A 52,581-nucleotide genomic window follows, 5' to 3' on the forward strand; every position below is an offset into this window, starting at 1 on the left:
GGGTGTGATGCGTTGGGTGTGATGCGTTGGGTGTGATGTGTTGGGTGTGATGCGTCGGGTGTGATGCGTTGCATCATGGGAACCCCAACGGGGTTCTGGATTTTAGGCCGGGGTTGTGACCCGCAGGGGCGCTACCCCGGTATAGGTGACCCACCGCCTATACGACCCCAACGGGGTCGCGTAATAAGCGGTCAGGTAGAGCTCGTCATAATACATCGTAGGCATGCCGCTGGGTGAACTGCCTGAATAAAAAAAAGCCACAGGCGGCTGGCCTGTGGCTGGTAAAGAGTTTGTTAGGCTGGCGTCTTAGTAGCCTTCGTATTCATCCATCCTGGAGTCAAGTTTTTGGTCGGCCTCGTAGTCACAGAATTTCTTGATCCGTGAGGAATCCAGCTCGATAGCTTTCTCGATCTTGGAGTAGTTGGTCTTGGTGAGGATGACGCTGCTTTCCTTGTCCATGACCACGAGCAGGTAGCCTACGTACTTGTAGCCGCCGATGTTTCCGGTGCCTTTGTTGTCACTATCGTACTTGGTGAACACGGGCTTGGCTTCAAACTCCGCCCCTTTATGGTTAGGGGTGAGTTCAAATTTCTGGTTAGAGAGGACGCTGAAGAGGTCTTCCTCTCTCTGGTCTTGGCCTACCAGGATAATGTGGCAGTCACAGGGTGGGCATCCACGGTTGAGGTCCGTGTTCTTGATGGTAGTCTTACTCGTGATGTCCATCTTCTTCATGTAGTAGGACCCATTTGAGTAGTTGCGGCGCTTGCCGATCACGATGTCTGCCTCAAGCTTAGGGTAGCTGTTAGCCAGTCTTTCCAGCTCTTTGAGCACCTTCTTTTTGGAGTCAGCATTCAGGCTGCTGAGCGGGATGGTGAATGACCTTCCGTCCTTGTTTCGCTTGATGGTGACCTTGTCACCGTCTCGGCTGACTACTTCGGCCTGGATGGACTTTCCGCTGGTGTTCTGGATGAGGATTTCTTCCGCAGAGAGCAGGGAACTGGCAAGGAGAGCAAACGGAGCTACAACCTTGAACAGGTTTCGGGTAAGTATAAGCATAGTTCTTCTAGTGGGGTAAACGGATAAACGACAGGGAATTGATAGGGATATCACGGGCTGCGATCAAGGACTAACCCTTAAAAAATACTTTCCTGTGTCATGAGCTAATCTTAAAGGGGCGCCGAGTGCTCCTGGAACTGGGCAGAAATAAAGCCTCTCTGCGGACAGAGAGGCTTTGTATTCGGGGGTGTCTGCAACCGGTGGTATTTGAGGGTGGCGGCAAGGGGTTTGGGGTGCCGCTCAGTGCACTGGGAGGCACTGTGGCCACCGGAGGTAGAGTTTAGAGAGTAGAGTCTGAGCTGATTTTTTGAGTAGATTGGTCTTGTTTATCCAGCAGGGGGCGCCAGAGGGGTTAGAAGCGCGTTGTGCGGCCCCCGTGTGCGCAGCGGCTGAGGGTCTAGATGGTGACACACATCTTCTGTTGCTTGAATTCCCTTGGTTATACAGCAAGCTGAGTAGTGAACTAAGGAAAAAATAGGTACATCGAACTTATGGATCGATAGATCTGAGGTCGCATGGACTTGTGTTTCTGCGCAAAGAGTTAAGCTTTTAGAAAATTTGTTGTTCGTAAGTGTCTCATCCTCTATGAGATGGGGTGCTAGATTTCACTCTTCTGGCAACTTATACACAAGAACTATGAATAAACCTCTATTACCTCTACTCATGTTCGGGTTGAGCGCTTGCCCCACTCTGGCAGCGATCAGCTGGACCGGCGGTGGCGATGCCACGAACTTCTACGACGATGCGAACTGGGACTTTACCGGCGGCGCGATCGGCTCCATGCCCACTCAGCCGGGGACAGATCCCATCCTGGATGATATGAATATCACCAGCACGACCATCAATGAAGGCAGCGCTGGCTTCTCCAATATCGAGATCGGCAATGGCTTCTCGCTCAATCTGGATGCCGTCAGCTTCACCTTCACCCAGAGCAATGGATTCGTGGGCGTGGACGATGATACCGGGACTCCCAGCTCATCCGGCGTGACCACTTATGTGAATCTAACCAATGGCTCCTTGCTCAGCTGCCAGTTCATTTCTCTGGGGCTTACCGTGAATGTGGATTCCTCCAGCGAACTTTACATCCGTGGCGGCGGTGATGGCCTGAATTCCCAGTCGGAGCTCTCCGTGGTGAATCTGGCCATTGGCGCTAAGTTTACCCTGCCGACTCTCGCAGAGTTCACCGAGCAGGCGGATACCCAGGGCGGCGCGATTTATGTCAATGGTCAGCAGGTCACTGCTGGCAACCTGAATGACCTGCTTAGCTTTGTGGATAACGGCGGCTCAGTCACGGCTACTGCAATTCCCGAGCCCAGCTCCACCGCCTTGTTAGGCCTTGCCGGTCTCGGGCTGGTGCTGCGACGCAGGAGGTGATCTGAATCTCCCCAAGCATTTTGTTCCACTCTACTCACTATGCCAGCCGCTCACCGCAGAGTGGCTGGCATTTTTTTATTTCCGCTCCGTGCTCTCAAACAGGCAGCAGAAGACCATGCCCATGGCCGAGAAAACCTATAAGGTCATCCGAGGCATCCGTGCGCTCGGGATGATCCATCATCCATCCGCTACGCATTTCCAGCGGCTGATTGTGGAGCGCACACACCGTCTCTCGCACAGGCTCCAGCGTGACACAGCTGGCATGCAGAAGAACGGCGAGAGCGAGGAGGAGTTTGGTGATGGTGGGCATGGGGTGCTAGAATGAGACTTCAGTTTCTCCCTGTGGAGTGAATTTGCGGATGACCTGAATGGGGCCTTGGATCTTTCCATTGAATTCATCGAGTTGCTCGGCAGGAATCCAGTACTCGCTGTGCTCTCTTCCACCCACGACTTCTACGGGGAATTGGGAAAGGTAGTCTGAGCAGACTTCGAAGCGGGTGACGTAGCCGACGCTGCCGTTAGTTTCATCCTTGGTATTCCAGTCGCGGGCGATCTGGACGGCGTAGTCTTCGTTGGTGACCGGATAGAAGATTGGCTGTTCTGGCAAGCGCGGTGGCCAGGCTGTGAAGCCGTTGTCTATGAGGAGATCGAGCTCCTTCTGGCCGACGGGTCTGTAGAGGGTGGTCGTTTGCATGATCTATTTAAAAGCATGGATGGTACCCAAGGTGGAGAATTTTTTCCTGAATGTAACGATCTCTGAGGAGAGACAGCATCGCAGAGAACCCCAAAGGGGTTCCGGATATTAGGCCGGGGTTGCGCAGCTACCCCGGTATAGTTACCCCCACAGTGACGACCCCAACGGGGTCGCGTAATAAACTGGCAGGATGGCGCTCGATAGTTTAGCAAGGCATATGCCCAATCCGTTTTGTCAGCGCAAGAGTCACGCGGTGTTCTCAGCGAGGAACTTTGTGAGGGTCCTGCTCGCCGTGACTCTGCTGGCCCAAGTAGCACGTGGGAAGGAATATGTGATACTTACGGTCTTCAAGGGAGATTATGATGGTCCCTGCCGGATACTGTTAAGGATAGGCGGGGAGCCTATCACTTATGATTTTGGAGGTTTTAGATCTACCGTTTTTCTTCCTTGGGAGGAAGATCAGAAGATTCGTTTGGAGATCGATAGGATGAACCAAGCTTATCCCGTCACAGGTCTGGATTTTGCGGTCAAATGGTATTCCCTGTCTGATCCGGTGGAGCCGGATGATCTAACTGTATTTTGGGGGCGAGTTAAAGATACCAAGACGCTTTGGGAGGAGAAGGGGATTAAAGTACCTGCGGGGGCAGTGATAGAGCGCACAGTAAAACTGAATCTAGATCATCACGAGGAGAATGCGCTGAGTGGTATGCAGGAGTTGACCAAAGAAGATGTCGAGGGGGTAAAGGAAGCTTATCTTAGCTATGTCAGGGCACTTGGAGAGAGTAGTCTGGATAAATATAAAAAGCACTTTGTGAACCCGGATGACATCGAAATGGATGAGCTGGATGCGGCATACAAGTTTCCAAAGGGTAAAGTCATTAACTTTGCTGGTAAACGTGAGGTGGATGTTGTACTGGGCAAAAAAGTAGCTCTGGTGAGGCTGAAGGAACAGCAGCTTGATGGTGAAGATGCGTTGGTATGGGATGTGGTGAAAATCCGCGGTGATGAAATAAGAGACGGCGATGGATATTATCGCTTCTCCAGAAGGCAAGACGGCAAGTGGGTCGTGTGGTATGGGGCTTGGGAGCCACATGTTCTGAAGGAGGTTGCCACCAAGGAGTCGGTGACAGGAGTACGGCCTCAGATTATCAGTAAGGTGTTAGGTCAAATCGGGCAGCTGAAGCAGGGCGATGGATGGGATGATTTCTGTAAGGCCGCTGGCTTGGATCGTAAGGATCTGGAAGTGGTCAAAGGCGTGGGCGCGCATGGGGTGGATACCTTTCTCTATCGCTTTGTTGAGCACGATGGCTGGCTGCTCCAGGTGCTCTACAAGACTCCTAAGGAGGGGCAGAAAGACGAGCTGTTACGCATCGGTGTCATCAAGAGTGATGTGGATCAGGCTAGGAAAGCGTGGCCGAACCTGAAACTTTCCATTTACCCCTACTACCAGAATGGCAAGGTCGTGAAGGAAGAGCAGAACTAAACGATGTCTAGAGAATCATTCGAACAGCGCCTGCCGTACAATGCTCGGGGAAAGTACTACGTGTGCGAGGATTGCCTGGACTGTGACCTTTGCCGGGAGACGGCCCCGACCATTTTTGGGAGGCAGGACGATGAGGGGGCAAGCTTCGTGAAGAAACAGCCGGAGACGGAGGAGGAATTGAGTCTTGTTAGGGAATCACTTGAGGGCTGTCCCTGTGAAGCGATCCATGATGACGGTGATGTCTTTGATTGGTCGCTACCACCTGCGACCAAGCGCCCTGCCTGGAGAGTCGGCTTGGCGGAAAAGCCTGCCTGCAAGCACTGCCAGCCGCGCCCCTGGTGGAAGTTCTGGGGCTGAGTTAGCGCTCTAGCGTGATGTGGAAGTCCTCGTCACTGAGGGTGCCGCAGCAGCCAAAGACCATCTCTGTCTCGCTCAGCTGGATCGGGTAGCCGATGTCTTTGAGCCCGTTCTCCTCGCTGTAGGGGTAGGGGAAGACGATGCTGCCGGCTTCTTCGGGTAAGAGGCTGAAGGCGTAGTCTGCTTCATTTTGATCGTGGTAGATCACGCGCCCGCGGGAGTGCTGCTCGCGGCCATCGTGGCTGCGGATGTGGAGGCTGAATTTTTCACCTATCAGAGTGAGCTTCCAGGAATCATCGTGCAGTACATCCGAGCCCAGCGCGTGGCTGCGGCCTGCGTAGATGCGGCCCGGGTGCTTGGGCTTGGGGAAGGTTTGTTCAAAGACCCGGTCGTCCTCACTCTCGATGCCGTCGCGACCTAGGCAGTGGATGACCACCCGGGGAGGATCCTCATCGGGGAAGGCGGTGTATTGGTACGGGTTTCTCCAGGGGTCAGTGGGGACTTCCTTCAGCATGGAAAACCACGGGCGGTTCTTGGGCAGCTCTGCGGGGCGCTCTACCAGCGCTTGGAGTCCTTGCTCCGTCGTCGGAATCTCGCCAGTAAGTTGCTGATAATACATGATTCCCGCAAAGCTGGCTAGAGCGTGCTCGTTTGGGTAATCATGAGGTCCCGTAGGTTCACTGCAGCCAACCAGTAACAGCAAGGGCGGCAGCGGGAGCAGGTAGAGCAGGGTGAAGAAGCGACGGTACATGGGCGGAAGTGTAGTGGTGGTGAGGCAGGGCGTCGAGCTGCAAATCGCTCACCGCATGGTGAAGCTGAGTCCACAATGTGCTGGCATTGTGGCGCCAGTCGGGGCATGTCTGCTAGACATGGGGATAAAGGAATTTTTTGCAAATCCATGGGTGAAGCTGCTGCTGGATGTGCTGACAGTCGTGCTGGTGATGGCGCTTATCGCAGGAGCCTATGTGCTGGGTACTATCCATGCCGATGAAAAGTGGAGGAAGTTTGGCCAAGAGTACCTGCAGCTGTCCGAGGATCTCAGTATGAAGCAGGAAATCACCGAGGAGAACATGCGTGGCTATCCCTATCCCGTAGCCGCTTTTGAGAAGGAGGCCATCTATGTCTACGTGGGCGCTACACGAAAACCCTTCCCCATCGTCACAGACCGGAAGGTGAAGAAGAAATGAGTGGGCGGGGGTGTCGCGACTGTGTTAGCCCTGTGCTGATGAAAACGATTTGGATGCTGTGGATGAGCGTGCTGATGCTGGGTGTAGCTACAGCCGGAGAGCTGCCGGAGGTGTACAAGCCTTTTGAAAAAATACTGGGTACTTGGCAGGGAGAGAGTGTAAGCGAGGTAACTCTGGACGGAGAGAAGCAGGAAAATACGAAGATCTTGTGCCGTGAATCGTATCGCTACGACGAGAAATTGGGGGTGATTGTGGGGGAACAGGAGGGTATTTCGGAGTTGAATGGGGAGAAGCAGATTTCGTTGTTTCGCTTTGTAGTAGCTTGGGATGAGAAAGATCAGGTTTTTAGAGGCATGATGTGGCTGTCGGAGAAGGTGGCTTCTCATTATGAAATCAAGTTTAAGGAGGGAGTGCTCCTTTCTAAGGGTGTTAGTGGAAAAGAGGGGGATGAAGTGCATGTATCGACTGTTCTGGAAGCTGACGAAGTGCTTCGATCGAAAGGTATGCTCAAATTTCCTGCAGAGAAGGTTGAGGTGAAGTGGGTTTCTACACTTAAAAAGGTGAAGCCCTAGGGCCTTTTCAAGGAATTGAGCGTCAGTTCGTGATGCGTTGACAGATAGCGGTGGCCGGGGCTGTAATAGGGAGATCATGAAATGGATGCTCTCCCGAATCGTTCTCCTCGCGTCTGCTGGATGCGGGATGGTCTTGGCTGTTCCTGCGCTGGATCAGCAGAAGGTAGATCCCGTGTTGGTGGAGACGAAGGATCTGGCGGGCAAAGTCCATGCTGGCGAGACGGTGGCCTTTCCTGAGGGGAGTTTGCTCTATCTCCAGCATGCGCCGGGTGAGCGGCTGTATCTGAGTGTGGATGAATCTTTTGATAGCGGGCTGGATGCCAAAGTGATGCCGCTGCGTGAGGGTACGCCGGTCCAGGCAGCGCAGATGAATGGCAGCAAGAGCTTTGCTAGCCTGGGTGGATGGGGTGAGAAGTCCGAGGTGCGCTGGCACGTCTACCTGCCGCAGGCCGGCAAGGCCACGGTGAAGCTGGAATGCGCTGTAGCCGCACAGGACGAGCTGCCCAGCATGAAGCTCACTCTGGGATCCAAGACCTATGAACTCACTACTGACGGCAATGGCACGGAGGTGGCCTTCACGGGGCCGGGTCTACATCAGCTCACACTAACAGCAGCTAGCTTGCCCGAGGGTACGCAGTTCAAGGCGATGGTGCTGGAGGGTGAGGCGCTCAAGGGAGCTGCGGTGGCGCGGGCACGCTGGCGCCCCGGAGCGGCTCATGGTCGCTTCCAGCTGCCGGATGAAAATGATTTCCAGCCAGAGATCTGGGTGGTGGAGCAGGAAGGGATGGCATCTACCGAGAGCTGCTACGCGCCTATCACCACACCCTTCGGCTACTTTGGTTCTAGCAGGACGCCGCAGGGCCACGCACGCGGCATGAATTTTTCTCTCTGGTCCTTCGGCCGCGGCCAGCAGGAACCGGAGCTGAAAACGCTTTCTCATCTGCTGGCGATCGGCAGTGCGAAGGGGAAATTCAGCGGCTTCTCCCACGAGGGCACCGGGGTCAAGGTGCGCGGCTGGGATCCCTTTGAAGGCAGTACTTCACGCGTGCAGCGCTATGCCGTGCGCAAGCAGGATGCCGGCGAGTACTGGATCTGGAGCGGGTATTTCTGGGATTTTGACCAGCAGGGCTGGCATCTCTTTGGCAAGGCCAAGCAGTGGAAGGGCCGCAAGAAGGGCGAGGGCTTCGGCGTGGGCACCTTCGTGGAAGTGCCAGGCCCGCCACACAGGCAGCGCAGTGGCGATGTGAAGCGCGAGTGCCGCTACCGTGCCTGGGCGATCGATTCTAACAATAAAGTGCTCGCAGCCACGCATCTCGCCGGGGAAAAGGGACCGGCGAACCGCTGGCGCTACACCACGCAGGAGGGGCAAGTGGCCCTGGGCATGGGTGGTGTGCTGCATTACCCGGCTTTTGCCGCCGTGCAGATCCGCCCGCAGGAGAAGCTTCCCGCCTTCCTGCAGGAGAAGCATCTGGGCGAGCTGCGCCAGCAGCCATGCTCTGTATCGCTGGCTGGCAAGGCAGATCAGGGAGAAGTGACTTTCAAGCTCCAGGGGACGGGTGATGCCGTGCTCACCCTCTACTACGGAGAGCAGGATGCCCTGAGCTTCGCCGAGCGCTGGAAGCACAGCAGCCGCCATGAGGTGAAGCTGGATGGAGCCAGCGAACTCAAGCTCCCCCTACCAGCAGGTGCCAAGTTCTACCGAGCCTTGTTAGAGGCACCCGAAGGCAAAGCCTGGATGGAGGAGAGTGGTCAGCAGGAGTGATTTTTTTCTGAACCACGGAATACACGGAAGTAACGGAAGGTGTCTTGATTACTTGGTGGTCTAACGCGCGATGCGGCGAATGAGGGCATCGATCAGGAGGAAATTGATATAGACTGATGCCAGATAGATCAGGTAATGCCAGCTATCAATATAGCCAAACACGAAGCTGAGGAATCCAGACGGGAAACAGAGTAAGGTCTGTACGAGCACCCAATAACTGGGGCTCATGAAGCCTTTTTTGAGGATGCCACAGAGCATCAAGATCTCGATGATCGTGTAGGTCACCATCAGGACTTTCGTGAGGCGATGCTGTGGAGTCAGCTTTTGAAGCGTAGTGGGCATGTCTAGTTCATCGCTAGAAGTCGGTTGACAATGACTTTGTCTTTCCGGATCAGAGCGTATCCGAGTCTTCCCATCCCTTTGTTCCAGAGTCCATTGTCGTAATAGATGATCTTGTCTCCCTCCTCATAAGCTTCGATGATGCTTTTGAGAAGTTTCTCACTGGGTACAGCTGCTCGTGTGATTCCCTCTTTTTCTAACTTTGTGGCCTCTTGCTGCTCTTTGGCAATGTGCTTGATCAATTGTTCTTTGGTGAATTCCTGCTTTTTCCAACGAATTGGGTAGGGGGGAGAACTGTCTGATGGAGTAGCACTGACAGTTGAAAACAGGCAGATGAAGAGGATGAGGTGTTTGGCAAGTTTCATGGCTTGCTAGGCTTCGACGTGCAGTGTTGGATCTTGGCTGGTCAGTGCTTGCTTCAGGTCACGCTTTGCTTGGATGAATCTGGCTATGGCGCGGCAGAGAAAGGCGACGAAGGGGCTGAAGAGGATGGCGAACATGGGGTTTGTGTCGCCACTGTAGGCAAATTCGGCGGTGATGCCTTTGTCGCCCGGGAAGTCTGCGGGATCGAATGTCCACTGGGAGATACGTGTTCCCCAGTTCATGGTGGCGTAGGTGGCCAATAGACAGACAGTGAAGTAAGCTGGCCAACTGAGGGCGCGGAGATGTAGGCCTGTCTCTGGTGATTGTCTGACCTGCCAGCGCAGTGCGAGGCTGGTGCAAAGCGTGAAGAGTACGATAAAGGGGATGAAATGGAGCACCGGGCCGAGTGATTTGGGATCAGGGAGCAGACCGGCTTGATACATGATAGAGAGGAGCAGTGCGGCCAGGATCGTAAAAGCTCCTGCGAGCAGGAGGACGAGTTTTTTGCCGCTGTGGGATTTCATAACGGCGACTGTAGAGGAGATTTGCGGCTAGGTGAAGCCGTAGTGTGTGCTTGTTTTGTGGCGATGGCACGGTATAGCATGAGGGGATGAAATGTTTGCTGGTGTTATTGTTGTTCTCCACGGCTTTGTTAGGGCAGGAGGATTACCGGGAGATCGAGGTGCCTACCTTGATGAAGCAGCTGGGACTGAAGACGGAGGGCCTGAGTTTCCGGGATGATGCCACGGATGAGATCACGCTGATCACGCGCGGTGACAAACTAGTAGGTTACTATCGTCTGGAGACATCCTGGCAGCCGCAGAAGATGAAGGTACCTGAGGGGGTGACGAAGATCCTGTATGGGCTGGGCAAGGGGAAGGCGAATATGGTCATCGTGACGGAGGCGGATGAGTTGGCCATTTGGCTGGCGGCCTATCAGAACCATACAGAGCAGATGAAGGCCTCTCATGCCTTTGTCCCCACGAGCCCGGATGCAGGATTTCCGCTCAAGCGTCAGGAGATCGCGGTGGATGAATCCGAAGCCTACGAAATGAGTTTGTACTTTTACCGGGGAGAGGAGGAGGTGCTGGCCATGAAGGCGGGGCTGGAGATGTATGAGGAAATGGGGGCCAACCTGCGCAATCCGGTGCTCTATGCGCTGCTGAATGATCAGATGCCGAGACCAGAGATCGCTCCCGTACCTCAAAACGAGTTCAAGAAGCCTGATGAATACAATGGCATGCCCTTCGAGGATAACGAGGGCCGGATCAAGGAATGGTTCAAAGGCTGGGTGCAGACCTTTAATGAGGATGATCCCAAGAAGATGATGGCCTTCTACGATGACGGCGAGGACTCCGCGAATCTGGACATGCTGGTCTCCGTAGGGCGCTGGCATCATGGCCGCGAGGAGGCGCGCAAGGCCTATGAGGGAGACGCGGAGGTGCTGGACTACTACGACTCTCAGGCCGTGGACCTGAAGGTGCGCTATCTCGGCGGGAACTACGCACTCGTGTCCTTCCAGCACCACTTCAAGTATAAGGTGAAGGAGGACGGTAGGAAATTTCAGGTGAAGATCCGCACCACCATGACCCTCAAGTGGCTGAACGGAAACTGGAAGATCGTCCAGGAGCATTCCTCCCCCATGGAGAACGTGCCTTACGTGGTGGAGATTGAGTAGTCCCGCATTGAGCTGATTGACCCATCAGTTGATTTTCTGTTAGGTACAGATTTTCTAAATATCTGCATACCGGAAAATAGGCATGCGCTGTGGGTTGATGGATAGCGTGGAAGCTTTTATTGGTGGGGTGTGATCGTGATTTAAGCTGTTGGTGGCGAGTTGGATAGAATCGCTTGATTGTCTGATTTACTGGATTTTTTTCAGGATGAAAGGTAAGCTGCGGGTTATGGTGAGAATGTGTCATCTCGCTGTGTGTTCGTTTTCCCTAGGCTTGCTCACGCTGGTGCCGGTGGGGAACGTGTGCGCACAGGATAAGGCAGTCGTTGTGGCCGAGCCGTCGCGGCCATCGTGGATGGACGACTGGAATGAAATCGCCCCGGTGCTCAATGCGGAGCTGGTGAATGCGGACCTCACTACCGAGGACCTGACCAAGACGCAGACGGATACCTTCCGGGCCAAATGGCTGGTGGATCAGTCGCGGGGAGTCTATTACTCGAACACCCTCTCCGTGAAGGTGGATCCACAGGGCCGGCTGGACGTGAAGTACTCCATCCTCTGGGAAGGTCGCCCCACCAACCTGACTTACTTCGTAAAGAAGGTCGGCGGCCGCTACCAGGTCGTCGAGCGCAAGGTCACTGTCCTCATCAGGCGCTACAAGCAGCGCTAGTAGTCTTCTGGAAGATATACTTGCTGCTGCGCCAGAAGAGCAAGGGGCTCTCCACGGTGAGCAGCTGCCAGCCTTCCTGGGCTTTGCGCGTGAGCGCGCGCGAAAGGATTTCGTTTGCTTGCTTGGGAGAGTAGATCCCATACGAGCTCTTTCCTTCCTCCAGCGAGATTTGTTCGCAGAAAAGCTGACTGTGGCTGAGGACGATGACTTCGGTAGATGGATTCATGCAGGCTTGGTCTGGTTGCGGCGTTTGACTTTGCTGAGGAAGCTTTTCAGGGAAAGACTGTTGGTGATGAGGGTTAATAGGAAGATAGCAGGATAGGCCAGTGGGTGATGCCCGCTTTCTTCCTGTAGTGCGCTGGCGAGTGTGGGATCCGGATAAAGCAGGATACTGCCGGTGATGGCACTCACGACCAGAAGTAGCATGCCAAACCTCGGGAATAAACAGGTAATGTAGGCCACAGGCAGGGCCAGCAGGAAGCCACAGAGCGCGGCATCAAGCAATGACGGAAATTTGTCGGCTATTTCAGCGAGGATGAGCATAGCTATTCTATTTCTCAGGGAGGTGGTCTTTGATGTTCACCGCTTGCTCGCTGTTGCGGGTGATGAAGAGGAGGGAGTCTAACAAAGTATGATCGGCTCTGTCTGCACGCATGACGAGAACCTTTCTCTCCACTGAGAAAGTGGCGGTTTCGTTTTCCCCGTTAGGCCACGGAGAGCCGTCATCCAGATGGACGGGTTTGCCGTCGGCGTAGAGCCCTATTCGGTTGAGTTCCTGCTCTGTCATGAGGTGGCTTCTGGTGATAGATCCATCAGCATACTCGTCATGACTTGGTAGTGTATCAGTGATGATGTAGACCCCGTTCTCATACCTGATGTGGAGTTGTAGACCTGTTCTCAGAAATTCTAGATAAGCTACGAATGGGAGTTTCAGCGGTTGATTGAGGGTGACCGACCTGGAAAGCGTGGACTCGTTCTGAATATCGATGCGAAGCTTTCCGCGGTAGTGTTTGTTCGCAAGTGTCTGACGGAGGAGGTCTGCCAGAATGACGCGCAGCTCAGTGTCTTTGTAGTCGCAGGTGACGATGAGACCTTCATCTTTGTTGGCTGTTTGTGTGGCTTCCTCTCTGGCTGTTGAGTCATCGCGGCTACAGCTGCTGACAGCTAGAGCTATCAAGGTGAGTGCGCAAAACAGGGAACGGTACAGCATAGGAAGATAAAGCTAAGGGACAGCCATGCCTGATGTACAGGGGGAAGTGACGTGATTGCTTAAGGAAGCCTAAAAGTTAGGATTGGCAGGAGAAGGCTTAACTTGTACATTCTTTTGCATATGGTTCAGCGGGCAACATCGGATGACGCGGCGTACATGGTGCTATTTGCACTGGTTTCGCTTTTGTTGTCGTTTTTCATCCTCGGGGTGAAGGTGTATAGTCACGTGCCCTTCAATGACATGTGGTGCAAGCTGATCTGCCTGACGGTGGTGGTAGGCTTCCCGCTCTACGCCTTCCTGCGCATTTCCAAAGCAGTTGGCGTGCTCGCGATCCTGATGATGCCTTTCGTCCAGCTGGCGCTGATGCCTGTGATCTGCTAGAGGGGCGGCTTGTTAGTATCTACCACAGAATACACGGAAGTGACGGAAGGCTGACTTGATGGAGCGCTGGCATGGAGTCTGTCTGAGTCAATACGGTTATCGCCAGCAGTTGACGTAGGTGCTTGCGTGTTTGCCGTTGTGATAGCTCACGCTGTAGTGAGAGTGGTTCATGTAGAGATGATAGTGCCCGGCAGAGATGTAGCGGTAGTTGACTGCCCATTGGGTGTGCTCGTCTTTATTTCTGACAAGGGTATCTATGGTTTTGTCAGCTTTGCAGAGCTGATCCATGTCTTTTGGGAAGTCTCCGTGTTTTTTGTAGAAGTTGTCTGCGGCTTTTTCGTATGGGGCCACGCGCTGGGAGGCGTAGAGGCGGGCGGCCGATTTAGGGAGGAAGGGGCAGCAGCTGGAGAAGGAGAGGGGGGTGAGGACTACGAGCAGGTGTTTCATGGCGGAGGAGTGTAGAGTGAAATGCTCCTCTCATCAAGTACGCTGCAGCAAGTCTTCCGCGCTCTGGAGGTTATGCGTGGCTCCGGGAGTGGGGCGTGCTCGCGATCCTGATGATGCTTTTCGTCCAGCTGGCGCTGATGCCAGTGATCTGCTAGAGGGGCGGATTGTTAGTATCTACCACAGAATACACGGAAGTGACGGAAGGCTGCTTCACGCAGCTAAACGTTTGTGTCAGTCCTTAAGGGTGACGGCAGTGCCGGAGGCGCAGATCATCAGCATGCCTTGGTTGATGCTTTCGTAATCGATATCGATGCCCACGACGGCATCCGCGCCCATGGCCTTGGCTTCCTCCAGCATTTCCTGGATGGCGATCTCGCGGCCATTTTTCAGGCTGTTCTCGTAAGCGCCAGCACGGCCACCCACGATATTGCGGACACTGGCGGCGAAGTCGCGCACGATGTTCGCCCCCATGATGGCTTCCCCGAAGACCACGCCCTTGGTTTCGGAGATTTCCTTGCCGGGAATCTGCGGTGTGGTGGAACAGGGCATGGAGTAGCCTGACTCCTGAGAGCCGGGGAGATTGCCTAGGCGGTCGGCTTTACAGCACCAGCAGGCAGGATGGATATCGTCATTCAGTACTTCGCAGTGTTTACAGGTCCAGCTCATAGGGGGGAGTTTGATTTCCACCGAGGCTAGGGAGTCGTCCGTGAGCTGGCTAGGAAAAAGCTAGGCAGTGATCATGAAGCTTGATCGGGCTGGCGACGAAACTAGGATGCTAGGCATGGGACTGGATGGAGTAGAGCTCATCATGGCCGTCGAAGAGGAGTTTGGTGTCTCCCTAGATGATGCCGAAGTAGCCAGTTTGCGCACGCCAAGAGACCTGACCGCGGTCGTCTGGAAAAAGCTGGAGGCTTGCCATGACAGAGAGGGTGAATGGACGCAGGAGCGTGTCCGTCAGGTGATAAGGCAGATCATCCGCGAGCAGCTCGGGGTGAAAGACTTTTCCGATGATGCGGAGTTTGTAAGGGACTTAGGAGTGGACTAGTCTGTGGAAGCTCGCTGCAGAAACTCTTCGGCTCTCTTGGCTGACTCACGGATCTCCTCATTCGGGTCGTTGAGGAGTTTTTCTAACAATGCTGGTGCGTGCTCACGGTGCAAATTCATGATGCCGCTGAGGCAGGCGATGCGGGTAAGGTGAAAGAGGCGTTGGTCTAGGGCTCCTTTGGTGAGGTAGTCCTGTGTATTCGGATTGGAAAGATTGGAAAGGATGTCTCCGGATTTCCATGAAATCTCTCCACCGCCAGTATGCAAGAGCCAGTCGCCAAGGCGGTGGACAAGAGTATCTTCTGCTGGATAAGCCTCCTCGCGTTCGTCGAGCAGCATCACGAGAGCGTAGAGATAATCCGCCAGCCATGGTGCTTTTTCCAGCTTTGCCGTGGAGACTTTATCAATCAAGGGTTGGATGAAGGCCGGGTCTTCAGTCTCTTCAATGAGGGAGGCAAAGCGGTTGGTGTTCTCAATGCTCTCAGGCTGGGCAATGATCTCCATAAGCTTCTCGCAAATCGTCTGGTCGATCAGTTCAGGGTTTTCAGAGAGCATGGCCAATGCTGCGTTGCGGGTGTCGAGGGAGTCGAGTTTGGCGAGGAGTTCTGTGTTCAAATTCACTGAGTTGTCTGTTTACTGCGGATTTCCATCTGGCGGCGGTTGAAGTGACGGATGCCCAGAGGCAGGAAGATGGCGTAGGGGGTCCATGCGAGAGGGCCGTAGTTGCCGGGGAGGGTGAAGAGCAGGGTCAGGAAAATGCTGATGCCCAGCCAGAAGTTAAGGGTGGCTTTGATCATGAAGCGTCGCTCCACCGCACTCTGGGTATTGCGGATACTGAAGTAGCTGCCAGCAATGCCGCCGAGCAGGCCGATGCCGCTGCCTATGATAGCGCCGAGTGTTCCTGAATCCATGGTAAGGGGTGTTAGCTAGATGAGGTGAAGTGTAGCAGATGGAGGGATCTTGTCTGCACAGAAAAGGAGAATCACTTGGCCAACTCCTTCTTGAGTCTATTGATGCGTTCAAGGATGAGGGCTTCCATGTGCGAGGCTGATTCCATGTGACCCAGAAAAAGGGTGACGCGGCAGGCGTGATGCGGTATGAATCTGAGTTGAACTTCTGTGTGCGCTCGTGATGATCAATACTTTAATGCAACTCCCCAGAACCAAGCTCTCCTATGAGGAGGGCATGTTAGTGAAGCGTGGTGAGGGTGATGGTGTGGTGGCTACCTTTCCTCTGAAAGAGATTACCCGGATCGAGGTGGAGGTGCGGCGTGAGTACGCTACGCCGATCGTGCTGATGGCGGGGATGCTGGGGCTGGCCTGGGTGAGCCTGAGATTCATCCCGAATGAAGGCTGGTCCTGGGCGGCTTGCATCGTCTGTGTGGTCTTCGCGATGATGTGCCTGTTAGGCGTGGAGACGCGGCACATTACCCTGCACACGGACAATGGCGTGGTGAGCTACCTGATCAATGACGACTACGGCGAGGCCGAGGGATTCATTGTTTCCCTGCGGACGGCGGTGTGTGCGAGCCGTGGACTTTGAGCGCATTTGGATGTATCTTTCCTGTAGTAAGGATGACCCCGGAATGAAGCGCGTCTTGACCTTCACATTCATGTTTATGCTGAGCCTGCTCTTGATGGCGGGTGTGTGGGGCTATTGTGTGAATGGGGTGGTCTATCATTGTACGGACGGATTATGGCTGGATTTCTTTTCCCCCGGGCAGTGGGTGCATGAGCCTGTGGAGCGGGTGATCGCGGTGGATCGCGCCGCCGGCATGGGGGAGGCAGACAGCATGCTCTATGGCTGGTCGGTAGGCCGCCTTTGGTTGCTCTGGGGAGGCATGGTGGCGATGTGTCTCTCGCTCAGCGGGATTGTGACTTGTTGCCGGGATCTCTAGCGCCTATGCATCTCGGGAAATGACGATGAAGAAGCAAGTGTGCAGCCAATGCGGTGGTGAGGAATGGATCAAGAAACTCCGTGTGGTGGACCGTGGCGAGGACAATGCCCGCTATGACCTGGCGCTGGAAATGGAGATGAATCCGCAGGCCATCCTTTTCAAGGAGCGCGTTAATGCCCCGCTACACGCCGATGTCTGCGCGGGCTGCGGTCTGGTGCTCTTCCAGGTGTCCCCGGTCTCCCTGCAGATGCTGAAGGCTGGCAAGCAGCTGACCGAAGAGCGCGAGAGCGCGGATGCGAAAAGCGGAGATTTCCGCAATCACCCACGTTATCAAGAATTTCTCGCCGAAGATGCCGCCTACAAGTTCATGGAAGGCAGCGAGGTGATGCTCGCCTTCGCCCAGTGGCTGGCACGCAAGGAGAGATAAGAGGAGTAGCGGTAAGCTTCTTGATGGATTCCTTGGGAGATGAACTCGATTCTTTGTCTAACAGTTTTGATTTTCTGTTGGCTTGTTACGCAAAGTGTATTGACGCAAATGGTAGCTATGTTTTGAGGGGGCAATGGGCGTAGCTGGTTGTTACTACTCGAGATTGGGGTAGATTAACGGAAGTTCCAGATATGTCATTGAAGATTACAAGCGCGGTTCTGATTGCAGTGCTCATCACTCCGCTGAGTTTGAGCGCTGGCAATGGTGAGCAGCTCTACAAGATGAACTGTGCCGCCTGCCATCAGGTGGAGAACCGCCAGCAGCCAGTGGTGGGGCCTAGTCTGGTGGAGGTGAACCATCTCTACGCCAAGAAGCCTAAGAAGTACCTGGAATGGTGTAAGGAACCCGGCAAGAAGCGCAAGGATGCCATCCAGATGCCCTCCATGGCGCATATCCCGGATGAGGATCTGCTGGACATTCTGGAATACATCAAGACCGCGACCAAGGGCAAGAAGTTCAAGCCGGAGAAGGGCGTGAAGCCGGACCCATACAAGCTGACAGGAGAGGCGGCCAAGAAGCCACGCATGCAGCGGATTTTTATGAAGGACACCAGCCCGGCCTCCATTGCGGTGACGATAGACGGGCAGCAGTCGCTCTGCTGGGACACGGTGAGTTGCCGCATGCGCTACGCCTGGAGCGGTGGCTTTATCGATGGCTATGCCTACTGGAAGGGCAATGGCAATGACCTGGCGACACCAGTCGGGGAGATTTACTACCGGGCGCCTGGGGAGCTTCGTGCTGGTTTGGTGATTGCAGGAACTGAGACGGCCCCGAAATACCAAGGCTATTCTGTAGCCGGTGGCTTGCCGACCTTTCTCTATCAGCTCGGCCCAGCCAAAGTGAAGGAAACTATTCTCAGCAAGGACGGCAAGCTGGCGATCCGCATCCAGGTGGAGGGAAGCTCTGCAGAAGTGCGCTATCCGCTGGGTGATCTGGCCAAGACGGATGTCACCCACAGCGCAGGCAAGCTAGATAAAGGTATGCTGGTGCTCACCGCCAGCGAAGCCAAGGATTTCACCCTCACATTCAACGCGAAGTAAGCATGAAGAAGACACACAAATTACTCGGGATGGCGAGTTTGGTACTCGCGGCTCAGTTGTCAGCAGCGGAATGGAAAGATCTCTGCACGCTGGAGAAGATCAAGTTACCCAAGGGACTGGACCCTCAGATCGGAGCGATCGGGCGCCTGCCCAGTGGGGGCATCATTGCCGCCTTCCACCGTGGTGAGGTTATGAAGCTGGTGGATGGCAAGTGGACTCTCTGGGCCTCAGGCCTGCAGGAGCCACTGGGGATGCACGTGGTGGACGAGCATACCATCGTGGTGGTGCAGCGTGCTGAGCTGACCAAGATTTCTGATAGTGACCAGGACGGCACGGCGGATTCCTATCTGGCCCTGACGACCGACTGGGGCATGAGTGGGAACTATCATGAGTTCGCTTTTGGAGCAGCCTTCGGTCCAGACGGTCACTACTACGTGTCACTCGGTACAGCCTCCCACAATGGCGGGATCAGGCCGGAGATCCGCGGTGAGTGGAATGATGCCGGTGGCATCACCGTGGAGAAGGCTCAGCCTAGCTGGCAGAGTGTGAAGCGCCACCAGCTGCCGCGCATGTATGCACGCGTGCCCTACCGCGGATGGGTGATCAAGGTGAACCCGGAGACGGGCAAGGTGACTCCCATCGCCAGTGGACTGCGTACCCCGCACGGCGTGCACGTGACTCCCAAGGGTGATCTTTACGTCAATGACAACCAGGGCGACTGGCTAGGCAGCAGCAAGCTTTACAAGATCGAAGCGGGCAAGTTCTACGGTCACCCGGATAGTCTGATCTGGACCAAGGGCTGGGACCGTGGGGTGCCCGCAGATCTGCCTCCTTCCGAGCTGGATAAGCTGCGTGAGAAGTGCGTGAGCTTTCTTCCTCAAGGGGAGCTGGCCAATTCACCGACTCAGATTCTCACACTTCCGGAGGGGCAATTCGGTCCCTACGGCGGCAGCTTGATCATGGGAGACATGAACCAAGACCAACTCGTGCGCTACCTGCCGGATGTGGTCAATGGCCAGCAGCAGGGGGCGGTGATGAAATTTCTCGCGCATCCTCAGCTAGGCAGAGGCAATGCCAAGATGGCTCTTTCTAACAAAAACGAACTAGTGATCGGGAAAACGCATCTCTCCTGGGCAGGGGCCGAGGGGATCACGCGCCTGAAGTATCTCGATAAGCCACACCTCACCATCACTGGCATAGAAATGACCAAGGAGGGCTTCCGTATTTCCCTGAATGGAGATGTCAGTGCGGAAGGAGTCAAGGTCTCTGGGAATTACTACGGCCTGCACTACCACAAGCAGTACGGCTCTCCAAAGGTCGACCCTCAGCCTATCAAGGCCAGCAAGATCCGCTGCGAGGGCAATGTGATCGAGCTGGTGCTGGAGCGGAAGCTCGTGACTGGAAAGATCTATGACATCAGCCTGCAGGGTGTCACCTCCTCCAAGCTGGGGGGGCTGGTAGAGGGCCGCATCTTCTATACGGCGCATGAAGTGCCTGCAAAGTAGCCAGTCTATCAGAAAAGAAAAACCCACTTCCTTGCGGAAGTGGGCCACAATACACGACAATGAATATTGTCTATTCACATAAAAAGAGAACTACCTATCGGCGGCGGCGTAGGATGAATCCCAGGCCTGCGAGACCGATAAGTGCTGTGCTGGATGGCTCGGGTACTGCGGTGACTTCGATGTCAGTCAGTGCCCAGCCGCCCTGGGTGGCGAGTCCGTCTGAAGTGTCAGTTGCCAAGGTCAGGGTGTCGCCAGCATTCAGGATGAGGCTGTCGTAGCCATCGAGACCGAAGCGAACGGTGTTGGTGAAGTTGTTTGCACCCGGGCTTTGGATGTTGAAGGTGCCAGTCCCTGATTCGTAACCCCACTCAGAAACGGTGGTGCCAGTCTGGCTGGTGAAGGTGCCACCAGTCGCATCGTAGTTCAGGCCAGTGAAGGAACTGGCAGACAAGACGGCGATTTCCGTGCCTGTGTTCGTACTAATCAAGTTGTTGAAATTGATCAGATCGATCCGGACGGTGGTGTCGAAGCTCAGGGTCAGATACTGTGTGGTGCCGATACGTCCTGCCTGGTTGTCGTTACCGTTGGTTTCATCGGTGCTGGTGTTGAAGACACCCACGCCGTTGAAGTCAAAGCGGCGAAGCTGGAGTCCATCCGCGTCCGCATTGGAGTCGAAGCCTTGCAGGGTAGCGGTAATCCCATCGACGGACTGAGTCACCATGGCGGTTTGTGTATCAGAGGAGCCGGAGGCTGTGGTGGTTGCCGGGCTACCAGCGCCGAGGCCGGCCCAGCCGCCGCTCACGAAAGTGGCTGCCGTGGCTGGTAGTGCCACAGCCATACCGAGTGAGGTAAGGAGGAGTGTTTTTTTCATGTTTACGTTTGTTTGTGCTTAGTTCAGTTAGGGGGCGCGAAATGCGTGAGTACTGCGCCTTAGTGAGTAAGCATATTTTTGAGGCTCCTAGCGGACAAGTTACGAAAATTGTTTCAGGGTGGGCTGAAAATAGGGTCAGATGGAGGTGAATGAGTGCTGGCCAAGACCTGCCCGACCCGCCTAGTCTACGAGGATGATGAAAAAGCTGATCTGTCTTGCGCTGCTGGCGATAGCCCCCTGGGGAATGGGGGAGGAAGAGGTGGAGCTTAAGATGGTGGACTCTGATGGCATGGAGTATTCGGGGGAGGATATGGATCCTAACGTGCTAAGGGCGACCGATTCCTACTTCTCTGAGATGAGGGCAGTGAAAGCGAACTATCGCAAGCGCTTTGCCGAAGTGCTCCGCATGGCAGAAAAGGTGGAGGTCTTCCTGGTGGATTTTGACGGAAGCGTGCCTCTTGACAAGTTGGCCGATGATCGTTTTGGAGAAGTCGTGGACCAAGAGTATCATTTGGGGAAGGTCAGCGACTATGTGGAGCTGTATTCGCGAGAGGGCTATTACACGAAAATTCTGAAACGAACCGAATTAGAAGAGAATGACCGGAAGAAGCTACTCATGGTTCTGGGCGAAGGGATGTCGAAGGTAGAGCTGTCAGTGGGGCCGATGTGCCATTTTCCGATTCACGGCATTCGGGTGCACCGTCAGGGCAAGGTGATCTATGAGACCACCTTCTGCTGGCAGTGCAGCAACTACGGCTTCTACTACCCTATTCGTGACTCCGCCTGGCTAGGAACCACCGAGGACATGGAAGCGCTTTTCAAAAAGCTCATGCCCATCCCTCAAAGCGAAATCGACCGCTTTGAAAAGAAGTATCCAAGTGAGAAGAAATGATGAGATCTACCTTACTCTAAGTAATAGCCGGCCTCGCCCGTTACTTCCTTATGGGAGTGAAGTTGAAGAAAGGTCTGCTGAAGCGATGTCTGTTAGGCTTGCTGGTCGTTTACCTGGGCTGGTGTCTGATGCCGGTCAGTGATGCGGTGAGGGTGGAGGACCAGGCTGGGCTCTCTGAGGTGCAGAAGAGGGAGCTGGTGAAGTGTGCGCGGGAGCTGGATGCCTTTGATGCTAGTATGAAGTGGAAGCTCTGGCGGGAATCATTCTTCACTCCATGGAGAAAGGGTTGTTTTGTAATATTTGTCAGGGGGACGCCAGAGCAGGTGACTGCCGATGCAGGTTTCTACGGTGGTCCGCTCTACGCAGGCGGGATTTCCTTCACGGCAAGGTGGGTGGATGGAAAATGGATAGCGCGGCGTGAAAATGCCATGTGGATCAGTTAAAGAATAAAATAATGTCCCCGTGGCGCAAATCCTGCTAGGTGTGCGTGCATGAAAGTTCTATTCAATGTGTTGGTGTTGTTAGTGGTGGTTTCACTTGGCGCGCATGCGGGTGAGGTTCTGGATAAGGCCAAGGCGGCATATCAGCAGGCGGAGAAGCAGCACACGACCGTTTACCTAGGCCTGAAAAAGTCACTGAAGGACTGGCAGTTCAAGATGCTGCAGACTGAGCAACGTGAGTGGATTGAGTATCGCGATCACAATGTGAGTCTTCCGGAGGGTGCCAGCGAAGAAGAGAGCCTGGACTATTATCAGGGAATGACAGCCATGGTGGAGACTCGGATCAAGGTCCTGAACGAATGGAAGAAGGATCGCTACACAAAGCAGGATGAGCCCTGGACAGGCTATTACACCAATAATGCTGGAGCGGATTTGAAGATCGTGGAAAAAGGTGGGAAGGTGAAATTTCTCCTGACCTCATTCGGTTATGCAGGCAATGATCACGATGAGATCTCTGGGGAGTTTCAGGTCAACGGGCGCATGGCACGCTACTCGCTGAATGACAATGGTGATCTGCTCTGGATCAATCTGGACCGCCTTTCAGATCCCATGGGGCGTATCACCTTGGTTGTAGAGGGTTTCCTGGGACGGGTTAGTTTTGATGGAGTCTATAGCCGCACCGGCTCCCTGAGTAGCGATGACCTCAAGGCGGTTGAGGCCGGTACGGGCGTGATTCCAGACGAAGAATAAGTCCGTTAGTCTAGGAGGCTGTTTCAGCCTCTGCTTTGTTGGGGGCGGAGCTGTGCGGGATACCACGAGCTACACGGACGGGAGCGGGCTGGGCCAGTAGCTCGAAAATGCCGCGGTAGGTGAAGATGATGGCGAGCCAGCTCAGTACCGTGAAGGTGCTGACCAGGGTGAGGATGGTGGTTGCTTTTCCTCTAGGGTCGGTGATGAGGTCACCTGCCTGCATGGTGGGGATAATACATTCTGCTAGAAGCATCGGTATGACGTGCAGCAGGATGCAGAGGCCAAAGCACATGCGGGTGACCACAAAGTTTCCCGTGCGGACCAAATGAGGGCGACGGTAGCCGATGAAGATGAGAGAGCCTAGACCGAGAGTAAGCAGAATGACATACAGTGTGTTCATGGCCGTGGTTCTAACACGGCTGCCAATCGGGCTGCGATGGTAATGTGCGCCAATTTTTATAAGCTAAAGCGGCGCGTATGATCTACTCCGCCGGCGCTGTGCTACGACTGTTAATGAGAGAGATGATGTCTAGCAGGGTGTCACACCTTCTTCTGTCTTCGTAAGAAATGGGGAAGTCATAGTCGATGGATAAATCATCGAGCAAGTTGGCTATTTCACCAGGGCTGACACGAATGTCTGAGCTGAGTGATTGTCCAAGCTGAGCAGGAGCGATATCATACTTTGCCTGAGCCTCCTGGGTGACGATCTGAAAGACTTCTTTCTCAGTATAGTGCTGTTGGGGTGGTGCACTTTCTCTATTGCGGATAGCAATGAGCAGAGCAATAGTAGATGAAAGAAGCGCTCCGAAAACGCCAGAGAAACATGAGGTAATAAGGATGAGTGCACCAAGGAGTATCCGAATAATCTTGATGAGAACCTGCGATATGGACTGTCTAGAGGAGGTGACTGTTGTTTGCTGCTGGTCCATGGTGCTTACTCGGGAAGCTTCTTACCAGTCCAGGGGCAGTATTTCCAGCTGATGTGTGCATCTTTTCCGTTAGGGCACTTGCGGGGGATGTAGAGGGAATTGAGAGGCATGTCTATCTTGTCCTTGATGATGGCCTTGTCCTTGCGCTTGGCGACCTGGAAATGGATGCTGCCTTTCTGATAGGGGTCGATGATCTTCTTGTCATCGCCATCGGTGTTTTTGAGGACAAAGAAATGCATGCTGGACCCCATGTTGCCCATCATCTGGGCGAGCATGGGCTTGAAAATATTGAGCAGCACATTCAGCTCAGGGGAGATGTTTTGCTCCTGAAAGATCTCGGTGGCGGGACCTTTCTCCGGCTGGTAGGTGATCTTGAGGTTCTTGTTCACCTCCTCACGGGAGTAGAACTTCATGGTGCCCAGGGTGGTGAAGTCCCCCTGCACGATGGCCACGAGGCTGTAGTCCTCCAGCGTCTCCAGGAATTCCTTTTTCTCGAGATCGGTGAGAGTGTTGTCCTGGGAGATGGTGGACTGCCAGAACTCGAAGGGCATCCACCAGATGAAGAGCATGTGGTCCTCGCCCACGTTCTGGCCGTAGACCTGGGTCTCGGTGGTCAGGCTGTCAGTGTTCACCTTGGCGATTTCCATACGCTCGACAGCCTGGCAAAGCGGCGCGCCGATCAAGGTGAGGAGTAGGGGGAGTAGCGATGTTTTCATCTGAAATGCTGGTTAGAATGCAAAAGAGACATCTACCATACTACTACGATGAGGGGTGGAGTAAAGCTCTGAGTGTCAGTGCCTAGGTTCTCCAGTTGGTTAGGGGGGCGGGCTGGCCCAAGGCCAGAGTGGGCTATTGCGCCGCACTTTTCTCCTCTTGCACGGCGCTGAAGGAATCGCGTATCAGGTCGAAGCCGGGGGAAACCCTTTCCCAGGAAGAGTCCGTGGTCTGGAAGTAGACGAGCAGGGTGTCTCCTCCGGCGGTCTTGCATCCGTAGTGGACGGTGAAGTTGAGCTTCAGCCCGTCGCTGTCCAGGGTGTATTTCTCTTCGGCCCAGGAGTAGCCGTGGGCGTCGTCCATGGGGGTGAGGGTGGACTTGGCCACAGTCACCTTGTCGCCTAGGTCGTCCCCGGTGTTTTGCCGCAGTACGTTGGCGAGATCCATGCAGGAGAATTCCTCGTCCTTGATCACGCGGACACTCACGGTGGTCATCAGGCCTGATTCTAACTGGACGATGTGTTCCTCGCCGTCATCTTCATCTGAAGTGATTTTCCAGTCTCCAGGGTACTGGAAGGTGAAGTTGCTGGAGTGGTAGCTCTTCGGGGAGCTGAGATCAGGTTTGCCTGAGTTGCAGGAGCAGAACAGGAGGATCGGGAGTAGAAGGGCAAAACGAACAAGTTGCATGATTGCGGCATTGTGTTGTGCAACTCCTTCGGGGTCAATCTTTGCTTTTCTGGAGCGCCATTGAACAAAGAAGGGGGCTGCCTGTCTGTAGCTAGTGATGAGAGTGATGTGCGTGCTGCTGATGAGTGTCTTGCTAGCAGGGGCGGATGGCTTTGTGCTGAAAGTTAGTCCTGGCAGCTATTCCCGGGAGGAGGGGCTGCTGCTGCGTGCGGATACAGAACAGGGATCGAAGTATCTGCGGGCAAGTGCGTCCAGCTATGTGCGGCGGGAGAATCCCGAAGTGATCCAGAAAATCATGAAGCAGCTGCGCGAGATTGGCCTAACAGACGAGGATGCCAAGCTGATGGACCGGCTCTCCCAGTCGATAGGACCGGTGCAGTACGAGCTGAGCTATCAGGTGAAGGGAAAGGAGAAAGTCTACCGATTCGAGAAGCGCATGGGCGAGGATGGCTACATGGAATATTTCAGGAAGGCTTCCCAGATTGGCGGTCCCTACTATGGGGTTGACGAGCAAAAGGTCCGGCTCATGGTGGAGAAGCTCAGGAAGGTGAATGAATGGTTAGATCCCTTGGTGCGGGGGAGATGAGGGGAGGATAGTTGATGACAAGCGGTCACCTTTCGGTTAATCACCTTGGTGGTTCAGCAGATTCGTGCTGTGCCGTGTGTAAATGTAAGCGAATTCATGATGAAAAAAATAATGATCTCCATGTTGTCCCTTGCCCTGATGGGTGGCGTAGTCTGTGCTAAAGGTGATGAAGTGAAAAAGCTGGCAGCCATCGAAAAGACGGCCAAGCACCCCAAGGGCGTGAATCTGAAACTGATGTCCGAAGATGCGGACTACGGCTACTCTGATAAAAAGCCCATCCGTGTGGGGAGCAAGGAGGAGTTTGGCGGGCCACAGGCAGAACGGGAATATTTTGCCACTCTACTGGATGCCGCAGGCAAGCCGGTTAAAGTACAGAGGCTCTTCAGTGGTGGGAATGATCCTGAGGGTCATGTCTTGGATTGCTATGAGGTAGAGACCTCTACTGGTGACAAAGTAAGGCTCTGGATCAGCATGTACCATCCCAAGAATAAGCCTGAGAAACAGCCGGCTCCCGTGGGCTTCTACAAGAAGAGGGGCTAGACTGTGCTGTGTTTAAGCGAAGTTCCCGTGGCTGCGCTGGGAGTTTTTCTAACATGGTTCGCAGCACTTAGTTTCTTTTCCAGACGGAGAGGGTCTCGCCCTTCTGGCTGTAAAGGGTGAGCGTGTCCTGGCTGATGGTGTAGAGCAGCGTTTGTTTATTGTCTGCTTCATCCGTGATCGTGATGGAGCGGTTGCCGTCCACATTCCCCAGCGTATAGGTCTGGAGAGAAATGTCTCCGGGGCTGCCGTCGGCCTCGCGGGCCAGGATGGTGATGTCGCCATTGCCGAATTCGTAGCTGAAGACGGATTCTGCCTGTTTGCCGGTAGGGTGCCATTCGCCTTTCAGGGAGCTGACGCTCTTGGCAGGCTTCTTGGAAGTGGCGGGTGTGGCGGCGGTCTCCTTAGGCGTGGCAGTGGTATCGCCGGAGTCTAGCTGCTCTGCGGGGCTTTCAGTCTGGGCAGGTTCCTGAGATGGGCTCTCCGGAGTGCTGGCCGTGCTTGTCTTGTTGTCACAGGCGCAGAGGAGAAGGGCGATCGTAAAGGAGGCGAGTACAGTTGGTTTCATGAAGTCAGGTAGGATTTTGGGTTCTTTTGGGGAGTACTCGGGAGCCATCCTTAGCAGCAGGCGTTATTCAGGGCAATACTGCGTTGATTGGTCCTGCATAAAACAGCCGCTGAATGAGCTGAGGATGGCGGCTAAGGTTTTGTCAGCGCAAAAAGTCAATAAGAGTGCTTTTGGTGAACTAGAGTGGAGGTGATGTGGAAAAAACGCAGGATATTGTGTGTAATCTAGATAAGGTTTTTAAGTAGACCGAAATATCGGTGGATTTTGTCGCGATATGGAAAAAGGAAGGTCGCATTATTACATGGAAAAACTTGTGCACTATGGCATTAATAATCGCGGTAGAGGGAAGCGCATATGTTTATGCATGAGTAGCTTCCATCTACTAGTGAGTAGTGAGTGTTTCGGTTGTGTTTGGCCGGAACATTCATGTGAGTGTAACAAACACATTAGAGTGGAGTTCCCCACCTTAGAGTGATCTATGGTGGGGAATTTTCTTTTGCGGGGGAGAGCTGAGGTCCCGCATATAAGGGGGTGAAGATTATTCCAGCCCTAGTTCACTGCGGTGCTTCCTGATACTGGGGGCTAGTGTGAGGCTGCCACACTCCACGCAGTAGAGAGCTTTGGCATTGCGACTGGGAGTCATGAAGGTCATCCATCGTCTTTTGCTGGAGCGGATTTGCAGTTCAGAGCTTCCGAGCCCGAAGAAGAGGGCGTTAATCAAGCCTCGGTTGAGGGCGGCCTCAGTCTCGACAAGTAGGCTCTGGCAGATGCTGCAGTAGTGGGAGTCAGTGTTCATCTTCCGAGCAGTTTATGACCAAGAAGGCTAATGAGGCGGACGGTGACGTAGCAGACGGTGATGAGGATGGCGATGCGGAGGTAGATACGGTGGTCATTCCACGTGTAGTCTTCTCTGCTGATGAGGATACCCAGGGTGCATGCCATAGCGAGGCCGAGGTCTGATAGACGCTGTCTGTTGGTGGTTGAGAGGGACATGGGATAGTTTATGGTTTACCTTTTTCTTTGAGTACGACGAGTTTGGGGCGGAAGTGAAGCTCTTGTGTAGCGATGGGGCTAATACCTAATTGGGTAAATGCTTCGGTAGGGTAGCCAGCAGTCTCAATGGTTTCATAAACATAGAATCGGTAGATGTCCCCATGTTTGGGTGTCCTGTTGTCAGGAAGTTGAGGCATGTACATGTAACGTTTCTTGGAAAGGGCTTTACCCCCAACTGTAAGAATTTGAATGCCGAGCCGGCCTTAATCGGCTTTACCTCCCGTGAAACTCATATCTGTAACTTTGCATACGATGAGTTGGATGGTATGGAGTGGAGTGCCGAGAATGCCCGTAATACTGTTTGGGTCTAGAGTCTCGCTGGTGAGGGTTTTGTCGTCGACGATTAGCTTGTTAGTCTTTGTGGAGGGGGGTACCACTTTGGCTTGTTCACTCTGACTTGGAGTAATCGATTCTTCAGCGTGTGAGATAGAGTAAAGTAGGCTGATGGCAAGGATGAGAGTTTTCATGGTAGTCAACGAATAGAGGAAATCTAGATGGGAACACTGTAGCAGGATAGATTGCACACAGACAGAGGACTATTGATTCAGATGGCTGCTCTCTAGCAGTGAACGACGCATGCCCAGTTTAAAGCAAGCTTGGGCGGGAGTGTAAAGCGGGAATGGGAGAGGTTGTTCTGATAGATTATTTCTCAGAGGCGGGCGGCGTAGGGCTTCATTCTCTGGTTTCAAAGAGTGACGATATGGAGAGCTGTCGCTTTTTCTCTAAACTGGTCTGAGGTGTTCATGATGAATTTATTCCTGGGTTTATTGTGACAAAAATTACACGAAATAAATGTCATCTATTCTTTGACAAGTCACGGTGTCAGGTCGATAGGTCCCTTGGATACGATGAAGGAGGTGTGCGTAAGAAATAAGCACACGATCTCATCCATGAAACACGCATTGAAACCAGAATATTTAAAGCTATGAAACACACTCAACTCAGAAAGCACATCATCCGTTTGTCGCAGTTAGCGAACACGGATACCCCGATGATTAGCGCATTTTTTAATCTAAAGGGGGAACGGACCAAAGCCATGAACGACTTCGACTTGTGGCTTAAGGCGAGCAGCCAAAAACTGGAAGGAGAGCAGGCGGATCAGCTAGCGCAGGCTGGAGAGAGCGTACTCAGATTCCTCCGTGCTGCGGAGGGGGCCAGTGCGTCTTGTCACGTCAGGCTGGGCGATCATCCTTTTGAATCCTTCCAGGCCTATCACGCGGAGATGGAGACGAGCTACCATGTAGAGTCGTATCCAGTGATTTATCCCTTGGTGGAGCTGAAAGATAAGTTCAAGCGCTTCGTTCTCGTCACGACGACACTCGATAAGGCTAGTATCATTGAGATTAGTCTGGGTTCCGCATCTGTACAAGCTATCGCTGAGCGTGAGGATCCGCCGCGCAAGTACGGCAAGGAGTGGACTCGAGAGCACTACCGTAGTGGGCTGCACGAGCGCCGCAAGATCTTCATCAAGGAGAAGGTGGAAGTGCTCAAGCAGATCTGCCATCAGCGCAGTCACGATGCCATCATCTTGGCGGGCGAGCCGCGTATCGTGAACCGTTTGAAAGAGGCTCTTCCGAAGCACCTGCAGAAGCTGGTGGTGGATGAGATAAAGACCGGAATCAGCGATGCTCGTTATCGCATTGTTCTCAGCCAGGCGGTGCAGTCCTACTTGAAAGCTGAGCACGAGGAGTCACTGACTTCTGTGAGCGAGCTTTACCACCTTCATAACACTTCAGGTCTGGCCGCTGTGGGAGTGACTCAGATCTATGAAGCGCTTCAAGAAGGGCGTGCAGAGAAGCTCATTGTTGCCTCAGAGCTTCCGAGTAAGATCCGGGAGTTGCTGGTTAAGCAGGCCATACAGCAGGATCTACTGATAGAGACCGTAACAGGCTCGTCTATTCTAGACGATATTGGTGGAGCGGGTGCGATCTTGCGCTACAAGAAAACGCCGGAAATGATCAACCATTACGCAGCCTAACAGGAAAATGCTTTTTGTTTCAGTCTCCATCCTTTCCGTCTTTTTTCACCGGGACAAATCCAAGCCCGGAGAAGTCAATGACATGAAGGTACCGCAGGTCTCTTCCCCATGTCATGTCAAGGTGAGAAAGAAATGATGTAGTGCGGATTAACCATGATAGCAGGGGAGTTCTGGCTAGGAGCCAGGACTCCTCTTTTTTGAGAACTGCATAGGGCTGATAATAGAAAGGGAGACCAGCACAGGCTGATCTCCCTTCTATGATTTGCTTCAGAGAAACTTGTATTTAGATCTTCACCCAGCCGCCGCAGAGGTCAGCGGCGTAGAGGTGTAGCCAATGGTTTTCCACCAGTTCCTTGGCGGAAGGCTGGGCGGCGAGTGCCAAGCGGACCTTGTCCACCGGGGCATCTACGAAGACTTTCAGGGTCAGTGGCTCGTGAACCCAGTTGGTTCCGTCGTGGATGGACTGGAGCGGGAGGCCGCTTCTGAGGTCTCCGCCATTGCCGAGTTGGACGCCGTGGGTGCCGTTGATGTTGTGCAGTACTTTGTTCCCGCTGCCGAAGATGGCGTGGTTGGCGGTGGAGGCGTAGTACTGCAGGTTGATCCAGGAGCCTACGACCATAGGGCCGGCCAGGATGGCTTGCAGGACTTCTCCTTTCGGGTCTCTGTTAGACTCGTAGTGGTGGAGGAAGGCGCGGCCTTCGAGATCGTGGTCTTTGGTGGTGTCACGGTGGGCGATGATGAAGGCGGCGTTGCCTGTCAGTCCCCATTCCGGACGCACCTGGGACCAGTCGCAGCTGCGCTCGCTGATTTCCTTGCAGACCTTTTGTTCGTTTTGCTGGCTGATGCCGAGCTTGGGTGCACGGGCTAGCTGGGCAGTGTGGCAAGCGCTTGCCAGCGTTTGCTTCAGTTGCTCGTAGTCTCCGCGATGGCTGCTAGGGATCAGTTCAGGGTCGAAGAGGGTGATGGTGTCTGTGGTGGTGTCGTGACGTCCGGCCACGAAGAAGGTGTCCTTTGGCAGGGCCATGCCTTCTGCGGCGAGTGCGGCGTGGACCTCCGGCTGGTTCATGATCTGGGCAGCGAGTCTGGCGTTGAAGTCACCGGAGTGGCCGCCACAGGCACCGCACTGAAGTCCGGAATCATAGGGATTGTTCTTGGTGCTGGCACCGTGACCACAGAGTACGACGAGGCGTCCTGCGCGCTGGTGGAGGTTGAGCGCGCGTACCAAGCCTTTGGCGAGTGCCGGCTGTTCATCCTTGGGGATGCCGCAGGAGTCGTGGTCGAGGTCGGCTCTCGGTACCAGCTGCTTCTCCTGCTTCTGACCTTTGCGCAGAAAGCTGTCGCGGACGAGTGGCCAGGTATAGTTGAGGCCATTGGCTTCCACGAAGCTGAAGCTGGAGACGGCGGAGTCTTTGAAGGACTTGAAGATGGCGCTGAGTGAGCGGCGATTGTGTACCTTGGCGAGTGTCTCGGGCACGTCTCTCTCAGGCGCCTCGCTGACTTCGTATGGTGGTTTCAGGATGACCGGGCAGTGAGGCACACCGTGTGCGGCACCGAAGGCTCTCTTGGCGATAGGCATGCCGAAGAATCCAGCGTAGCCCATGGTCTCGATACTTGGGTCCTGCTGCTCAATGGAGCGTCTCATCGGCTCCGAGCGGACGTCGATACAGAAGACAAGCTGGGAGCTCGGTCTGTCTCCCGGTACTCGCTGGATGCCGCTGGTGGAGACGAGGTTACTGAGCAGAGTCTGGGCGTGTGCATGCTCCAGGGCTTCTTGCCAGATCCTGTGGAGCAGCAGTCTGCGGTCTGCCTGGGCATCACGCACGAGCACCTGCTTGCGCCAGTAGGCTCTCAGGCTCGGAGCATCGTACTGCTTCAGCAGAGCTACATCGTAAGCCAAGCGGATGGCGAGCAGGGAGACGGCGCCCTCCTGGCTGATGCCTTCGCGCTTTCTGTATTCGAGGCAGGATGCCCAGCCGCCGATGCTGAGAAGCTCACGGTGGAACCAGTCCTCGGCACCTTCTACCTTGGTATCGGCCATTTCACCGAGCATGGAGATGGCTGCCAGGGGCTCGTTAGGGAGTTCCTGGACAAACTTGCGGAATTTCCTAAGCCCGGCGATTTCCGGGTTGCGGTCGATGCTGGCAGCTTCGTGCCAGGCGCTGAAGAGGTCCTGGCCTTTCCAGGGCTGGGTCCAGATCGCTTGTCCTTCATCGAGGTAGGCGCCCATCCAGCGGGAGATTTCCTCGATGATGGCCGCGGCCCAGCGGGTCTGGTGCAGGCGGTCGATGGTATCTGCGAAGGTGCCGATGTGCGGGCAGGAAGTTTCGCTAGAGTGAAGCCAGGCTTTGAGTTCGGAGATGGTAGGGAGCTCCTCCTCTTCTTCCAGGAAGAGCTGGCCAGTCTTTTCCAGGGAGATCATGGCCTGCTTCAGGTCGTGGTCGCTGATCTGGTTCTGGCTGTACTTGTCCTGGTAGAATGAGCGCTCGATGAGCATGCCGCCGGGGACGGCCTTGGCCATTCTCGCAGCCACTTCAGCGAAGCTCTCGCTGGTCATGTTCAGGAAGGGATTGACGGCGACGAAATGCTTGAGTGGCCAGAGAGGTGGAATGCGCTTGGCGGCGGTAGTGGCGGCATCTGCCCACTTGGTGGTGGTCTGGGTCTGAGGCTTACTCTGGGGGATGGTTTCTTGTGCGTTCATGGCTGGAAAATGGTTTGGGTTAAAAGGGGTTTAGTTCGATGAGGCGTTGGTTCTCGGGCGGCTGATCGGGCGGGCCAGGCGGGCAAACAGCGTGCCTAGGTAGAACCCGTTAGAGGCGTGGATATAGAGACGCTTGAGTCCGGTGGACTGGGTGCCGGATTGTAGCTGGGTCTGGATGAGCAGGATGCCGAAGAGGAGGACCGGGATGAGCAGCAGTAGAGTCCATTCCACGATGCCCTGAGGGGCTCCGATGGCTGGGTAGATCTCGTCGTAGAGTGTGTGGACTCCCTGGTGAAGCAGATAGACCATGAGGGCTACCAGCATGCTCAGGCCTATGCCCCAGATCCTGGCGTGCTTCGCGAGTGGTGCGGTCCAGGCGCTGGTCATCAGCTGGGCGAGTCCCAGCCAGAGGATGGAGAAGAGAATGTACTGGCTCGCGCTGACTGCGGTGAATCCATAGTCGGCTAAGATCAGGGCTGCGACCACGAGGGCGGAGCAGGCGAGAGCCACCAGCCAGGTAGTCTTGGCCGGGGTGGCGTGCTTGATCTTGCGCTTTCTGGCACGCTCGACCACACCTCCGGTGGAGAGGAAGGAGTGCGCCTTGTAGAGTGAGTGGGCTACCAGGTGCAGCGTGGCCAGGCCGAAGGCTCCGAGTCCGCACTGCAGAATCAGGAAGCCCATCTGGGCGATGGTGGACCAGGCGAGTGAGCGCTTGATGCTCGGCTGGGTGACCATGACCAGTGAGCCGATGACTGCCGTGAGGCCGCCAACCAGGGCCATGCTATTCATGGCGATGTCTGAGCTGACGATCAGCGGGCTGAGCCTGAGCACGAGGAAGGCCCCGGCATTGATCACTCCGGCATGCATGAGAGCGGAGACCGGTGTGGGGGATTCCATGGTTTCCGGCAGCCAGCTGTGGAAGGGGAGCTGAGCGGACTTCATCAGACCACCGAGGACCAGCAGGATAGGTGTCCAGGTGCTGACTGGTGTGCTGTCCTGTAGATCGATCAGGGTGAGAATATCCCAGGTGCCGTATTGCTGCCACAGGGTGATCAGGGCTCCGACTAGGCAGAGGTCGCCCATGCGGCTGATGAAGAATTTCTTACGTGCCGCCAGCTGGGCCCCTTCTTGATCCGGGTAGAAGGTAAGCAGGCGGTGCAGGGAGAAGCTGGTGGCGGCCCAGGCCAGGGTGAAGAGCAGCAGGTTGCCAGAGACGCAGAGTAGCTGGACGGCGGCAATCGTCTGCAGCAGGTGGCGGGTGAAGACATCTTGGCGGGAGTCTCCGGCCAGATGGTTGACGCTGTAGCGGGTGATTACCAGGGCGAGGAAGCCCACCATGGCGAGGATCGTGACCGAGAGGCGGTCCAGATAGACACTCAGGCCGAGCGGCTCATAGATGGACCAGGAGACTGGGCCGAAACAAAAGACTGTCGCGGCCACTAGCCAGGAGATGATGGCTCCGCAGAGGGTCAGCTTGGCTGCGCGCTGGGCGACTTTTTTCCCCTCTCCTCGCAGGACTGGGGTGAGGCTGCAAATCAGGTAGAGCAGGGCGGGTACGAGGCCTGTCGCGGCCGTAAGGACTGTCTCGGTCGGATTCATGACATCGGTTATATGAAATTTGTGTCCTGTTTTATAATAGATAGTTCTTTAAATATCGTTCACTTTTTGAGAACGATAGGCATGGACCAGCTGAACTACCACCACCTGAGATATTTCTATGCCATTGCCAGGGAGGGGAATCTGACCCGTGCGGCGGAGAAGCTGATGGTTTCCCAGTCAGCCCTGAGCTCGCAGCTGCGTAAGCTGGAGGATAGTCTGGGCGAAGCACTCTTCGAGCGAGAGAACAAGCGGCTGATGCTCACTGAGGCGGGGAAAATAGCGCTGGACTATGCGGACACCATCTTCAAGGCCGGCGATGAACTGCAGGCCACGCTGGAGCAGGGCACGCGGCGCAAGCTGCAAGTCTTAAGAATCGGGGCGGTGGCCACTTTGTCGCGGAATTTCCAGCTGGCCTTTGTGGAGCCCCTGATCGACAAGTCAGGCGTGGAGATTGTGATCCGCTCCGGCAGCCTGGGCGAGCTGCTCAAAGGTCTGAAGCACCACACGCTGGACGTGGTGCTGGCTAACCAGGAGGTGACGCGGGATGCTGAAAATACCTGGCATTCCCACCTGCTAGATGACCAAGGCGTGAGTCTGGTGGCGGCTCCTAGCGAAAAGCGCAAGGAGTTCCAGTTCCCGCAGGATCTGCACGGCCTGCCCGTGATCCTGCCCACGGTGGAGAGCAAGATCCGCCAGAGTTTTGACCTGGTGATGCGCCGCGAGGGGCTGCAGCCGCAGGTGGTGGCGGAGATCGATGACATGGCCATGCTGCGTCTGATGGCCAGGGAGTCCCGCTCCCACTGTCTGGTGCCGCGCGTAGTGGTGCAGGACGAGCTGGAATCCGGAGAGCTGGAGGAATGGCACCGCCTGACCGATATTCGCGAGGGTTTCTACGCGATCACGACCGACCGCCGCTACCCCAACGAACTAGTGAGAATCCTGATCGAGTCCATGTTAGAAACGCGCAAGAAAAAGCTGGCCGAGAGGGCGAAGCGGAAGGGCTCCTAGCTAGACCGCGTCTTTACCATTGCATTCATAGCGGGAGGAAATAATCTTATTATTAGCAGCCGCTATCACAATCACTACCGCTATCCATGTCGACTAACAGAAATGATGAAAAACTAGGGTGGACGTTCCTCTCGAACCATTTCCACGTACTCGTCGTCTTGTCGAGAGATCCGGCTGCGCGCATCCGTGACATAGCGGATGAGGTGAACATCACCCAGCGCACCGTCCAGCGCATCCTCAATGAAATGGTGGAGGAGGGTGTCCTCAGCGTGGAGAAATCAGGCCGCCGCAACAGCTACCTGATCAACCGCAACTACTCCCTTCGCCACCCGCTGGAGAGCAAGCACAAGATAGGCGAGTTGCTGGATCTGCTCTCGTAGGAATCCTGGCGGGTTGTCATGGGGCGCGGTCAGAAGTGATTGGGCCTTGATTGATGGAGCTTTGGGGTACGAAAAAGCCGCACTTGTGGGTGCGGCTTGTGGATGATGTTAGGAATTTTTTGAGCGACCTAGTGCAGAGTCGATGTGTCTACGGCTTTGAGGCGGTAGAAGCGCTGGGTTTCGGTGATGGGGATGGTGAGTTCCACGCGCTGGTAGCCGTCGCCTAGGTCTGTGGTGGTGGCGCCTGAGGTGTTGAGGGTTTTCCAGCTGGAGAGGTCGTCGGAATAGTAGAGCCATAGCCGGTAGGCGGATGCGTTGTCGATCGGGCGGACGAAGGTATAGGTGATGCTGTCCGAGCCACTGCCGCTGATGGCGGGCAGGCGGGTGGCATCTACGGTGATGTTGTTAGGGTCACCGAGGCCGTGGAGGTAGTAGAAGATATTGGCGATGTCGTTGCCGGACATGTCGCTGTTGTCTTCCGAGCTGTTGCTGGCCAGTCCGTAACGGTCGCGGAAGTACTCGAGGGTGGTTTCGTCGATGTCGGTCACGGTGATGGTGTAGGCGGTGGCTTGGGTGAAGTCGTCGCTGGTGGTGGCGGTGACGATGACGTGGTAGGTGTTGTTGCCGTCGTCGTCCAGCGGGCTTTCGTAGTCTGGCTCGTCGGAGAAGGAGAGCTCTCCAGTGTCGGGGTCGATGGTGAAGAAGGCTTTGTCGTCTCCTCCGGTGACATCGTAGGTGACGGTGTCTCCGTCTTCATCCACGGCGGTGACGGTGCCGATGCTGGTGTTGTTTTCTACGATAGAGTTGTTAGAAATGTTCATGCTGGTGATGCCTTCATCCTGGTTGGTGACGGTGACTTGCAATGTCTTGAGAACGCTTGTGGCGTTATCTGTAACGCGCACGACCACTTCGTAGACGTTGTCCCCGTCTGCATCTATTGGGTTCTCGTAGTCCGGGGCGGACTTGAAGGCTAGCACGCCCGTGGTGTAGCCGAGGGTGAAGCGGGAGGAATCGTCGCCAGAGATGGTGAAGTTGAGCGTGCCGCCTTCCGGATCGGTAGCAGTGACGGTGCCGACAGTGGTTGTGTTCTCCTGGACTTCGTCTACGCTGAGTGCGATGCTCTCTGGTCCCTCGTTCTTGTTGGTGACAGAGATGGAGTAGGAGCGTGACTCGCTGCCGCCGGAACTGGTGGCGGTGATGGTGATGATGTAGAGGTTGGAGCCTAATTGATCCTGTGGGTCTTCGTAGTCAGGTGCGGTTTTGAAGCTGAGGGCGCCGGTGTCTTCATCAATGGTGAAGAGTGTTGGGTCAAAACCTCCAGTAATAGCGTAGGTGACGTCGTCCCCATCTTCATCCGTTGCGGTGATGGTGCCTACGCTGGTGGTGTTTTCCACGATGGTGTCGTTAGAGATAACCATGGAGTTGATTCCCTCGTCTTCATTGGTGACGGAGATGGTGAAGGTCTGTGAGGCGGAGCCGTCGGTGCCGGTAGCGGTGACGGTGACTTGATAGGTGTTGTCGCTATTGCTGTCTGCCGGGCTCTCATAATCCGGGGCGGTTTTGAATGCGAGTGCGCCTGTGCCGCTGACGATGGAGAAGAGGCTGCTGTCCGCCCCGCCAGTGATAGCGTAGCTGAGTGAGCCACCGAAGGGCTCGGTGGCGGACACTGTGCCGACGGAGGTGATGTTCTCCACGATGCTGCTGTTGGATAGGGTGACGTTGGTCGGGTTGTCTGCGAGGGAATTGATGGTGATGGTGAATGTTTTTGTTTCGGAGTCCGCGTAATCGGTGAATTCCGTATCATCGGAGGCGTAGACGCTGACGGTGGTCGTGCCGTAGGCATTGGTCTTCGGGGTGAAGGTGAGCCTGCCGCTGTTATTGATGGAGGGTTGGGTAGAGAAGAGGGAGTTGTTATTGTTGGAAACGGTATAGCCATCGAAGGAATCCTGGGCATCATTGGCGTTGAAATCGTAGGCGAAGTTGTTCTGGGTGTAAGCGCCGGAGTCCTCGTTGACACTGACGTTGCCAGTGATGGAAAAGGTGGGTGGGTTGGGGGCTTCGATGATGACGGTGCGAATGGCGAGGGAGCCATTGCCGAATTGATCGATTGCCCAATAGTGGTTCTGGTGTGTGCCAGGGACGCCGTTAGTGACGTTGGTATTGGCGCTTGCGCTGAAGTTGGTGACGGCGTTTCCGTAGAGGTCGACCGCGCTGTATCCGGGCTCGGTGTAGTTTTCCCCGTAGGCTAGGGTGATACTGCTGGATCCTGATAGAGTGATGGTAGGGCCGGAGAGGCTGCCGTTGTTTGTGTTGAGTGGTGCGGTGAATGCCACGTTGCCGCTGTTGCGGTCGCTGTTGCGGGTGTAGATGGTTCGGTTGTGGCTGTAGGAGGAGGTTACGTAGCTGCCACCGCCTCCGCCCGGGCCGTCGCTGGTGCCGTTGTTGCCGCCCGCGCCTCCGCCGGAGTAGCCACCGCCACCGCCGCCTTTGGCTGTGTGAGCGGTACTGCCGCTGGGGTTTACGTAGCCACCGCCTCCGCTGCCGCAGCCGAAGCCACCGTAGGAGCCGTTGCCTGAGGCTTGGCCGCCATCGCCACCGCTGCTTTTGCCCATCCTGCCGCTGAATGACCATAGTGATCCGTTGTTGTCTCTGGAGTGCTCTGTGTAGCTGCCGCCGCCGCCGGAGTCTCCCTGGGTGCTGGTGCCGGCACTGCCGTTGGTGCCGCCGCTGCGGCCACTGCCACCGCCGTCGTCTCCATCGGTGGTGTCATTGGCGTTCTTGCCGTCAGAGGAGAAGGTGTCGCTGTACACGGTGCTGGCTGCCCCTCCTCCTCCGCCGCCTGCGATGGCGAGGATCTCCCACTCGGCGTCGTCCGTCGGTGCCTTGTAGAGCACGCCTGTGCCGCCTCCTCCGCCGGAGCCTGCGGCATTGCCGCGGGTCTTGTTCTCTCCCCTGCTGCCGATGATGAAGCGCAATTGGCCACCAGGGCGCAGGCAGCCGGGCTCAGTAGGGTGGATGTAGAATTCCGCGATGATCTTCGCGCCGCCACCGCCTTCCGCTGATTTGTCGGAACCCACCGTAGCCGTTGCCTTCGCGCGGCCACCATCTCCGCCGCGGATGGAGGTGAAGTTGATCTTGTTCGGCCAGTTTTCAATCGGGATGTTGTAGGTCTCCACGGTGCCATTGGTGCGGGTGGTGATGCCAGTGACATCGTAGGTTTCTGGGATGTCGCTCTGGTTGTTGTTATATGATTCAGCGAACGCGATGACGCCGGTGATTGCCAGGGCTGTGGCTGAAAGGAGGCTGATTTTCATGACGGGTAGCGGGTGATCGTCACGGGGTATAGCACGGCGAACCTTAAACTGAGATTAATGGGGGCTAAACTTCTGGAAAGCTATGGAAGAATAGGTTAACCACAGAATTGACGGAAGGCACAGAATGCCTGCTAGATGCGTATGAAGAAGTTCGATGTGATGAATATGTGGCGATGCCTGTTGGCCGCCGGAGCATTGCTCGGCCCAGTGGGGTGCGAGGGTGAGGGGCAGAACACGACTGCTGAAGCGCAGGCGAAGAGGGAGCATTTTATTTTGGAGATCAAGCGCTTGCAGGCTGGTGTGAAGGGGAGGCCGGGAGTGAAGCGGGAGTTTGCAGCAGTGGAGCCTGAGGAGCTGAGGAACTATGTGCGTTTTAATCGTTTTCTTTTCTTAATGCCGAAGACGATTAGTTTGGGAGAGACAGAGTATAAGATGGAGACCCTGAAAGTGGAGGGGAGTGAAATGTGGTTCAAGGCTGGTATCCGCACGGAGCTGGATGAGGAGGGTGTTCAGGTGCAGCAGACGATGAAGGCTCTGGAAGAGGTGTTTAGCACGCGTGAGTTGGGTGAGATGAACTTGGAGGAACTGGAGAAGAGCTATGAGCAAACCGTGATGAAGAGGTTTCTACTGCTTGGAGATGAGAGTTCTTATGAGATTTATGCGTGCTCTAACGGAAATGTGGCCTGTGTGTTGAAAGGGTTGTTTGATGACGTCGATAATGCGAATGTGTATATCGATGGAGCGTGGGTTCCGGGGCATATTCCGAAGGCTAGCCAGGCAGAGAGAGAGGTGTTTTTCAAAATGTTACTGGAGAGTTCGAGTTGCCTGAAAGAGGCGACATGGAGCGAGGATGAATATTGGGAAGTCTTCATCGAGAAGAAGAAAGCGGATCCAAATTATAAGCCAAAGTCTAATGAGGAGCATTTGAAGGATCTACTCAGTGGCCGTGAATACTGGAAGGGTTTGCTAGGTGATGATGTGTCCGAGTATTCGGAGATGGATCGTGAGCGGATGAAGAATTTTGATGACGCGATCCAGATGATAAGGAGGGTATTGGAGAAAGAGCGTAAGGATGATGTGGGGCCTTCCATCGTGCCCGGTGGTTTGCGGAGCGGTGACTACACTATTAGCGATGAGGATGTAGATGAGTTTTTGAGAGAGAGTAGTCAGCAAGCTCCTGAGACGGTGAAGCCGTTGCCAGATGGGAAGTAAGTGGTGAGTGCGTTGAGATTGAGGTGTTTGATACATCTAATAAACCGTAGGGTGGTAGCGTTCTAAAATGAGACACCGATGCAACTCGTCCTAAAAAATAGCCTGAGGTACTTCTTACTCATAACCGGAGCCTTGTTTCTGATGACGGTTTTGAATGTGGTCTTATGGGATTGGGCTGTGGATGGGCGCTTATACCATACAACCGGTCTTTTCCGGGCAGAACTGGAGTTTTTAAATCCGGGATACTGGGTGACCGCAGACTACGAGCTGGTGGCGGAACTGGGTCTGGAGCGTTCCTTCAAGGACCCGGGCAAGGATCAGGTGCTACAGGGGTGGAGTGATACGAAGCTGCTTGTGCTCTGGTGGGGAATGGTGCTGGCTTCCATATTCGGTGCGCTGGGTCTGGCATGGTGGCTGGGGCCACGCGGGAGAAAAAGGTCAGCTTAAACACTAGGGTGGAAGTGCCGTTTGACGATAGATATTGATCCTCTGTGGCTGGGAGTTGTAGTCTCCGGCAATGAATGAGGTTTTCTGGTACTCGATCTATAGCTACGTTGCCCTGCTGCTAACGCAGGGGGCTTTGTGTCTGGTGAGGAAGAAAAGCGATTTCTGGGCCCGGGCTTATGTGAAGACGGCGCAGCTAACGCATGCGGTTTTCTGGGTGTTGGTGGCCGCGTACATGGCCTGGACCTTGCGGGGTGCCTACACAGACCTCATGACCGCGATTGAAAAAGGTAACGTGGTTCTGGCCAAGGCAGAGCTGAAGGAATTTCTCATGGTCACAGGATTTGCCTTCGTGCTGGCCTTCGGGATGTCGATGGTGCTGCAGTCCCATCTGCGCGACCTGTTCAACCGCAAGCGCCGCACAAGTGGAGCCCCAAGGGGACAGGAACTCCTGGAGGAAGACACGCTCTACGATACTCCTTGTTAGGTATTCATCGTTGAAATGGATCCAGGGCTTTGTTGAAGCGGGAGGATTCGTAGAAGCGGGTGGTGATGAGCTGGAGGGCTTCTTTCTGGTGGGGGAGGAGATTGGTATTGGCGGCTTGCTGGAGGATGCTCTCTGCCTGATCTAACTGATCTTGGGTAGGGTGGACGTTTTGTTCATCGATGGCGCACATGGCTTCCATGCATGCCTCGTAGCCGTGGCTGACGGAGATCTCCACGAGCTGCGGGAAATAGGCTGAGCAGTCGAACTTGCCGAGCGCGTAGACGAGGGTGCCGTTGAAGTTGATGTTTTCGGGCTTGGTCGCGGCGGCAAGCAGCTGGGGGACGAGCTCGCTGAGCTTGCCATCCATGATCTTGAGAGCGGCACGGTTGCGGACGAGAGGATCGTCCGAGATGAGGTCTTGGCGGAGTTGTTCTGTAGAGAGTTCGATGATTGAGACTTAGAGGTATGGATCAATCTTGTCTAGAAAGAGTTTTTGTTAGGTGGCGGGATAGTAAAAACGCCTTCCGTTTCGGGAAGGCGTTTGAGAGAGAGTAGGGTCTGGCTTTCTATTACTTTGCCGGGATGAGCTCCAGGACGAGGACTTCGAAGGGCTGGAGGGTGAAGGCTTGTTCGCCGCTGATCCAGTCTTCAGGGAAGTTTTGGTCTGGATAAGCGTTCTTGGCCTTGAAGGTGGTCGCGAATCCTTGCGGGATTTCGAGTTCTTTGGTTAGGTCGAATACCTTGGTGACTTCTTTGTCCGAGGAATTGCGCAGGGTGATGATGCTTTTCTCCGGTGACCAGGATGCCCAGCCGTAGATGGTTAGGTCGAGCGGGTTGCCGCCTACCCAGTGGGTGTCCGCGAGGATGCTTTCGTTCTTCTTGGCCCACTTGGCGGCCTCCGCCACCTGGTCCCAGGCTCTTTCGGTCATCATATCCGGGGTCAGGTAGAGCTCGAGCAAGTTGGCGCCGGTGCCGAAGTAGGAACGTGCGGCGTTCTTGAACTCGCTGCCCGCCTTGGACACTTTGGCTGCCTGGAAGTGGCGGCCGTGTACTAGCCCGTGGTGCATGACGGAGTTCAGCGGATAGAGTGGGGCGGGCTTAACGAATTTCTCGTAGCAGCCCCAGTCGCGGAAAGTGAGCCATTGCTCGCGCTCATCGCCGACACCCATCCAGGCGACGTCACCTGTACCAGTGCGCCAGGTGCAGTCGATGTGATTGAGCCAGAACGGGGATGGCCAGGTGCCTACAGTGACATTGATAAAGAGTTTCGGGTCGTGCTCTTTCAGCTCACTGCCGCAGCGGATGAGTGACATGAAGTGCGGGCTGACACCGGAGCCGGCTTTGTCCCACTTGTAGTAGTTTACGCCGTGGTCCTTCATAGAGCCGAGGCATTTCTCGTAGAACCACTGGTAGTAGCCAGGCTGGGAAAGGTCCATGGTGTCCTGGATGAGGCCCATTTTCTTGGCGTGCGCGGTGCGCTCATTGGCACCGGAGTAGCCGCCGAGTGGGGAGATCCAGACGCCGAGCTTGCTGTCGGCCTTGCGCGCCGCGGCGGAGACTTCGTCGAAGCCGTTCGGAAATTTCTTACGGTTGTATTCCCAGAGTCCGGCATAGAAGTCATCCCAGCCGTCATCCATGACGAAGGAGTCCACGGTCACGCCGCGTTCTTTGGTGAGTTCGCGGTGGTAGTCTTCGATGACTTTGGTGAAGGTCTCACGGGTAGGGTTCAGGCCCAGGTCGTACCAGCAGTTGTAGTGCAGCAGCTGGTGGTAGGGGGTGGAGCGCTCACGCTCCATGTAGTAGAGGAAGGCGCGGCGCAGCTGGTCCTCCGGGTAGGTGCCGGTGACGGCGGTGAAGGTGTAGCGGGAATCCTTGTCCATCGGCAGGGTGCAGGGGAAGCCGCTACGGAAGGTGTCATCGCTAAAGTAGTTTGCGGTGAAAGGCATTTCCACGCCGAAGAAAAGGGAGTTGGAGGCCACCGGGCTACCCGGCACGGATCCTACCTGACTGGCACCGCTAGCGGTGCCGCTGGTGAACTGGAGGCCGTGGATGGTGAGGGGCTTGGTGGTAGCCAGGGTGTGGCTCTGGCGGATGTAGTTGGAGCCATCACGCAGTTCGGCCATCCAGCGGACATGCAGGCCTGAGGCTTCGTGCTTGAGGGTGGCGGTCAGGGTCTGGCCGTCCTTGCTGGTGCTGGCCTTTACCGGGCCGGTGAGGGTGAACTCTGAGGAGCTGAGATTGCAGTCCAGTGCGGGGCGCGGAGTCTTGTTGATGAGTTGCTCACCTTTGGTGCTGCGGATCGTGAACTGGCCTTTGCTGCGGATATTGACGATGGCGGTGGTGTTGTCCTTGAAAACGAGAGTGATACCTGGGCCCCAGCTGAGACCTTTGTCCGTACCTTTTTTGATCTGGCAGGAAATGATCGACCAGTCCTTGGTGGACGCGGGGTATTCCGCGAAGGCAAAACTGTTGGCTGCGGCGGTGATGGTGAGCTGCTCGTTGGCGATTTCCAGTTCGGTTCCCGGGCGCTTGGATTTGAGGATTTCCTCCGGTTTGGAGGTGATGTCGCTGATGTTTCCGTCCTTGGAAAGGATGCGGACTTGCTGGATCTCACAGATGCCAGTCTCTCCGGCGTCCACATAGTCCTGGTTCTGTCCTTGGCTACTGGTCTTGCCGATGCGGATGGTGGCCAGCTGGGCAGGGTATTCCGCGAGAGAGATGGAAGTCAGTGTTTCCCAGTTTTTGCCGTCGTTGGAAATGGAGGGGAGGAGATGGGTACCTGACTTGCGGATAGCCAGGTAGATGCGCTCCGGGTCCTGCTGTTGCGGCTGGGTGGCGATGGCGAAGAGTTCTCCCTGGGGAGAGAAAGTTTCCCCGCTTTGCTTGTTGGTGAAAGTGGCGCCTGTCAGTGTGCCGTCCTTGGTTGTCCAGGTGGCGCTGAGAACATCGTTCTGCAGGGTATGCTTGTCCCCACTATTTTGGGTAGTGGCCTTGCCGGGGCGCGTCTTGCCCGGGTACGTGGCGGCAAACGCCGGCAGTGCCAGGGCGCTGGTGAGTATGAGTGCTGTGATTGTGTTCATGGTCTTAGGTGCTCTTGCTGATGCGTGCGCAAAAATCCCACCTTGGAATGTTAGGTGGGATTTCGGCTTGTGCTGTGTGTGATGCTTCAGTGCTGATACGAAGCAGCTTCCGGAGAAGCTGGCTGCGCGGTTGGTTTTCAGGTCCATTTGCGTGAGGTGGACTTGATCACGGCTGCATTGAGAGAGCGAGAGACATCAAAAATACCGGGCATCGCCCAAAACTGACAAAAAGTGTGTGGTTTTCCGGAGGTGAAGGGGCTGGGTATTACGAAAACGCCTTCCTGTGTGGAAGGCGTATGGGGAGGCAGGGGCTTATCAGATAAGGTTTATCTTTTCCGTCTGAGAATCAGTGACAGGCCTGCTAGGCCTAGTAAGGAGGTGCTGGAGGGCTCAGGAATGGTGTCTATGGTAAAGCCGCCGGTGATATAGGCGTAACGCATGGCCCCGGTATTGCCCTCAACAGTGAAGGAATCCTCAGTACCCGTGAAGGTGTAGATATTCGCCGCGCCCTCGTCCGGGTCGTTCGGGAGAGGTGCTGCTTCAAAGTTGGTCACGTCATTCGAGTTGGTGTTCGCAATGTTGAATGTTTCACCCGCTCCTACATTGAGGGCGGCGAAGCCAGTGAACCCATCGAAGTTGATCTCTGCGGTTTCAAAGGCACCCGCTCCCAGGTTGACGCTGGCGGCGGTGATGGAAAAGGAAAGAGCTTCGTCCGGGTCGACGAGTGAGGCGGTGCCCGTGCCATCCTCCACTCCCCAGGCTCCAAAGGCTGCTCCAATGCCTGTGACCGCGCCAGAAGTCGAAGTGGCGACAATGCCCATGGTGATCACCACTTCATCATCACCGCTACCCACGGAGTCGAGAGTCAGGCCAGTGATCGTGTAGGTAATCGTCTGGCTGGCGGGGCCAGGGTTACCGGCGTTGAACGTGGTAATGCCCACGGTGCCGAGATTGGCTTCTGATCGGGGGGCTTCGGTCCGGCTGAGCTGGACATCAAGCAGCGTCGTAGCCGCTTGGGCGCTGCCGAGGGTGCATGCTAAGAGCGGGAGTAGATGAGGATATTTCATGGGGTCAAAAAATCAAAATGCACCCTGAAGTATAAAGAGTTGTGAGATGTAGGCAAGATGAAATGAGTAGCTGATGCTGAGCAGCTGGGAAGCTCATTCAGGGAATAGACCGCCACGTCTGGAGACCTAGTCGGACACAGGAAGTGCAGGCTTAGGTCAGACGAGATTACTTCCTGCGGCGCAGGATCAGCGACAAGCCTGCGAGCCCTAGTAGTGCGGTGCTGGAGGGCTCAGGGATGGGGACGACATCGAGGTCGAGGCCGCTGATATAGGCCAGGTTGGCATTGCCCTGTTCCAGGACTCTGAGCTCGTAGGTTTCCCCTGCTGTGATGTTGATGGGAGAACCAGTGGAGACACTAGTTCCGCGGAAGGCATTGTCAGCGATGAGGTCCAAGGTTTCTCCCTGCACACCGAAGAGCACATCCTGAGGCAGGTTGAACCCTGAGTTGTAATCGAAGTAGGCGGTTAAATCCAGCGTGCCGTCAGGAAGTCCCGTGATCAGGATGCTGATGTAGTTGCCTCCAACGCCGTTGAAGGTGGTGGCGGCGTAATCGTAGTTGAGGTCCTGAGGAGCTGCGGCACCGGCAAGCGATTTGTTGCTGGCCACGATGTCCGTGTCTCTGGACTGCAGGGTAAAGGTGTAGCCGCTGATGGTATCCATGGCACCTTCACTGGCGACGAACTGGCTGTAGCCAGATTCCACGTTGGTGGCACCAGTGCCGAAATCAAGTTTCACGATGACCGCCTGCGCGCTGGAGGTGGCGAATGCTCCCAGAGTCAGGCTGAGTAGTAGGCATTTACGATACATGGGTAGATGGGGGGTAACATGTAAAGATAACCCACTCAGTGAGTAGGGTAAATGAAAAACCGCCTTCCGAAGCCGGAAGGCGGTTGCTTGAAAATGTCTTTCTGAAAAGAGCTAAAATGATCAGGCGCGTTTGCGGCGCAGGATGAAGCCTAATCCAGCCAGGCCAATGAGAGCGGTGCTGGACGGCTCAGGGACTGCAGCCACACGAATATTATCTAAACCCATATCTGTAGAGGAGCCGTTGGTAGAAGCATCTAGGAAGGTAAGTGTCGTGGAGGAATTCGAAGCGGTGAAGGTGAAAATCTGGTCCACGGTGTCCTCGTAGGTGGGGCTCATTGCTGTCGAAGAGGTGTAAGTTGAGCCAGTGGTGTCTGTGTAGGTTTGGATGGTGCCGGCTAGGTTGTCTACAGAGACTTGGAGTACGGCGTCCTGTCCAGCTGTTGGTCCATACTTGCCAAAGTCAAAGGTCACTTCGTAAGTCATTCCAATGATGGTATCGAAGGTCTGGGCAATCGAGCCGCCAGTGCTGCCAGCCTGGCCGAATTGTACATATCTGGTGCCGCTACTCGGACCGGCGTTGTAGGCGTTGATGGAGCTCTTTACGGCGACTTGATTACTTGTGCCGGTTCGTACCCAGCCAGAGGCGTCAGGATTTGTGCCGAGCTCAAAGTCTCCATTAGTGAAAAGGGCGGCTTGAGCAGGCAGAGCTGCCAACATACATGTGAGAGATAAGAGGTGTTTCATGAGTGTTCTATTATGAGACACTTTTTTATAAGACGTGAGCTGGAGTATTTCGAGTATCTGTGTGATAGACTTTCTGCCCCAGATAGGGGTGTAGTCTAGGTGCTAAAAAAGCCACTCCTCTGTAGAGAAGTGGCTGATGAAAATAGGCTTGAAAAATGTGCCCTACCTGCGGCGGCGCAGGATAAAGCCAAGTCCAGCCAGGCCAATGAGAGCGGTGCTGGACGGCTCAGGCACAGCGGCGAACACGGTATTCTCCACGTCTGAAAGCTGATCACTGCCGGAGAAGGACCAGACTTTCATGTCGTCGATGTCGCCCTTGAATTCTGAGGTTCCCCCTGGCTGGATGGCGAGGTGCGCCTGTGTGGTGTCGGACCAAGTGATGTTGCCACCATTGGTGCCGTCTTGTGCCACTCCGTTGATGTAAAAGCGGGAGGTACCATTGCTGCGGATCACGGTGAGCCGTGTCCATTCATCGGCATTGGCAGTCTGGCCTGTCCCTGTCGTGGCACCGATCCAGCCGACGGCGTGGTTGGTGGCCATCCATTCACCGGATGCGTTGATGCCGAGCTTGAGGGAGCCGGAGTTGTTCCCGTTGGAAAGGAAAACGAATTTGTTCTGGTTAAGATCTGCGGACTGGACACGCACCCAGATGTCGAAGGCGAAGTTCTGGATGTCAGATGGAGCCATGCCCGGAGCATTGTAGGCGCCATTGTTGCCTGTCTGGGTGGTGGTGAGATAGGCTGTGGAGCCGGATGCTGCTGTATCGCCGGAGACGGTCTGAAGGCCACCGGATACAGCGTTGCCGAAGTCTGCTGAGCCCACGGAGTCAGTGGGTACGCCGCCGGACATAGTGCCGACTTCGCCCATTTCGTAGTGGTGCTCCAGCACGATGGCGGCATTGCCCAATGCGGTGCAGGCGATCATGCCTGCTACCACCATGGAGGGTGTGGAAATAACTTTATTGGTCATTTGAGTTTAAGTGTTTAGTGAGGTCAGATTGTGATGAGAGCTGACGAATACACACGTGAGGGGGCACGCAGACCTTAACAGGAATTTGAACTTTTTTGCAGGGGACGAAAAAGCCGCCCCCTGCTTTCAAGGGGCGGCCTGCAACACATGTTACCGAATGAAAAAATTATCTGCGGCGGCGTAGCAGAAGGCCAAGTCCTGCCAGACCGACAAAAGCAGTACTGGTTGGCTCAGGAATCGCCGTGGTGTTGTGGACCAAGAGGGCATTAAGCTGGCCGCCTACAGAGGAGGCGCCATCAAAAGCTTCGATGGTGAAGTCCTGGTCTGTGGCGTCTGCAGTGAAGGTTCCGGTCACGAGAAGGCCGTCGCCCCAAGTGACTCCGGATACCCCATTGGCGTATTGGCCTTGGTCGATTCCGTCAAAGGAGACGGTGCGGCCAGTGATGCCAGCGGAGCCACGACCGTCAAAAACCAGGGCCTGGATGCGGTAGGTCTGGCCGATGGTGAGACCTGAAAGGGAGATGGTGTCTGCGCCAGAGCTGCCGTAGCGGCCGCTGTCAGAAAGGTCGGAGGAGCTCGCGTGGAAGGTGTTCGCAATCGCAGAGCCAAAGAGGCCGGAGTCTGCGGTGAAGTCGATTCCATCGAAGGTGGTGGCTGCGCCGCCAACGTTTTCCACTAGGAACTCGGTGCCTGTTGTCAGGAAGAGGCCGGTGTCGAGATTCTGGCCTGCGGAACCGTTTGTTGTGTACGCGGTGGAGGACCAGGAGATAGTGGCGGCGCTAGCGCTGCCGGCAAGAGCTGCCAAGGTGGCGGCGATGATCGTGTTTTTCATGTTATTGAGTGTATTGTGTGATATTCGAGTAGAGTCGGTTCGTTGAGAACTGACGAAATACACACGTGCTCAAGGCGGCTCAGCTTAACAAAAAAATGAAGGAAAGGCTGAACGAGAGGACTTACTACTGACTCTTGCTCTTGTTGACGCGGACATTGTCCAGGCAGAGGTCAGCGGATTCCGAATTGTTACTGGTCTCGGTGAAGACGAGGGTAGCACTGGTGGAAGCCGCTGTGAAGGTGAAGCTGGTGGGTGGATTATAGCCGCTGCCATCTTCTGCATTCCTCCGCTGCGTATGGGTGCCGAGCAGGGTGCCTGTGGCGCTGTTGTGGTCTGCTCCGTCATAGACGGCTGCAAAGAGCTCTAGGGAAGTGTTGCTAAATAGGTTGGCTCCCATTTCAAAGCTGACGGTGTAGCGCTGGCCGGGAACGGTGGCAAAGGTCTGGCGGATGGTGGCGTCAGCGGGATCCGGGCGGTTTCTCGGGTTGACGTTGAAGGCGAGTTGGGTGTCCCTGGTCGAGGAATGGATGTTACGTCGCCCGTTGCCAAAGCCGGGTTTTCCATTGGCTGAGCGTGATGCCACCGTGATTCCCGGGCTCCAGGTCCAGCCGGGCAAAAGCGCTGCATTGGCAGTTTCACCCCAGTCTTTGTCTGCGGGAGGGTTACCCAGCTCGAAGTTTCCATTGATGAGGAGATTTTGAGAGCTTTCCTCAGGAAGCTTGGTGAGGAAAGAGGAGCTGGAGGAGGGGATTTCGCTGAGCTTCCCTTTGGGGCTGCAGATGCGTGCCTGCCCGGCAATGAGGGTTGCTTCATCGGGAGATTGGGCGCTCGTGCGCACCATGACACTTCCTTGGAAAAGGTGGACTTGGTCAGATTCCTTGGGGTGAGCGATCACCCCAAATTCCGTGCCCAGGTCAGTGACGGTGAACTGATGGGTGATGACCTGAAAACCGTGTGCTTCCTTTTCTACATGAAACCATGCGGTGCCTCGGTACAGGTAGAGGCGTTTCTCATCGATGAGTTCGAAGGAGGCGGGGGCAAGGATGATGCTGCGCACCCCCTTGTCGAGTGTGATTTCGAGAGTGCCTTGGGTGAGTTCCACGGTGCTGCCGGGAGCGAGTTCTGCTCCGTTTACGTCTTCCCCATTTTGCAAGTGATGCTGGATGCTAAACTGGCTACCTCTGGAACTTTCCAGGCTGGCGATCGTGGTAGGTGGGGAGACGAAGATGAACTGCAGGGAGATCGCAATGGCGATAAGGGCCGCTGCGGCTGCGCCCAGAGCCAGCTTCACATTCCGGCGCTGTTGCTGGTGGTGGTGGATTTCTGCGATGCTCGGGCGTTTCTTGGCTGCCTGGGTGGCCTGTGAGTAGCGGAATAGAAAGCTCTGCTGAAGCTCGGCGTGCTGGCGGTAAAGGTCCCGGGCGGCGCGGTCACGCTTGAGCGTGTCCTGCAGCTGGCGGCATTCCAGTTCATCGAGCGTGCCGTCGAAGTAGCTCATGATGGCTTTCTCCAGCTTCGGGCCTTTCATGCTTTCCTCCCTTCTAGAGCTAGACGGGACTGGATGCACTTGCGGATGCCGGCACGCAGGCGGTGCAGGGTGACGGAGAGTGAGGCGCCGCTGCGGCCGTCAAACTCAGAGAGCGGACGGTTGGTGGCGTAGCGGTGGTAGAGCAGGGCGCGCTCGTCTGCCTTGAGTCGCTCCATGCAGATTTCCAGCGCTTCGGATCGCTCGCTGGCCGTCGGAGTGGAAGCTACTTCCTCAGTCGCCTCCTTCGCTAGCAGGTCGAGCAGTTCGGTGTCCAGTGGGATCACGCGGCTGTGCTTCGCCGCTCTCAGGTGCGCGAGAACCTCAAGCCGGGCGATGGAGAAGACCCAGGCGCGGAAGTTGGTGCCGATCTCAAACTGCTCCTGCTTCTTCCAGAGGATGACATTGACCTTCTGGATGACGTCCTGCACGTCCGGATGACCCGGCATCAGGGAAATGGTGTAGGCCCACAGATCCGGCTGGAATTCGGTCAGGAGATTGACGAATTCTGCGGAAGGCGGCGTTGGTGTCTGGTCATCCACTGTTTAGAGACGGCATCTAAGTGGCCTGACCTTAACAAAAAAATGTGGGAAAACAATTTAAGACGGGACTGAGTGGGATCAGTCCCACTGCGAGTGTGGGGTCTAAGTGTGGTTAGGTTCTCCTTATTAAAATTCCATGGGCGGATTGACTGCCAGCAGTCTAGCGCTTGGCCTCGGACAGCCATTTCCGCACGAGGAAAGGCACCTGGACGGTGGCGTCTCCACGGATGAACTCGTAGCCATAGGGCACGCTTTCCACCTCGTGGCTAACAATGATTTTTTCGGCATGGAAACTGGCCTTGTTCAGTAGGCCTGCTGCGGGATAGACGGCGAGTGAGGTGCCGACGACGAGGATTTTCCCGGCATCTGAAATGGCTTCGATCGCTTCCTCGCAGTGCAGGATCTGCTCGCCAAAGAGCACGGTGTTCGGGCGGAAGGGGCGGCCATAGGGATCTTTCTCCTCCAGGCTGAGCGGTTCATAGCCGCGGTAGACAGCGCGTTCCCGGCATCCGTCTGGAAAGACCTCGGTCACGATACCGTGAAGATGAAGAATCCTGCTAGAGCCTGCACGCTCATGCAGGTCGTCCACATTCTGGGTGACCACGATCACCTCGTACTTTTCCTCCAGATCTCTGAGTGCCAGATGGGCGGCGTTCGGCTGGGCCTTTTCTATCGTGGCAAGCCGGGCGTTATGGAAGTCGATCAATGCCTGCGGATTGCTGTCCCAAGCCTCGGTGGAAACCACCTTCATCGGGTCCATTTTGGCCCAATGACCATCCTTGTCCCGGAAGGTCATAATGCCACTCTCCGCACTGATGCCTGCACCAGTGAAGATTACTATCTTGTTAGGATTGATTGGGCGGGACATGGATTAGAGCGATTAGTATCCAGTAGCTTTCAGGCGTATGAAGGCGCTGTCTCCAGAGCCGCTGGTGCGATAGGTGTAGATCGTGTGTCCGTCCCCTGTATCCAGGGTGTACATCAGGACGGCGCTGGACCAGTTGACCATGTCAGAGGATTGTTCGCCAGAGATATTAGCTCCAGTCACACCGTTGCGTAAGCGTATTTGTATAGTGGCTTGTTCAGATCCATCAATCTCTACGGAGCCTGTGGAGAACATGGCGGTGCCGGCAACAGCTTCGGTAGAGTCAATGCCCATGAGGTAGCGGAAGATATTGGGGATTCCATCAATGCTGTTAGATTTTACAGGGTCTCCGTCACCAGTGCTATCTGTAGGCAGGTTTTCCACCGCCAGCCAGCTGGTGTAGCTGCTAGGCTCGATGATAATCGTGATGGTAGGAGAGGCTGTGGAACCGTAGTCATTAGTCGCCTGTACCCAGTAGTGAAAGGTGCCGGCAGTATTCACAGGAGGGTTGTAACTACGGCTGATGGATTCTTGGACAAGTTGGGAAGTGTCCCCGCTCTCTCCCTTGTACCACTGGTAGTTAGTGGTGGATGGAGAATACTTCATATCAAGCGTAAGAGTCTGGGAGCCCCCTTGTCTTGTTGTGAAGCCTTGAGGCGGAGTATTGAATACAGGCTTCTGTCCAATGACTTCCACAGTGACCGTGCGGCTGTCTACAGAGCCTGCTGCATTGGATATTCTAGCCCAGTAGGTGGTGGTTTTAGCGGTGCTGGTATCTACGTAATGGAATCGATAGCTGCCTGAACGAGGCTTGCTGGTGTCCCCGCTGTTACCCTCATACCATTGATAGGTGAGGCCTGGGCCGGTGGCTCTCAGCTCCAGAGAGCTGGAGTTTCCTGTATAAGTGATGAGATCCTGAGGCTCTTCAGTAATCTCCGGGTAGATGGCATTGACCGTGACTTGGATTGTCGTGCTGTCCGTGTAGTCTGCATCGTTGGATATTCTGACCCAATAGTAGAAGGTGCCGGGTTCATTCATGCTGTGATACATCCGGTTCTCTGTTTTGTTTGCTAAAGGTTTGGAGGTGTCGCCATTGAATCCTTCATACCATTGATAGGAGAGGTTGGCTCCCTGAGCTTTGACTTCGTGGTAGATGAAAGCACCCATGTCGACAGTGCGGCTGACGGGTTGCTCAGTGATGACAGGTTTCTCCTGCATGATCAGTGCTGTGGTGTAGGAATCGTCACTGCCGAGTGAGTTGCTTACCCTGACCCAGTACGAGCTGCTTTGGTTTAGCTGGGGAGTTTGGTAGCTGCTAGAAGTGGCGCCAGTGATGGGCTGGCTGGTGTCACCCGTCTCTCCCTCGTACCATTGATAGACAAGTGTCGCATCGCCGATGGCTTCTACCTCCAAGAGAACGCTTTGTTCCGGTAGAATAAACTGCTGTCCAGTGCTGCTC

The 52,581-nt window shown here is 55.3% G+C and carries 64 protein-coding genes (1 of these 64 cut by a window edge); 27 read left to right on the forward strand and 37 right to left on the reverse strand.

From position 1 onward, the window contains the following. Positions 1-306 precede the first annotated feature (306 nt). Positions 307-1,056 carry a hypothetical protein gene (locus BUB27_RS17950; protein ID WP_143185273.1) on the reverse strand — a complete coding sequence of 250 codons (750 nt, stop codon included), beginning with the start codon at positions 1,054-1,056 and terminating at the stop codon, positions 307-309. A gap of 636 nt (positions 1,057-1,692) precedes the next feature. On the opposite strand from BUB27_RS17950, the gene BUB27_RS17955 reads away from it, so the two are divergent. Further along, a complete protein-coding gene (locus BUB27_RS17955) occupies positions 1,693-2,430 on the forward strand; it encodes a PEP-CTERM sorting domain-containing protein (protein ID WP_159435068.1) in 738 nt (245 codons plus the stop codon). A gap of 121 nt (positions 2,431-2,551) precedes the next feature. Further along, complete coding sequence (locus BUB27_RS18985; RefSeq protein ID WP_159435069.1) at positions 2,552-2,755, forward strand: hypothetical protein; 204 nt, start codon at positions 2,552-2,554, stop codon at positions 2,753-2,755. On the opposite strand, the gene BUB27_RS17965 is transcribed toward BUB27_RS18985, so the two are convergent. After that, a complete protein-coding gene (locus tag BUB27_RS17965; protein WP_143185276.1) occupies positions 2,747-3,124 on the reverse strand; it encodes a hypothetical protein in 378 nt (125 codons plus the stop codon). The two genes, BUB27_RS18985 and BUB27_RS17965, sit on opposite strands and share 9 nt — an antisense overlap. A gap of 217 nt (positions 3,125-3,341) precedes the next feature. Here BUB27_RS17965 and BUB27_RS17970 point away from each other — a divergent pair, with 217 nt between their 5' ends. Both BUB27_RS17970 and BUB27_RS17975 read left to right on the forward strand, forming a co-directional pair. Continuing rightward, positions 3,342-4,607, forward strand: a complete 1,266-nt coding sequence (locus BUB27_RS17970; RefSeq protein ID WP_143185277.1) for a hypothetical protein — start codon at positions 3,342-3,344, stop codon at positions 4,605-4,607. 3 nt (positions 4,608-4,610) lie between these two features. Next, positions 4,611-4,964 (forward strand): ferredoxin, encoded by a 354-nt coding sequence (locus tag BUB27_RS17975; protein WP_143185278.1) that lies wholly within the window; start codon positions 4,611-4,613, stop codon positions 4,962-4,964. A 1-nt stretch (position 4,965) separates the two neighbouring features. On the opposite strand, the gene BUB27_RS17980 is transcribed toward BUB27_RS17975, so the two are convergent. Beyond that, a complete protein-coding gene (locus BUB27_RS17980; protein WP_143185279.1) occupies positions 4,966-5,715 on the reverse strand; it encodes a type II secretion system protein GspG in 750 nt (249 codons plus the stop codon). Between BUB27_RS17980 and BUB27_RS17985 the strand changes: the two genes are divergently transcribed. From BUB27_RS17985 to BUB27_RS17995, 3 genes are all read left to right on the forward strand, one after another. Beyond that, positions 5,714-6,151 (forward strand): hypothetical protein, encoded by a 438-nt coding sequence (locus BUB27_RS17985; protein ID WP_143185280.1) that lies wholly within the window; start codon positions 5,714-5,716, stop codon positions 6,149-6,151. The genes BUB27_RS17980 and BUB27_RS17985 overlap by 2 nt on opposite strands. A gap of 38 nt (positions 6,152-6,189) precedes the next feature. After that, positions 6,190-6,723: a hypothetical protein gene (locus tag BUB27_RS17990; protein WP_143185281.1), complete on the forward strand. Its 534-nt coding sequence runs from the start codon at positions 6,190-6,192 to the stop codon at positions 6,721-6,723. Positions 6,724-6,799: 76 nt separating this feature from the next. Beyond that, positions 6,800-8,485: a DUF3472 domain-containing protein gene (locus BUB27_RS17995; RefSeq protein ID WP_143185282.1), complete on the forward strand. Its 1,686-nt coding sequence runs from the start codon at positions 6,800-6,802 to the stop codon at positions 8,483-8,485. A gap of 60 nt (positions 8,486-8,545) precedes the next feature. Here BUB27_RS17995 and BUB27_RS18000 read toward each other — a convergent pair whose 3' ends face one another. Genes BUB27_RS18000 through BUB27_RS18010 form a run of 3 tightly spaced genes read right to left on the reverse strand, consistent with a single transcriptional unit; the run spans position 8,546 to position 9,711 of the window. Then, positions 8,546-8,827 carry a hypothetical protein gene (locus BUB27_RS18000; protein WP_143185283.1) on the reverse strand — a complete coding sequence of 94 codons (282 nt, stop codon included), beginning with the start codon at positions 8,825-8,827 and terminating at the stop codon, positions 8,546-8,548. Between the two features lie 2 nt (positions 8,828-8,829). Beyond that, a complete protein-coding gene (locus BUB27_RS18005) occupies positions 8,830-9,189 on the reverse strand; it encodes a hypothetical protein (RefSeq protein ID WP_143185284.1) in 360 nt (119 codons plus the stop codon). 6 nt (positions 9,190-9,195) lie between these two features. Next, entirely contained in the window at positions 9,196-9,711 is a 516-nt protein-coding gene (locus BUB27_RS18010) for a hypothetical protein (protein WP_143185285.1), read from the reverse strand. Between the two features lie 86 nt (positions 9,712-9,797). On the opposite strand from BUB27_RS18010, the gene BUB27_RS18015 reads away from it, so the two are divergent. Together BUB27_RS18015 and BUB27_RS18020 are read left to right on the forward strand one after the other, a co-directional pair. Next, complete coding sequence (locus BUB27_RS18015; protein WP_143185286.1) at positions 9,798-10,865, forward strand: YybH family protein; 1,068 nt, start codon at positions 9,798-9,800, stop codon at positions 10,863-10,865. Between the two features lie 298 nt (positions 10,866-11,163). Further along, complete coding sequence (locus tag BUB27_RS18020) at positions 11,164-11,532, forward strand: hypothetical protein (RefSeq protein WP_143185287.1); 369 nt, start codon at positions 11,164-11,166, stop codon at positions 11,530-11,532. On the opposite strand, the gene BUB27_RS18025 is transcribed toward BUB27_RS18020, so the two are convergent. The 3 genes from BUB27_RS18025 to BUB27_RS18035 are packed head-to-tail and all read right to left on the reverse strand — an operon-like array spanning position 11,510 to position 12,742. Beyond that, complete coding sequence (locus BUB27_RS18025; RefSeq protein ID WP_143185288.1) at positions 11,510-11,758, reverse strand: hypothetical protein; 249 nt, start codon at positions 11,756-11,758, stop codon at positions 11,510-11,512. The two genes, BUB27_RS18020 and BUB27_RS18025, sit on opposite strands and share 23 nt — an antisense overlap. Then, positions 11,755-12,075, reverse strand: coding sequence for a hypothetical protein (locus BUB27_RS18030; protein ID WP_143185289.1), 321 nt, complete (start codon positions 12,073-12,075; stop codon positions 11,755-11,757). The genes BUB27_RS18025 and BUB27_RS18030 overlap by 4 nt, the downstream gene beginning before the upstream one ends. 7 nt (positions 12,076-12,082) lie before the next feature. After that, complete coding sequence (locus BUB27_RS18035) at positions 12,083-12,742, reverse strand: hypothetical protein (protein WP_159435070.1); 660 nt, start codon at positions 12,740-12,742, stop codon at positions 12,083-12,085. A 156-nt stretch (positions 12,743-12,898) separates the two neighbouring features. Here BUB27_RS18035 and BUB27_RS18040 point away from each other — a divergent pair, with 156 nt between their 5' ends. Continuing rightward, the gene (locus tag BUB27_RS18040) at positions 12,899-13,123 is read left to right on the forward strand and encodes a hypothetical protein (protein ID WP_143185291.1); all 225 of its coding nucleotides are present in this window, start codon (positions 12,899-12,901) and stop codon (positions 13,121-13,123) included. Between the two features lie 96 nt (positions 13,124-13,219). On the opposite strand, the gene BUB27_RS18045 is transcribed toward BUB27_RS18040, so the two are convergent. Next, entirely contained in the window at positions 13,220-13,570 is a 351-nt protein-coding gene (locus tag BUB27_RS18045; protein ID WP_143185292.1) for a hypothetical protein, read from the reverse strand. A gap of 231 nt (positions 13,571-13,801) precedes the next feature. Continuing rightward, on the reverse strand, positions 13,802-14,119 hold the full coding sequence (locus BUB27_RS18050) for a YbjQ family protein (protein ID WP_143185375.1): 318 nt from the start codon (positions 14,117-14,119) through the stop codon (positions 13,802-13,804). Between the two features lie 190 nt (positions 14,120-14,309). Here BUB27_RS18050 and BUB27_RS18055 point away from each other — a divergent pair, with 190 nt between their 5' ends. Beyond that, a complete protein-coding gene (locus BUB27_RS18055) occupies positions 14,310-14,615 on the forward strand; it encodes an acyl carrier protein (RefSeq protein WP_143185293.1) in 306 nt (101 codons plus the stop codon). Here the strand turns inward: BUB27_RS18055 and BUB27_RS18060 are convergent. Continuing rightward, complete coding sequence (locus tag BUB27_RS18060; protein WP_143185294.1) at positions 14,612-15,229, reverse strand: hypothetical protein; 618 nt, start codon at positions 15,227-15,229, stop codon at positions 14,612-14,614. The two genes, BUB27_RS18055 and BUB27_RS18060, sit on opposite strands and share 4 nt — an antisense overlap. A 2-nt stretch (positions 15,230-15,231) precedes the next feature. Further along, positions 15,232-15,525, reverse strand: a complete 294-nt coding sequence (locus BUB27_RS18065; RefSeq protein WP_143185295.1) for a hypothetical protein — start codon at positions 15,523-15,525, stop codon at positions 15,232-15,234. A 220-nt stretch (positions 15,526-15,745) separates the two neighbouring features. Here BUB27_RS18065 and BUB27_RS18070 point away from each other — a divergent pair, with 220 nt between their 5' ends. The 5 genes from BUB27_RS18070 (at position 15,746) to BUB27_RS18090 (ending at position 19,543) form a co-directional block, all read left to right on the forward strand. Then, the gene (locus tag BUB27_RS18070; protein WP_143185296.1) at positions 15,746-16,156 is read left to right on the forward strand and encodes a hypothetical protein; all 411 of its coding nucleotides are present in this window, start codon (positions 15,746-15,748) and stop codon (positions 16,154-16,156) included. A gap of 10 nt (positions 16,157-16,166) precedes the next feature. Beyond that, positions 16,167-16,511, forward strand: a complete 345-nt coding sequence (locus BUB27_RS18075; RefSeq protein ID WP_159435071.1) for a hypothetical protein — start codon at positions 16,167-16,169, stop codon at positions 16,509-16,511. Between the two features lie 25 nt (positions 16,512-16,536). Beyond that, positions 16,537-16,938, forward strand: coding sequence for a hypothetical protein (locus tag BUB27_RS18080; protein ID WP_143185298.1), 402 nt, complete (start codon positions 16,537-16,539; stop codon positions 16,936-16,938). Between the two features lie 191 nt (positions 16,939-17,129). After that, positions 17,130-18,038: a cytochrome c gene (locus BUB27_RS18085; RefSeq protein ID WP_143185299.1), complete on the forward strand. Its 909-nt coding sequence runs from the start codon at positions 17,130-17,132 to the stop codon at positions 18,036-18,038. A gap of 2 nt (positions 18,039-18,040) precedes the next feature. Beyond that, a complete protein-coding gene (locus tag BUB27_RS18090) occupies positions 18,041-19,543 on the forward strand; it encodes a DUF7133 domain-containing protein (protein WP_143185300.1) in 1,503 nt (500 codons plus the stop codon). Positions 19,544-19,637: 94 nt separating this feature from the next. On the opposite strand, the gene BUB27_RS18095 is transcribed toward BUB27_RS18090, so the two are convergent. Further along, entirely contained in the window at positions 19,638-20,414 is a 777-nt protein-coding gene (locus BUB27_RS18095) for a PEP-CTERM sorting domain-containing protein (RefSeq protein WP_143185301.1), read from the reverse strand. Positions 20,415-20,607: 193 nt separating this feature from the next. Here BUB27_RS18095 and BUB27_RS18100 point away from each other — a divergent pair, with 193 nt between their 5' ends. Genes BUB27_RS18100 through BUB27_RS18110 form a run of 3 tightly spaced genes read left to right on the forward strand, consistent with a single transcriptional unit; the run spans position 20,608 to position 22,496 of the window. Then, positions 20,608-21,306 carry a hypothetical protein gene (locus BUB27_RS18100; protein WP_143185302.1) on the forward strand — a complete coding sequence of 233 codons (699 nt, stop codon included), beginning with the start codon at positions 20,608-20,610 and terminating at the stop codon, positions 21,304-21,306. Between the two features lie 56 nt (positions 21,307-21,362). After that, the gene (locus tag BUB27_RS18105) at positions 21,363-21,749 is read left to right on the forward strand and encodes a hypothetical protein (RefSeq protein WP_159435072.1); all 387 of its coding nucleotides are present in this window, start codon (positions 21,363-21,365) and stop codon (positions 21,747-21,749) included. Positions 21,750-21,797: 48 nt separating this feature from the next. Further along, the gene (locus BUB27_RS18110; protein ID WP_143185304.1) at positions 21,798-22,496 is read left to right on the forward strand and encodes a lysozyme inhibitor LprI family protein; all 699 of its coding nucleotides are present in this window, start codon (positions 21,798-21,800) and stop codon (positions 22,494-22,496) included. Between the two features lie 10 nt (positions 22,497-22,506). On the opposite strand, the gene BUB27_RS18115 is transcribed toward BUB27_RS18110, so the two are convergent. The 4 genes from BUB27_RS18115 to BUB27_RS18130 all read right to left on the reverse strand — a co-directional run bounded on the left by BUB27_RS18115 (position 22,507) and on the right by BUB27_RS18130 (position 24,826). Then, entirely contained in the window at positions 22,507-22,896 is a 390-nt protein-coding gene (locus tag BUB27_RS18115; RefSeq protein WP_143185305.1) for a hypothetical protein, read from the reverse strand. Positions 22,897-22,978: 82 nt separating this feature from the next. Continuing rightward, a complete protein-coding gene (locus tag BUB27_RS18120) occupies positions 22,979-23,425 on the reverse strand; it encodes a hypothetical protein (RefSeq protein WP_143185306.1) in 447 nt (148 codons plus the stop codon). A 5-nt stretch (positions 23,426-23,430) separates the two neighbouring features. Next, positions 23,431-24,141 carry a hypothetical protein gene (locus BUB27_RS18125; RefSeq protein ID WP_143185307.1) on the reverse strand — a complete coding sequence of 237 codons (711 nt, stop codon included), beginning with the start codon at positions 24,139-24,141 and terminating at the stop codon, positions 23,431-23,433. Positions 24,142-24,274: 133 nt separating this feature from the next. Continuing rightward, complete coding sequence (locus BUB27_RS18130) at positions 24,275-24,826, reverse strand: hypothetical protein (protein ID WP_143185308.1); 552 nt, start codon at positions 24,824-24,826, stop codon at positions 24,275-24,277. Positions 24,827-24,923: 97 nt separating this feature from the next. Between BUB27_RS18130 and BUB27_RS18135 the strand changes: the two genes are divergently transcribed. Beyond that, a complete protein-coding gene (locus BUB27_RS18135; protein ID WP_143185309.1) occupies positions 24,924-25,412 on the forward strand; it encodes a hypothetical protein in 489 nt (162 codons plus the stop codon). A gap of 96 nt (positions 25,413-25,508) precedes the next feature. After that, positions 25,509-25,952 (forward strand): hypothetical protein, encoded by a 444-nt coding sequence (locus BUB27_RS18140; RefSeq protein WP_143185310.1) that lies wholly within the window; start codon positions 25,509-25,511, stop codon positions 25,950-25,952. A 67-nt stretch (positions 25,953-26,019) separates the two neighbouring features. Here BUB27_RS18140 and BUB27_RS18145 read toward each other — a convergent pair whose 3' ends face one another. From BUB27_RS18145 to BUB27_RS18165, 5 genes are all read right to left on the reverse strand, one after another. Continuing rightward, the gene (locus BUB27_RS18145; protein WP_143185311.1) at positions 26,020-26,517 is read right to left on the reverse strand and encodes a hypothetical protein; all 498 of its coding nucleotides are present in this window, start codon (positions 26,515-26,517) and stop codon (positions 26,020-26,022) included. 538 nt (positions 26,518-27,055) lie between these two features. Beyond that, positions 27,056-27,313 carry a hypothetical protein gene (locus tag BUB27_RS18150; RefSeq protein ID WP_143185312.1) on the reverse strand — a complete coding sequence of 86 codons (258 nt, stop codon included), beginning with the start codon at positions 27,311-27,313 and terminating at the stop codon, positions 27,056-27,058. After that, positions 27,310-27,510 carry a hypothetical protein gene (locus BUB27_RS18155; protein WP_143185313.1) on the reverse strand — a complete coding sequence of 67 codons (201 nt, stop codon included), beginning with the start codon at positions 27,508-27,510 and terminating at the stop codon, positions 27,310-27,312. The genes BUB27_RS18150 and BUB27_RS18155 overlap by 4 nt, the downstream gene beginning before the upstream one ends. 8 nt (positions 27,511-27,518) lie before the next feature. Beyond that, positions 27,519-27,707 (reverse strand): hypothetical protein, encoded by a 189-nt coding sequence (locus BUB27_RS18160; RefSeq protein WP_143185314.1) that lies wholly within the window; start codon positions 27,705-27,707, stop codon positions 27,519-27,521. Between the two features lie 66 nt (positions 27,708-27,773). Then, positions 27,774-28,037 carry a hypothetical protein gene (locus BUB27_RS18165; RefSeq protein ID WP_143185315.1) on the reverse strand — a complete coding sequence of 88 codons (264 nt, stop codon included), beginning with the start codon at positions 28,035-28,037 and terminating at the stop codon, positions 27,774-27,776. Between the two features lie 458 nt (positions 28,038-28,495). On the opposite strand from BUB27_RS18165, the gene BUB27_RS18170 reads away from it, so the two are divergent. Then, entirely contained in the window at positions 28,496-29,548 is a 1,053-nt protein-coding gene (locus tag BUB27_RS18170) for a baeRF10 domain-containing protein (RefSeq protein WP_143185316.1), read from the forward strand. Positions 29,549-29,831: 283 nt separating this feature from the next. On the opposite strand, the gene BUB27_RS18175 is transcribed toward BUB27_RS18170, so the two are convergent. Together BUB27_RS18175 and BUB27_RS18180 are read right to left on the reverse strand one after the other, a co-directional pair. Beyond that, positions 29,832-32,246 carry a YbcC family protein gene (locus BUB27_RS18175; protein ID WP_143185317.1) on the reverse strand — a complete coding sequence of 805 codons (2,415 nt, stop codon included), beginning with the start codon at positions 32,244-32,246 and terminating at the stop codon, positions 29,832-29,834. A gap of 30 nt (positions 32,247-32,276) precedes the next feature. After that, a complete protein-coding gene (locus tag BUB27_RS18180) occupies positions 32,277-33,845 on the reverse strand; it encodes a proton-conducting transporter transmembrane domain-containing protein (RefSeq protein WP_143185318.1) in 1,569 nt (522 codons plus the stop codon). 81 nt (positions 33,846-33,926) lie between these two features. On the opposite strand from BUB27_RS18180, the gene BUB27_RS18185 reads away from it, so the two are divergent. After that, on the forward strand, positions 33,927-34,853 hold the full coding sequence (locus tag BUB27_RS18185; RefSeq protein WP_143185319.1) for a LysR family transcriptional regulator: 927 nt from the start codon (positions 33,927-33,929) through the stop codon (positions 34,851-34,853). 86 nt (positions 34,854-34,939) lie between these two features. Continuing rightward, positions 34,940-35,233 (forward strand): helix-turn-helix transcriptional regulator, encoded by a 294-nt coding sequence (locus tag BUB27_RS18190; protein WP_143185320.1) that lies wholly within the window; start codon positions 34,940-34,942, stop codon positions 35,231-35,233. Between the two features lie 128 nt (positions 35,234-35,361). Here the strand turns inward: BUB27_RS18190 and BUB27_RS18195 are convergent, their stop codons facing one another. Then, positions 35,362-38,547 (reverse strand): cadherin repeat domain-containing protein, encoded by a 3,186-nt coding sequence (locus BUB27_RS18195; RefSeq protein ID WP_143185321.1) that lies wholly within the window; start codon positions 38,545-38,547, stop codon positions 35,362-35,364. 141 nt (positions 38,548-38,688) lie between these two features. Here BUB27_RS18195 and BUB27_RS18200 point away from each other — a divergent pair, with 141 nt between their 5' ends. The 3 genes from BUB27_RS18200 (at position 38,689) to BUB27_RS18210 (ending at position 40,690) form a co-directional block, all read left to right on the forward strand. After that, positions 38,689-39,759, forward strand: a complete 1,071-nt coding sequence (locus tag BUB27_RS18200) for a hypothetical protein (protein WP_143185322.1) — start codon at positions 38,689-38,691, stop codon at positions 39,757-39,759. 78 nt (positions 39,760-39,837) lie between these two features. Next, entirely contained in the window at positions 39,838-40,206 is a 369-nt protein-coding gene (locus tag BUB27_RS18205; RefSeq protein ID WP_143185323.1) for a hypothetical protein, read from the forward strand. A 70-nt stretch (positions 40,207-40,276) separates the two neighbouring features. After that, positions 40,277-40,690 (forward strand): hypothetical protein, encoded by a 414-nt coding sequence (locus BUB27_RS18210; protein WP_143185324.1) that lies wholly within the window; start codon positions 40,277-40,279, stop codon positions 40,688-40,690. A 4-nt stretch (positions 40,691-40,694) separates the two neighbouring features. Here BUB27_RS18210 and BUB27_RS18215 read toward each other — a convergent pair whose 3' ends face one another. The 11 genes from BUB27_RS18215 to BUB27_RS18265 form a co-directional block, all read right to left on the reverse strand. Continuing rightward, the gene (locus BUB27_RS18215) at positions 40,695-41,057 is read right to left on the reverse strand and encodes a hypothetical protein (protein WP_143185325.1); all 363 of its coding nucleotides are present in this window, start codon (positions 41,055-41,057) and stop codon (positions 40,695-40,697) included. Between the two features lie 202 nt (positions 41,058-41,259). Continuing rightward, positions 41,260-43,770: an alpha-galactosidase gene (locus BUB27_RS18220; protein WP_159435073.1), complete on the reverse strand. Its 2,511-nt coding sequence runs from the start codon at positions 43,768-43,770 to the stop codon at positions 41,260-41,262. A 326-nt stretch (positions 43,771-44,096) separates the two neighbouring features. Continuing rightward, the gene (locus tag BUB27_RS18225) at positions 44,097-44,837 is read right to left on the reverse strand and encodes a PEP-CTERM sorting domain-containing protein (RefSeq protein WP_143185327.1); all 741 of its coding nucleotides are present in this window, start codon (positions 44,835-44,837) and stop codon (positions 44,097-44,099) included. Positions 44,838-45,003: 166 nt separating this feature from the next. Continuing rightward, positions 45,004-45,645: a PEP-CTERM sorting domain-containing protein gene (locus BUB27_RS18230; protein ID WP_143185328.1), complete on the reverse strand. Its 642-nt coding sequence runs from the start codon at positions 45,643-45,645 to the stop codon at positions 45,004-45,006. Positions 45,646-45,765: 120 nt separating this feature from the next. Beyond that, the gene (locus BUB27_RS18235) at positions 45,766-46,389 is read right to left on the reverse strand and encodes a DUF642 domain-containing protein (RefSeq protein WP_143185376.1); all 624 of its coding nucleotides are present in this window, start codon (positions 46,387-46,389) and stop codon (positions 45,766-45,768) included. A 162-nt stretch (positions 46,390-46,551) separates the two neighbouring features. Further along, on the reverse strand, positions 46,552-47,358 hold the full coding sequence (locus BUB27_RS18240; RefSeq protein ID WP_143185377.1) for a LamG-like jellyroll fold domain-containing protein: 807 nt from the start codon (positions 47,356-47,358) through the stop codon (positions 46,552-46,554). A 166-nt stretch (positions 47,359-47,524) separates the two neighbouring features. After that, positions 47,525-48,190 carry a PEP-CTERM sorting domain-containing protein gene (locus tag BUB27_RS18245; protein WP_143185329.1) on the reverse strand — a complete coding sequence of 222 codons (666 nt, stop codon included), beginning with the start codon at positions 48,188-48,190 and terminating at the stop codon, positions 47,525-47,527. 124 nt (positions 48,191-48,314) lie between these two features. Further along, positions 48,315-49,718 (reverse strand): FecR domain-containing protein, encoded by a 1,404-nt coding sequence (locus tag BUB27_RS18250; RefSeq protein WP_143185330.1) that lies wholly within the window; start codon positions 49,716-49,718, stop codon positions 48,315-48,317. Continuing rightward, complete coding sequence (locus BUB27_RS18255; RefSeq protein ID WP_143185331.1) at positions 49,715-50,257, reverse strand: sigma-70 family RNA polymerase sigma factor; 543 nt, start codon at positions 50,255-50,257, stop codon at positions 49,715-49,717. Before BUB27_RS18255 ends, BUB27_RS18250 begins: the two co-directional genes overlap by 4 nt. Before the next feature lie 160 nt (positions 50,258-50,417). Beyond that, on the reverse strand, positions 50,418-51,125 hold the full coding sequence (locus BUB27_RS18260; RefSeq protein WP_143185332.1) for an SIR2 family NAD-dependent protein deacylase: 708 nt from the start codon (positions 51,123-51,125) through the stop codon (positions 50,418-50,420). A gap of 12 nt (positions 51,126-51,137) precedes the next feature. Continuing rightward, a protein-coding gene (locus BUB27_RS18265) for an Ig-like domain-containing protein (RefSeq protein WP_143185333.1) crosses the window boundary here: on the reverse strand, positions 51,138-52,581 show its 3' portion. It continues 1,313 nt past the right edge of the window; 1,444 of the gene's 2,757 nt are visible here — the last part of the coding sequence; the start codon falls outside the window, past its right edge — the gene reads right to left on this strand; the stop codon is at positions 51,138-51,140.

This window comes from Rubritalea squalenifaciens DSM 18772 (assembly GCF_900141815.1).
Classification (GTDB): domain Bacteria; phylum Verrucomicrobiota; class Verrucomicrobiia; order Verrucomicrobiales; family Akkermansiaceae; genus Rubritalea; species Rubritalea squalenifaciens.

What these genes read in the sequence shown, in the direction of transcription:
- BUB27_RS17950 (WP_143185273.1), bottom strand. Translation starts at nt 1,056, where the DNA reads ATGCTTATACTTACCCGAAACCTGTTCAAGGTTGTAGCTCCGTTTGCT.
- BUB27_RS17955 (WP_159435068.1), top strand. Translation starts at nt 1,693, where the DNA reads ATGAATAAACCTCTATTACCTCTACTCATGTTCGGGTTGAGCGCTTGC.
- BUB27_RS18985 (WP_159435069.1), top strand. Translation starts at nt 2,552, where the DNA reads ATGGCCGAGAAAACCTATAAGGTCATCCGAGGCATCCGTGCGCTCGGG.
- BUB27_RS17965 (WP_143185276.1), bottom strand. Translation starts at nt 3,124, where the DNA reads ATGCAAACGACCACCCTCTACAGACCCGTCGGCCAGAAGGAGCTCGAT.
- BUB27_RS17970 (WP_143185277.1), top strand. Translation starts at nt 3,342, where the DNA reads ATGCCCAATCCGTTTTGTCAGCGCAAGAGTCACGCGGTGTTCTCAGCG.
- BUB27_RS17975 (WP_143185278.1), top strand. Translation starts at nt 4,611, where the DNA reads ATGTCTAGAGAATCATTCGAACAGCGCCTGCCGTACAATGCTCGGGGA.
- BUB27_RS17985 (WP_143185280.1), top strand. Translation starts at nt 5,714, where the DNA reads ATGGGCGGAAGTGTAGTGGTGGTGAGGCAGGGCGTCGAGCTGCAAATC.
- BUB27_RS17980 (WP_143185279.1), bottom strand. Translation starts at nt 5,715, where the DNA reads ATGTACCGTCGCTTCTTCACCCTGCTCTACCTGCTCCCGCTGCCGCCC.
- BUB27_RS17990 (WP_143185281.1), top strand. Translation starts at nt 6,190, where the DNA reads ATGAAAACGATTTGGATGCTGTGGATGAGCGTGCTGATGCTGGGTGTA.
- BUB27_RS17995 (WP_143185282.1), top strand. Translation starts at nt 6,800, where the DNA reads ATGAAATGGATGCTCTCCCGAATCGTTCTCCTCGCGTCTGCTGGATGC.
- BUB27_RS18000 (WP_143185283.1), bottom strand. Translation starts at nt 8,827, where the DNA reads ATGCCCACTACGCTTCAAAAGCTGACTCCACAGCATCGCCTCACGAAA.
- BUB27_RS18005 (WP_143185284.1), bottom strand. Translation starts at nt 9,189, where the DNA reads ATGAAACTTGCCAAACACCTCATCCTCTTCATCTGCCTGTTTTCAACT.
- BUB27_RS18010 (WP_143185285.1), bottom strand. Translation starts at nt 9,711, where the DNA reads ATGAAATCCCACAGCGGCAAAAAACTCGTCCTCCTGCTCGCAGGAGCT.
- BUB27_RS18015 (WP_143185286.1), top strand. Translation starts at nt 9,798, where the DNA reads ATGAAATGTTTGCTGGTGTTATTGTTGTTCTCCACGGCTTTGTTAGGG.
- BUB27_RS18025 (WP_143185288.1), bottom strand. Translation starts at nt 11,758, where the DNA reads ATGAATCCATCTACCGAAGTCATCGTCCTCAGCCACAGTCAGCTTTTC.
- BUB27_RS18030 (WP_143185289.1), bottom strand. Translation starts at nt 12,075, where the DNA reads ATGCTCATCCTCGCTGAAATAGCCGACAAATTTCCGTCATTGCTTGAT.
- BUB27_RS18035 (WP_159435070.1), bottom strand. Translation starts at nt 12,742, where the DNA reads ATGCTGTACCGTTCCCTGTTTTGCGCACTCACCTTGATAGCTCTAGCT.
- BUB27_RS18040 (WP_143185291.1), top strand. Translation starts at nt 12,899, where the DNA reads ATGGTGCTATTTGCACTGGTTTCGCTTTTGTTGTCGTTTTTCATCCTC.
- BUB27_RS18045 (WP_143185292.1), bottom strand. Translation starts at nt 13,570, where the DNA reads ATGAAACACCTGCTCGTAGTCCTCACCCCCCTCTCCTTCTCCAGCTGC.
- BUB27_RS18050 (WP_143185375.1), bottom strand. Translation starts at nt 14,119, where the DNA reads ATGCCCTGTTCCACCACACCGCAGATTCCCGGCAAGGAAATCTCCGAA.
- BUB27_RS18055 (WP_143185293.1), top strand. Translation starts at nt 14,310, where the DNA reads ATGAAGCTTGATCGGGCTGGCGACGAAACTAGGATGCTAGGCATGGGA.
- BUB27_RS18065 (WP_143185295.1), bottom strand. Translation starts at nt 15,525, where the DNA reads ATGGATTCAGGAACACTCGGCGCTATCATAGGCAGCGGCATCGGCCTG.
- BUB27_RS18070 (WP_143185296.1), top strand. Translation starts at nt 15,746, where the DNA reads ATGATCAATACTTTAATGCAACTCCCCAGAACCAAGCTCTCCTATGAG.
- BUB27_RS18075 (WP_159435071.1), top strand. Translation starts at nt 16,167, where the DNA reads ATGTATCTTTCCTGTAGTAAGGATGACCCCGGAATGAAGCGCGTCTTG.
- BUB27_RS18080 (WP_143185298.1), top strand. Translation starts at nt 16,537, where the DNA reads ATGAAGAAGCAAGTGTGCAGCCAATGCGGTGGTGAGGAATGGATCAAG.
- BUB27_RS18085 (WP_143185299.1), top strand. Translation starts at nt 17,130, where the DNA reads ATGTCATTGAAGATTACAAGCGCGGTTCTGATTGCAGTGCTCATCACT.
- BUB27_RS18090 (WP_143185300.1), top strand. Translation starts at nt 18,041, where the DNA reads ATGAAGAAGACACACAAATTACTCGGGATGGCGAGTTTGGTACTCGCG.
- BUB27_RS18095 (WP_143185301.1), bottom strand. Translation starts at nt 20,414, where the DNA reads ATGAAAAAAACACTCCTCCTTACCTCACTCGGTATGGCTGTGGCACTA.
- BUB27_RS18100 (WP_143185302.1), top strand. Translation starts at nt 20,608, where the DNA reads ATGATGAAAAAGCTGATCTGTCTTGCGCTGCTGGCGATAGCCCCCTGG.
- BUB27_RS18110 (WP_143185304.1), top strand. Translation starts at nt 21,798, where the DNA reads ATGAAAGTTCTATTCAATGTGTTGGTGTTGTTAGTGGTGGTTTCACTT.
- BUB27_RS18115 (WP_143185305.1), bottom strand. Translation starts at nt 22,896, where the DNA reads ATGAACACACTGTATGTCATTCTGCTTACTCTCGGTCTAGGCTCTCTC.
- BUB27_RS18120 (WP_143185306.1), bottom strand. Translation starts at nt 23,425, where the DNA reads ATGGACCAGCAGCAAACAACAGTCACCTCCTCTAGACAGTCCATATCG.
- BUB27_RS18125 (WP_143185307.1), bottom strand. Translation starts at nt 24,141, where the DNA reads ATGAAAACATCGCTACTCCCCCTACTCCTCACCTTGATCGGCGCGCCG.
- BUB27_RS18130 (WP_143185308.1), bottom strand. Translation starts at nt 24,826, where the DNA reads ATGCAACTTGTTCGTTTTGCCCTTCTACTCCCGATCCTCCTGTTCTGC.
- BUB27_RS18135 (WP_143185309.1), top strand. Translation starts at nt 24,924, where the DNA reads ATGAGAGTGATGTGCGTGCTGCTGATGAGTGTCTTGCTAGCAGGGGCG.
- BUB27_RS18140 (WP_143185310.1), top strand. Translation starts at nt 25,509, where the DNA reads ATGATGAAAAAAATAATGATCTCCATGTTGTCCCTTGCCCTGATGGGT.
- BUB27_RS18145 (WP_143185311.1), bottom strand. Translation starts at nt 26,517, where the DNA reads ATGAAACCAACTGTACTCGCCTCCTTTACGATCGCCCTTCTCCTCTGC.
- BUB27_RS18150 (WP_143185312.1), bottom strand. Translation starts at nt 27,313, where the DNA reads ATGAACACTGACTCCCACTACTGCAGCATCTGCCAGAGCCTACTTGTC.
- BUB27_RS18155 (WP_143185313.1), bottom strand. Translation starts at nt 27,510, where the DNA reads ATGTCCCTCTCAACCACCAACAGACAGCGTCTATCAGACCTCGGCCTC.
- BUB27_RS18160 (WP_143185314.1), bottom strand. Translation starts at nt 27,707, where the DNA reads ATGCCTCAACTTCCTGACAACAGGACACCCAAACATGGGGACATCTAC.
- BUB27_RS18165 (WP_143185315.1), bottom strand. Translation starts at nt 28,037, where the DNA reads ATGAAAACTCTCATCCTTGCCATCAGCCTACTTTACTCTATCTCACAC.
- BUB27_RS18170 (WP_143185316.1), top strand. Translation starts at nt 28,496, where the DNA reads ATGAAACACACTCAACTCAGAAAGCACATCATCCGTTTGTCGCAGTTA.
- BUB27_RS18175 (WP_143185317.1), bottom strand. Translation starts at nt 32,246, where the DNA reads ATGAACGCACAAGAAACCATCCCCCAGAGTAAGCCTCAGACCCAGACC.
- BUB27_RS18180 (WP_143185318.1), bottom strand. Translation starts at nt 33,845, where the DNA reads ATGAATCCGACCGAGACAGTCCTTACGGCCGCGACAGGCCTCGTACCC.
- BUB27_RS18185 (WP_143185319.1), top strand. Translation starts at nt 33,927, where the DNA reads ATGGACCAGCTGAACTACCACCACCTGAGATATTTCTATGCCATTGCC.
- BUB27_RS18190 (WP_143185320.1), top strand. Translation starts at nt 34,940, where the DNA reads ATGTCGACTAACAGAAATGATGAAAAACTAGGGTGGACGTTCCTCTCG.
- BUB27_RS18195 (WP_143185321.1), bottom strand. Translation starts at nt 38,547, where the DNA reads ATGAAAATCAGCCTCCTTTCAGCCACAGCCCTGGCAATCACCGGCGTC.
- BUB27_RS18200 (WP_143185322.1), top strand. Translation starts at nt 38,689, where the DNA reads ATGAAGAAGTTCGATGTGATGAATATGTGGCGATGCCTGTTGGCCGCC.
- BUB27_RS18205 (WP_143185323.1), top strand. Translation starts at nt 39,838, where the DNA reads ATGCAACTCGTCCTAAAAAATAGCCTGAGGTACTTCTTACTCATAACC.
- BUB27_RS18210 (WP_143185324.1), top strand. Translation starts at nt 40,277, where the DNA reads ATGAATGAGGTTTTCTGGTACTCGATCTATAGCTACGTTGCCCTGCTG.
- BUB27_RS18215 (WP_143185325.1), bottom strand. Translation starts at nt 41,057, where the DNA reads ATGGATGGCAAGCTCAGCGAGCTCGTCCCCCAGCTGCTTGCCGCCGCG.
- BUB27_RS18220 (WP_159435073.1), bottom strand. Translation starts at nt 43,770, where the DNA reads ATGAACACAATCACAGCACTCATACTCACCAGCGCCCTGGCACTGCCG.
- BUB27_RS18225 (WP_143185327.1), bottom strand. Translation starts at nt 44,837, where the DNA reads ATGAAATATCCTCATCTACTCCCGCTCTTAGCATGCACCCTCGGCAGC.
- BUB27_RS18230 (WP_143185328.1), bottom strand. Translation starts at nt 45,645, where the DNA reads ATGTATCGTAAATGCCTACTACTCAGCCTGACTCTGGGAGCATTCGCC.
- BUB27_RS18235 (WP_143185376.1), bottom strand. Translation starts at nt 46,389, where the DNA reads ATGAAACACCTCTTATCTCTCACATGTATGTTGGCAGCTCTGCCTGCT.
- BUB27_RS18240 (WP_143185377.1), bottom strand. Translation starts at nt 47,358, where the DNA reads ATGACCAATAAAGTTATTTCCACACCCTCCATGGTGGTAGCAGGCATG.
- BUB27_RS18245 (WP_143185329.1), bottom strand. Translation starts at nt 48,190, where the DNA reads ATGAAAAACACGATCATCGCCGCCACCTTGGCAGCTCTTGCCGGCAGC.
- BUB27_RS18250 (WP_143185330.1), bottom strand. Translation starts at nt 49,718, where the DNA reads ATGAAAGGCCCGAAGCTGGAGAAAGCCATCATGAGCTACTTCGACGGC.
- BUB27_RS18260 (WP_143185332.1), bottom strand. Translation starts at nt 51,125, where the DNA reads ATGTCCCGCCCAATCAATCCTAACAAGATAGTAATCTTCACTGGTGCA.